The sequence below is a fragment of the Pseudomonas graminis genome (genome assembly GCF_013201545.1).
Taxonomy (GTDB): Bacteria; Pseudomonadota; Gammaproteobacteria; order Pseudomonadales; family Pseudomonadaceae; genus Aquipseudomonas.
Genome location: NZ_CP053746.1, coordinates 4,216,312 through 4,271,924, shown reverse-complemented (window position 1 = coordinate 4,271,924; position 55,613 = coordinate 4,216,312). Strand labels below are relative to the sequence as shown.

Below are 55,613 nucleotides of genomic sequence, written 5' to 3'. Positions count from 1 at the left end.
GACCAGCTCACCGAGCTTAAGTCGATCGACAACGTGACCATGGGCATCATCTGGGGCCAGGGCGAAGAAGCGGCGCAGGAAATCGCCCGCGCTTCGGACAAGGAAGCGGCTGCGGCGGCGTACAAGGCGGCGACATTGTCGGTGTTTGATTACCTGCACGCGCAGTTCGGCAACTTCAACGTGTACATGATGGAAACCGGTCACTACGACCAGGACGCAGCCCGCGCCCGCGGCTTCTCGGAAGAGAAGATCGCCGGCATCGTCGAGGGCGTCGGCTATGTTCGCGCCACCCAGGAAGCGATTGCCGCACAGCGTGACGACGTGAAGATTGCGGTGGATTACACCGACCTGCCCCTGCGCCACGAAGTCGACCCGCTGGTCTACCCCGATGATGTCTGGCACCTGCACGAAGAGTCTGCCGAGATCGTCGGTCAGCGTCTGGCCGACTACATCGCCGACGACCTGGGCTTCAAGGGTGACCCGAGCGACAACAACAGCGTGCAGGCGATCTTCGACGGTGCGCAGAACGAAGGCGGCATGATCTTCGGCACCGACCAGGCCGACACCCTGGTGGGCTCGTCCGGCAATGACACGCTGGATGGCGACCTCGGCGCCGACAGCATGAGCGGTGGCGACGGCAACGACATTTACATCGTCGATAACGCCTTCGACAGCGTCACCGAAAGCAGCGACTCGCCATCGCAGATCGACACCGTGCAGGCGTCGGTCAGCTGGACCCTCGGCGCGAATCTGGAAAACCTGGTGCTCACCGGCGTTTCAGCCATCGACGGCAACGGTAACGAGCTGCGCAACTTCATCACCGGCAACGCGGCGGCCAACGTGATCGACGGCGCAGGCGGTGCCGACAGCATGAGCGGCGGCAACGGCAGCGACACGTACTACGTCGACAACAGCGGCGACAGTGTGATCGAAACCAACGCTGATCGCGTCTCGGGTGGCATCGACAGCGTGCACAGCACCCTGGCGACGTTCACCCTGGGCGCCAACGTCGAAAACCTGTACATCGACAGTGCCGATGCAGCCAATGGCATCGGTAACGCGCTGGACAACGTACTGTTCGCCGGCATCGGCAACAACGTGCTGGACGGTCGCGACGGCAACGATACGGTGTCCTATTTCAGCGCGCAGGCCGGTATCACCGCCACCCTGTCGACCTCGGCCCAACAGAACACCGGCGGCTCGGGCCTGGACACACTGAAGAGCGTGGAAAACCTGATCGGCAGCGCATTCGCCGACAGCCTGACCGGCAACAGCGGCGCCAACGTGCTCAACGGCGGTGCGGGCAACGATACGCTGCTCGGTGGTTCGGGCAACGACCGTTTGATCGGCGGTGCAGGCACCGATTCGCTGACCGGCGGCACCGGCGCAGACACCTATGTCTTCGACTCCGTTGCGGACATGGGCGTCGGTGCGTTGCGCGACGTGATCAATGGCTTCAAGAGCGCCGAGGGCGATCTGCTCGACTTCAGCGCCCTGGACGCCAACCCGCAGACACCGGGCATCGACGCGTTTACCTTCATTGGCAGCAATGCCTTTGACAGCAACGACGCGACCGGGCAACTGCGCTTCGCAGACGGGATCCTCTACGGCAGCGTCAACGCCGATGCGACCCCGGACTTCGAAATCCAGCTGGTCGGCGTCAAAGAGCTGCACGTGACTGACTTCGTTGCCTGATTGATCGCCTGAAAACCAAACGGCCTCCGCAATGGAGGCCGTTTTTTTTGATGGATAGCGTACTCAGTGGCCCCTTCCCGGGTGAAGCCGGTCCCACCCACGGCATCGCGTGCATCCAACATGACTCGCTGAACCCTGCCCCACTCACAGGATCGCGGGCATCAACCGCCTTTTTTGCGCTGTTGCCAGGCAGCTGCCAGCCCGCTGAGGCAGATGATTGCGATGCCGGCCTGGGCGGCAAGCGATGGCGAGTGGTTGAAGACGATGTAGCCCCACAGCCCGGCGAAGACGATCTGACAGTAGCCGAACGGCGCCAGCATGGCCGGCGCGGCGAAGCGGAACGCCTGGGTCAGCATCAAGTGCGCGACCATGCCGCAAGTGCCCAGCGCCAGCATGAACGGAATGTGCTTCCACTCCGGCGACTGCCAGAAGAACGGCACGATCGCGCTCATCAACAGGCTGTTGAACAGCCCGGCGAAAAAGTTGCTGGTGGTCGGGCTGTCGTGCGCCGCGACCAGACGGGTCAGCAACTGGTAGCAGGCGAAACAGAACGCCGAGCCCAACGGCAGCAGCACCGCTGGCCGGAACAGCTCGCCCCCGGGATGGACGATGACCAGCACCCCGCTGAAGCCCACCAGCACGGCGATCCATTGCCCGCGGCTGACCGTCTCCTTGAGCAGTGGCACCGACAGCGCCGTGACCAGCAGCGGCGCGAGGAAGTTGACCGCCGTCGCTTCGGCAATCGGAATGAACATCAGGCCGCTGGTGAACAGCAGGCTCGTGCCCAGCAGGCACACCGCGCGCAACGCCTGCAAACCCGGGCGCTTGGTGCGCAACACACGCAACCCCGATGACGGCATGAAAATGCACGCCATCAGCCCGGTGTGCACCACGTAGCGCACCCAGACCACCATCATGATCGGGTAGATACCGGAGAGGTACTTGGACAGGGTGTCGTGACTGGAAAACAGAAAGGTCGCAAACAGAATCAGTGCGATGCCTTTCAACGGCTGGTTGACGCCGGAGAGCGGCGTGCTGGTGGTGCTCATCTGCGTTCCTTTGGCCTTGCGTGAATGCGGGTCTGTCCCTTGCCGTGTCGAGCGCCGGCTTTCGTTCGAGGAGCCCAGCCTCAGCAAGAATATAGAACCCGTCGCCGGAGCACCAAGCAAACATGACCAGGCAGGTGTTTTTCTGACTGCCTGGGTCAGGCCTTTCCGCTTGCCCGGATTTGCCGCAGACTGCCGCTCTCGTTGGCTCGGAAACGGACGCTCAGTGGACCGCATTCAGGAAATGACCCTTTTCGCCGCCGTCGCCGAAGGCCCCAGCTTCGCGGCAGTGTCGCGCAACCTGAACGTGTCCACGGCGACGGTGACCCGCGCCGTCGCGCAGCTGGAGGCGCGGCTCGGCACCTTGCTGATCGTGCGCACCACCCGCCAGTTGCGCCTGACCGAAGCCGGCGTGCGCTTCGCCGACGATTGCCGCCGCCTGCTGGCGGATCTGCACGAAGCCGAAAACGCCGCTGCCGGCATTCATGGGACGCCGCGCGGGTTACTCACCGTTACCGCGCCGCAGGTGTTCGGCGACCTGCACGTCACGCCGATCATGACCGACTACTTGACTCAGCACCCTCAGGTGCAGATCCGAGGGCTGTTGATGGACCGGATCGCCGGGCAACTGGAGGAAGGCATTGACGTGTCCGTGCGCATCGGCGAGCTACCCGACTCGTCGATGACCGCCATTCAGGCCGGCACCGTCCGCCGCATGGTCTGCGCCTCCCCGGCCTACCTCGCCGTCCATGGCACGCCGCAGCATCCCGGCGACCTCATCGAGCGCGAAACCGTTTCCGTGATGATCACCGGCCGCAGCCCCGACTGGACATTCCGGATCGAAGGCCAGCATCAGGAAGTGAAAGTCAGGTCGCGGTTGTCGATGACGTCCTTCACCGCCTCCATTCATGCGGCGGTCGATGGCTGGGGCCTGACCCAGGTGCCCTCCTATCAGATCCGCCGACACTTGCAGGCCGGCACGTTGTGCGCCGTGCTCGAAGATTTCGAGGTCAGGCCGATGCCGGTGTACGTGGTCTACGTCGAAGGGCGACGGGGGTCATCCAAAGTGCGCTCGTTCGTGGATTTCTGCGTCCAGCGGTTGCGCGCTGATCTGGAGTACAGCGCCGGGCCGGGCTGATGATTCCTGGACCGAGGGCCGACTGAGACCCCATCAGCTGCGATGATGGGCGCTATCGACAACCACCATTTCTGCCGCTGAACTCCGCTGCTTAACATGGCTCCATCAGCGAGCCTCTCCCCCGCGCTCGCACTTCACCTGGATGCGAGCACGCCATCATGAAATTTCCCCTGTTTGTTGCCCTTTCCCTGGTTAGCCTTTTTGCGTCTGCCAATGAACCCGTCACATCCAATGCGCCCGCCGCGACGGCCGAGCAAAGCGCTCAGTACGATTACAGCGAAGACCTCGACATCGCCAAAGTGGTGCGCGTCACCAGCGCCAGCAACCCTGCCAATCCCTGCGCTCCGGTCAAGGCGCAGATGGAATACGTCGACAGCAAAGGCGTCGCCCACAAGCTGGAATACACCCGCCTGGGCGATGCCTGCGAGCACAGCTGATGGATGGCGGCACGAACCCCACCTCTGCCGACTTGTTGAAATAGGGTTAGAGTGGTCGCGCTGGCTCCGTCATCCTTTGCCACAGCAACACAAGGAACGGGGCGCTTTCCATCAATCACCTGAAGGAAGACTCGCGTGAATCCATCGTCTCACCCAGCGAACATTGCCGAACTGATCGTCGCCGCCATGGGCGCCGGTCAGAAAATCACCGACATTCTCCATGAATACGTCCCCGCCGATGCGGCCAGTGCCTACGCGCTCCAGCGCGAGATTCTGCGTCTGCGCGACACCTCTGTGGGCGGGTGGAAGGTCGGCGCCAAATCGCCGACCGGGCCCATCAACGGTGCGCTGCTGCCGGACGACGGTATTTTCGCCAGCGGCAGTCAGGTCGAGTGCGTCGACTACCCTTCGCCAATTCTGGAGCTGGAAATCGCGTTTCGTCTTGGCCGCGAATTCGCCCCTCGCGAAGAGGCGTATTCGGATGAAGAAGTGCTGAGCAGCATCGCGACAATGGGCGCGACCATTGAAGTGGTGTCGAGCCGTTTCGCGGCCTGGCCGAAGATCGAGCCGTTGCTGGCTTTGGGCGACCTGCTCAACCATGGCGCGCTGATCATCGGCGAATTCATCCCATACGACGCCAGCTTCCCTTTCGTTGAACCGGCGCTGAGCTTCACGTATGGCGATGAAGACATCGTGCCGGGCGACGGCGCAAATCCGGCCGGCGACCCGCGGCGTTTGCTGCCGTGGCTGGTCAATCACCACACACAGAATGGCTTGAACGTGACGCCGGAGATGGTGATCACCACCGGTTCCTACACCGGGATGTACAAGACCAGCGGGCCGGGCCTGGCGGTCGGGCAGATTCGCGGACTGCCGGCGGTGTCGGTGGAGTTGATTTAGGTTTCTCGCTCACCATTGGTGGGACTGGCTTTAGCCGGGAAGACGTCGGTGCATCCAACCTACCTTCAGCGCCAGTTACGGCCCCTTCCCGGCTAAAGCCGGTCCCACTAAATGCATCGTGTGCTTTCTGCCCTGTTCCCGCCGGCGCGGGTCCTACCTAAAGCAGCGTGCGCTTTATGGGCTGTTCCCGGCTGAAGCCGGTCCTACCGACCGCGCACGACGTGTGGGACCGGCTTTAGCCGGGAAGCTTTTGGATCGAGCGCAGGGATCACGGCTCACCCCTGCCGCCAGTACCCCGGCCGGTTGTACACCTCTTTCAGAAACGCGATAAAGAACCGGACTTTCGCCGGCAGGTAATGCTGTTGCGGGTACACGCCCTGGATGTCGTAACTGGGCAAAGCGAACTCATCCAGCACGGTGAGCAGCGCACCGCTTTCAACCTCGTTCTGAATCTCCCACGTCGAACGCCAGCTCAGGCCCAGCCCGCGCTTGGCCCAGTCATACAGCAGCTCGCCATCGTTGCAGTACAGATTGCCCGCCACCTTGATCGCCACCGGCTTGCCCTCGCGCTGAAACGTCCAGCCGCGATGCTGGCCGCCCTGCAGGTTGAACGACAGGCAATTGTGCTGCGCCAGATCCTCAAGCACCTGGGGAAATCCATGCTCGGCGAAATACGCCGGCGAGCCACAGACCACGCGTTTGTTGGCGTACAGCTTGATGGCGACGTAGTTCGGGTCCAGCACCTCGCCGATGCGGATGCTCATGTCATAGCCCTCACGCACCAGATCCACCACGTTGTCGGTGAGGTTGAACGAAAGCTGCAAATCCGGGAACCGCGCCTGGAATTCCGGCGCATGGGGCGCGACGTGCTGACGGCCGAACCCGGCCGGTGCCGACACCACCAAGTGCCCACGCACGCTGGTTTCGTTCTCGCTGATGCTGGCGTCCAGTTCCTCGAATGACTGCAGCACCAGCTTGGCGTTTTCCAGATACGACTCCCCCGCATCGGTCAAGGTCAGGCCCCGCGTCGAGCGATGTATCAGCTTCACCCCCAGCCGATCCTCCAGCGCACTCAGTCGCCGGCCCATGATCACCGGCGTCACGCCCTCCACCAGCGCCGCGGCGGCAAAACTGCCACGGGTGGCCACCAGGACGTAGCTGCGCAATTCCGTATAGCGATCCATTCGATACTCCAGATACCGATAGAACGGATAAAAACAGCCATTCACAAAACATCGGATTCAAATCAGGCTGTTTACGTACAAAAACTATCGAGTTCAGGAGACTAACAAATGACCGTCATGAGAGCCATCGAAGCCGCCGTTCTGGTGATGCGTCGCGAAGGCGTCGACACCGCCTTCGGTATTCCAGGTGCCGCGATCAACCCGCTGTACGCCGCCTTCAAGAAACTCGGCGGCGTTGACCACGTGCTGGCGCGCCACGTCGAAGGCGCTTCGCACATGGCCGAGGGCTACACCCGCGCCATCGCCGGCAACATCGGCGTGTGCATCGGCACCTCGGGCCCGGCTGGCACCGACATGATCACCGGTCTGTATTCAGCCTCCGCCGACTCGATTCCGATTCTGTGCATCACCGGCCAGGCGCCGCGCGCACGGATGCACAAGGAAGACTTCCAGGCCGTGGACATCGCCAGCATCGCCGCACCGGTGGCCAAGTGGGCGACCACGGTCATGGAGCCAGGCCAGGTGCCGTATGTGTTCCAGAAAGCCTTTCAGTTGATGCGCAGCGGTCGGCCCGGTCCGGTATTGATCGACCTGCCGTTCGATGTGCAGATGGCCGAGATCGAGTTCGACATCGACGCCTACGAACCGCTGCCGGTGGTCAAGCCACAGGCCAGCCGCAAGCAAATCGAAAAAGCCCTGGCGATGCTCAACGCCTCGGAACGTCCGCTGATCGTCGCCGGTGGCGGCATCATCAATGCCGATGCCTCGGACGCGCTGGTTGAATTCGCCGAGCTGACCGGTATTCCGGTGATTCCGACGCTGATGGGCTGGGGCACGATCCCCGATGATCACCCGCAAATGGCCGGCATGGTCGGGCTGCAGACCTCTCACCGCTACGGCAACGCGACGATGCTGGAGTCCGATCTGGTCCTCGGCATCGGCAACCGCTGGGCCAACCGCCACACCGGCACCGTGTCGGTGTACAGCGAAGGGCGCACGTTCATCCACGTTGACATCGAACCGACGCAGATCGGCCGTGTGCTGACGCCGGATCTGGGCATCGTTTCCGACGCCGGCGCAGCCCTGGCGATGTTCATCGAAGTGGCGCGCGAGTGGCACACCGCCGGCAAGCTGAAGGACCGCAGCCAGTGGCTCGCCAGTTGCCAGGAACGCAAGCGCACGCTGCAGCGCAAGACCCATTACGAGAACATCCCGGTCAAGCCGCAGCGGGTGTACGAGGAGATGAATCAGTATTTCGGCAAGGACACCTGCTACATCAGCACCATCGGCCTGTCGCAGATTGCCGGCGCGCAATTCCTCCACGTCTACAAGCCGCGGCACTGGATCAATTGCGGTCAGGCCGGGCCGCTGGGCTGGACCATTCCGGCGGCACTGGGCGTGGTCAAGGCGGACCCGAGCCGCCAGGTTGTCGCACTGTCAGGGGATTACGATTTCCAGTTCATGATCGAAGAGCTCGCCGTCGGTGCGCAGTTCAAGCTGCCGTACATCCACGTGGTGGTGAACAACTCCTACCTCGGGCTTATCCGTCAGGCCCAGCGCAATTTCGACATCGACTACTGCGTGCAGCTGGCGTTCGACAACATCAATGCGCCTGAGCTGGAAGGCTATGGGGTCAATCACGTCGCGGTTGCCGAAGGCCTGGGCTGCAAGGCAATCCGCGTGCTTGACCCGGCGCACCTGCAGGCCGCCTTCGCCGAAGCCACCAGCCTGATGCAGCAGTACCGCGTGCCGGTGGTGGTGGAGATCATTCTCGAGCGCGTCACCAACATTGCGATGGGCACCGAAATCAACGCGATCAACGAGTTCGAGTCCCTGGCCGAGAGCCGCGCCGACGCTCCCACCGCCCTCAGCCTGCTGGACTGATCGCACCCGGTTATCCAAGAAGAGCCCAGAACAAGAAGGAGTACGTCATGCCACGTTTATGCGCCAACCTGTCGATGCTGTTCACTGAACTGGAATTTCTGCAACGGTTCGAAGCCGCTGCCGACGCCGGGTTCAGTGGCGTCGAGTATCTGTTTCCCTATGACTTCAGCTCAGCGCAGATCAAAGCCGAGCTGGACCGCAACCGGCTGACTCAAGTGCTGTTCAACCTGCCAGCGGGCGACTGGGGCAAGGGCGAGCGCGGCATCGCCTGTCACCCCGATCGGGTCGAGGAGTTCTATGCAGGCGTTGACCTGGCCATCGCCTACGCCAAGGTTCTGGGCAACACCCAGATCAACTGCCTGGCGGGGATCAAGCCCGAGGGGTTCGACGACGGGCTGATCGAGAAGACCTTCGTCGACAATCTCAAATACGCCGCCGACCGCCTGCAAGCCCAGGGCATCGATCTGGTGATGGAGATGATCAACACCCTGGACATTCCGGGGTTCTACCTGAACACCACCGCCCAGGCGCTGGCGATTCGCGAGAAGGTCGGCAGCCGCAATCTGTCGCTGCAATACGACATCTACCACATGCAAATCATGGAAGGCGACCTGGCCCGCACCCTTGAAAACCACCTGCCGGCGATCCGTCACGTGCAACTGGCCGACAACCCCGGCCGGCACGAGCCCGGCACCGGCGAAATCAACTACGGCTTTCTGTTCAAGCACCTGGACCGGCTGGGTTATCGCGGCTGGGTCGGCTGTGAATACAAGCCGCTGACCACCACCGAAGCCGGGCTTGGGTGGCTGAAAACCCATAATTTGATCTGAAGTCAGGGGCAAGCTTCAAGCTTCAAGCTTCAAGCTTCAAGCTTCAAGCTTCAAGAATTGCCAGCTGGACGAACGCGGTCAAGCTTGCGGCTTCTAGCTTGCGGCTTGCGGCTTGAGGCTTGCTGCTCGCTCCCCCACAACAACCAGAGGCATCTTCTATGGCTAACATCGGATTCATCGGCACCGGCATCATGGGCCTGCCCATGGCAGAAAACCTGCAGAAAGCAGGTCATCAACTGATTCTCTCCCGGCACTTCATTGCCCCGCCCGCCTCCCTGGTGGACGGCGGTGCGACGGTGCTGGCCAACCCGCGGGAAGTGGCACAGGAAGCGGAATTCGTCATCGTCATGCTGCCGGACACCCCGCAGGTCAACGACGTGCTATTCGGCGAAAACGGTCTGAGCGAAGGCACCGGTGCCGGCAAAGTGGTCATCGACATGAGTTCGATCTCCCCTTCGGCAACCAAAGCCTTCGCCGAGAAGATCAACGCCACCGGCGCGCAGTACCTCGACGCACCGGTGTCGGGCGGTGAAGTCGGCGCCAAGGCGGCTACGCTGAGCATCATGGTCGGCGGCGAACAGGCCACTTTCGAGCGCGCCCTGCCGCTGTTCCAGACCATGGGCAAGAACATCACCCTGGTCGGCGGCAACGGTGACGGCCAGACCGCCAAGGTCGCCAACCAGATCATCGTTGCGCTGAACATCCAGGCCGTGGCTGAAGCCCTGCTGTTTGCGTCGAAAAACGGCGCCGACCCGGCCAAGGTGCGAGAGGCATTGATGGGCGGGTTTGCTTCGTCGAAGATTCTCGAGGTGCATGGCGAGCGGATGATCAAGGGGACGTTCAACCCGGGCTTCCGGATCGCGCTGCATCAGAAGGATTTGAATCTGGCGCTCGAAGGCGCGCGGGAGTTGGGGCTGAACCTGCCCAATACCGCCAACGCCCAGCAAGTGTTCAGCACCTGCGCGGCATTGGGCGGGAGTGGCTGGGATCACTCGGGGCTGATCAAGGGGCTGGAACACATGGCGAATTTTTCGATTCGCGGGGATCACAGGCCTGACTGACTGGCATTGAGAGGTGTGTTGTACGTACCGGCCTCTCCCCGGCTGAAGCCGGTCCTTGTATGTTTCTCACACACCCGCTCAGACTCGCTAGTCTTCTGGATGCATAACCAAAAAGATGTGTTCTGGGGGAGACCGATCGGTCCCTAAGGCAGACGTTAATCCTGACCTTGTCCGTAGAGAGGTCCCCCCGCCTCATTGCCCACCACGTAGAGTATCGAGAAGCCGACAAGTCGGACTTCGCATTACAAGGTTGCAGCGGCATGAAGTTCGAGGTCAGGGGAACCAGAGCCATCATTACCCAGTTTTTCTGGAGATGAAAGCCATGGCTATTCACGTCGGTCTTGATGTTGGTTCACGCACGACGGCTATGGGATGGCGCGATAAGGGTCGATCAGCCGGCGCGTGGGTAATTGCTCAAACACCTAAAGGCCGCAAGGCTGCCGTCAAGAAACTCCTGGCCCTCAAACCGCTCAGCGTTGTCATGGAAGCCACCGGTATCTATTACCTGGATCTGGCGATAGAGCTGAGTGCAGCGGGTTTGCCGGTGTCGGTGATTAACCCGAAAAGCTCCCGTAATTTTGCCAGGCTGAAGCTTCAGCACAGCAAGACGGATGCAATCGATGCCCAGTTGCTTGCCGAATATGGCGAGCGTATGACGCCTAGCTTGTGGACTCCGCCAACTTCCGCCCAGCTTGAGCTGCGGGCTATCGGCCGGCACATCAATCGTTTGGTCGACCACCGTACCCAGGCGAAAAATGAGTTGCACGCGCTTAAGGCGACTGACACGTCCTCGGCACTGCTGATCGAAGACGAAGAAGAGGCCATCGCAGCCTTTGACAAGCGTATTGAACGCTTCAGAAAGGCTGGACTGGATCTGGTTGCCAGCTGTCCGGTGCTGCAAGGTCAGTTCGATAATATGCTGGCGGCCCCCGGCATGGGCGAGGTCTCCACGCTGGCCGCGCTTGCCGAAATGGCGACCCTGCCAACGACCTTGAAGTCAGGCCAGGTAAGCCGCCATGCAGGGCTGGATGTACGGCTGACTCAGTCTGGAACGAGCATCGACAAGCCTGGCAGGCTCAGCAAATGCGGCAACGCTTACTTACGCTGTTCAATGTACATGCCAGCGCTGACTGCGATCCGCTGCGATCCCTATGTGAAGGGTTTTTACGAGGCTCTGGTGGGCCGAGGCAAACGTAAGATGCAAGCGATCTGCGCGGTGATGCGTAAATACCTGACAGGTTTGTGGGCTTGCATGCGCAGCGGCGAAGACTTCAATACGGCCAAGCTTTTCAGCGAAAAACATCTGCAAAAAGCTTGATCGGGAACAGAGTATCTACGATGTGCACGCCGTTGCTTCTCGGTTGAGGCCGGTCACATTGAAAGCAGCGACATGTACTGTGTAGGACCGGCTTTAGCCGGGAAGAGGCCCGCCCTGCTTACACATATCCAGGCCAATGACAAAACCAAAAAAGCCAGGCTTCCTTTCGGACAGCCTGGCTTTCTTATGCAGCGGGGATTCACATCACCCGCCTCCCGATCAGAAAATATTGATCGGATAATCCGCGATCAAACGAAATTCCTTCACGTCGCCATCAGGCTGATCGCCGTTGGCAGTGTGCCAGGCCTGACGCATGCGCAGGGACAAGTCCTTGGCCGGGCCGGACTGCACCACATACTTCGCTTCAAGGTTGGTTTCGTGATGGTCGCCGTCATCGCCATAACCGGTGTAAGTGCTGTTCGACGGGATATGGGATCCATCGATGTCGTCACCGTGGATATAACGGACCATGAAACTCAAACCCGGCGCACCGTAACTTGCCATGTTCAGGTCATACCGTGCCTGCCATGATTTTTCGCCCGGACCGTTGAAGTCGGAATACTGAACCGAGTTGGCCAGCAGTATCGAATCACCGGTGTCGCCCGCGCCGTTATTACCGAAGGCCACATAATCGAACGGCGTGTCGCCATGCACTTTTTGGTACGCCAAAGTCACTGTGTGGGCGGTCAGGAAAGAATACGCAGCGGCCAGCGACCAGGTCGTGTTGCTGATATCGCCCGCTTTGGCGGCGCCGCTGTCATTGGTGCGATAGATATTGAAATCGAAGTTCAACGACTGCTGATCAGAGATCGGCAAGGTGTAGTTGGCATTGCCGTAGTACTGATGCCAGACATCCTTGAGGTCCGAGCCGTAAAGGCTGACCGACAGATTATCGGTGAGTGCGTATTTACCGCCGGCGTAGTCAATGCTGCTGGCTTCGACGTTGGCATACGCCGCCCAGATGCCGTGATCATTGTTGGTGGTGACCGGGCCGTTGCTGCCGGTGAAGTGGCCGCCGTCGAGTTCCAGATTGGCAATGTCGCTGCTCAGCAGGTTAAAGCCGGTCGCGGTTTGCGGAAACAGTCGCGAACCGCCCGCAGCAAACACCGGCGCCTGGGGCTGCAGATTGCCGTAACGCAATTCGGTTTTCGAGATGCGCATCTTCAGCGCCCCGCCGGCCGTGCCGTATTCATCCTGCGGACTGCCATGGCTGTCCACCGGCAGGTTGCCAGTGCCGGTGGTCCCGCCGCCGCCATCAAGCTTCAGGCCCCAATAACCGTAGGCATCAACGCCAAAACCCACGGTGCCCTGGGTGAAGCCGGAGCTGAAATTACCCAGCACACCCTGGGTCCAGTCCTTGCTGTCGTCCTTGCTGTTCTTGTTGTCCCGGTTGAAATAGTAGTTCTTCAGGTGAACGGTCAGACTGCTGTCGTCGACGAAGCCCTTGGCCTCCGATTGATCACTGACAACCCCTGCCGTTGCCAATTGACTGACACCCAGCGAAACCGCCAGCGTCATCAGATTCCATTTCACGAAAGTCATTGCTATCCCCTGTCTCGATTAAGGCCCAGCGCGCGCGCCCCTGAATGCAGGGCACTGTTGGAAGTTCACATCAAGGTTCAGCGCTGGAGCGGCGTTGCGGCAGATGGAAACGAAACACACATGCCAATGACTGGACGGCTGTTCCAGGCAAAGGAGCACATTGAGTGTTGTTGATGCCCGTTCAACCTGCGGTAGACCACGCATTTGCAGGCCGAAAATCTTGTAGCACTATCCGCACAGTGGGTTTCCCAACGAGTCTTGATAGTCACTATCAATGTTCGTAATAGTTGAAAACTTTCGGCCAGTGTTACCGTCGTCGGCGATGAAGAACACGAATCAATTGCCGGATGACTCCGCAGCATCAGGCAATCGAATCATGCTCCGCTTCATCATTCCTTTGGTAAGACTTTTGGCCACCTCACGTCAGTGCGGTGGCTTTTTTTCGTCCCTTTACCATGCGCGGGTCTACCGACTTCGAGTGAACGCGCAATTGGGTAAAAATTCCATCGAAAAGTACCGGCGGGTGCTATTGCCTTCATAGTAAAAATAACTCACCGGTCCCAACAAAACTCCGATATAAAGCGCACCAAGTAATAGCGTTCTAATATCACGAACGCTTTCATTTCAGGTGCACGCCATGTTTAAAAACCTATCAATTGCCAAGCGCCTGGGATTGGGCTTCGGGCTTGTTCTCGCGCTGATGATTCTCGTCACACTGGTCGGCGTTAACCGGGTTCACTTGATGGAATCCGCCCTGACCGACGTCAGTGAGGACGCCACCGTCAAACAGCGTTACGCGATCAATTTCCGCGGCAGCGTGCACGACAGGGCCATTGCCCTGCGCGATGCCGTGCTGGTGCGCAACGACGCAGGCCTCGCCACGCACTTGCGGGACATCGAGCGCCTTGACGGCCTTTATCAAGCCTCCGCCGCGCCCATGGACCGCATCTACCAGGCCAAGGGCGCGTCGCCCCGTGAACAAGAGCTGCTGGCCAACATCAAGACGGCCGAACGCACTGCGCTGAGCGCGACCGAAAAACTGTTGAAGTTGCGCCAGCAAGGCGAGATCGATCAGGCCCAGACCCTGCTGATGGAGCAAGTGTCCGGTGCCTACAAGGATTGGCTCGCCCGTATCAACGCACTGATTGACCTCGAAGAAGCGTCCATTGGCGGGCACATCACTTCGGTGCGGGTCACCGCGGCGCAATTCGCTTCGCTGATGTTGCTGTCCACCGGCATCGCCGTGGTGTTGGGAATCATCGCCTCGTTGCTGATCATCCGCAGCCTGAAGTCGACCCTCGGCGCCGAGCCTCACCAGGTTGCGGCCTCAATCCGTCGTCTGGCAGCCGGTGAGCTGACGGACAAGATCGAAACGGCCTACCCCGACAGCGTGATGGGCGCGTTGAAAGCGACCAACCTGCACTTGTCGGCCACCATCACCGAAGTGCGCTCGGCCGCTGCGGCGTTGACCCACTCCTCCGCCCAGTTGTTGTCCAGTTCCGACAGCAACAGCGAGCAGATGCGCCTGCAGGCCAGCGAAACCCAGCAAATGGCTACCGCCATTAATCAGATGGCCACCACCGTGAAAGAAGTGGCGGGCTACGCTGATCAGGCGGCGAATGCCACCCAGACGGCCGATAACGAAGTTGAAAATGGCAAGCGCGTGGTTGAAGGCACCGCCCAGGCGATGGACCAGCTGGCGCGCAAACTCGAGAGCGCTGCTGATTCGGTGGGCCAGGTGTCCAGCGACAGCCGCGCCATCGAAAACGTGGTGGCGGTGATCAACTCCATCGCGGAACGCACCAACCTGCTGGCGCTCAACGCTGCCATCGAAGCCGCCCGCGCCGGTGAAGCAGGTCGCGGTTTCGCGGTGGTCGCCGACGAGGTTCGCTCCCTGGCCAACCGCACCCAGGAGTCGACCCAGGAAATCCGTGACATGGTCGGTCAGTTGCAGACCGGTGCGGTGAAGACTGCCGACCTGATGCGGGAAAGCCGTGAAATGGCCCAGCGCACCGTCGAGCAGACCCACGAAGCGCAAACCGCGCTGGTGAAAATCCGCCACGAGGTCGGCGCGCTCAACGACATGAACGCGCAGATCGCCAGCGCCGCCGCGCAGCAACGGGCGGTGGCCGATGACGTCAGCGTCAACATCAACCGCATCCACGACTCGGCGCTGGAAACCGCCGTCGGCTCCAATCAGGTGGCGCGCTCCAGCCGCGAGCTGTCGACCCTGGCCGACGTGCTGACCGACCGCGTAAGCTTCTTCAAGGTCTGACCCTGCAGGGCCGCGTCGCGCAGGCGGCGTGGCCCTTTTACTCCATCACCCCCCCGCCTTGTTTTCCGCGCTCAAGACGTCTTGATTCTGACGCCGCACCCGGCTTAATCGCTGGAGTCCCTCTGCACTTTCTGGTCTAGTAGTGATCCGATCATCGCAAGTCGACCGTCGTCGATGCCGTCATCCATTCGCTGCAACTGCCGCCCAAGCAAAGGTCCCGCCGATGTCTGCCCAACGTTTCAAGCACGCCCTCTCCTGCCTTTCCCTATTGGCCTGTCTGACCTCAACGGCTGCCTTCGCCCACGCCCATCTTGAAAGCCAGCAGCCGGCTGCCGACAGTGAAGTGAGCGCACCCAAAGAGCTGCGCCTGGTCTTCTCCGAAGGCGTCGAAGCCACATTCACCAAAGTGGTCATCAGCCTGGACGCGCCTGATACGCCGACTGAAATCATCCAGACGCGCAGCGTCGAAACTGATCCCAACGACAAGAAAGTCCTGATCGTGACCCCGGCCGTGCCGATGGTCCCGGGCAAATACAAGGTGGAATGGCACGCCGTGTCGGTGGACACCCACAAGAGTGAAGGCACCTACCGTTTTCAGGTGACGCCATAACCCCATGCACGAAGGACTGATCCTGTGCCGCTTCCTCCACTTCGGCGCAGTGCTGTTGCTGTTCGGGGTCGGCGCGTTTCGCAGCCTGCTGTTTGCGCGGCAACGGCTGCCTTTTGAGGCCAGCCCGGCGGGACGTCGGCTGAGTCGGCTGCTCGTCTGGCTCGCCGCTATTGCGCTGGCGAGCGCGCTGGTCTGGCTGATGCTGACGGCTGCTTACCTGAGCAGCGACTGGAACGGCGCGATCAATCCGTCCACCGTCGGGCGGGTGCTGGGCAACACCTGGTTCGGGCACGTGTGGGTTATTCATCTGCTGCTGAACGCGCTGGTGGTCATCCTCCATCTCCGGGTCAAGCCAGGCATCCTGCTGGTCCTCAATACGCTGTTGCTGCTGACCCTGGCGCCGGTCGGCCACGGCGCGATGTTCGATGGGCTGAAAGGCCAGCTGTTGATCCTCAACCAGATGCTGCATTTGCTCGGCGTCGGCACCTGGCTCGGCGGATTACTGATGCTGGCCGTGCTGCTTAAGGATGTTCATTCCGTCGACCTTGGGGCCGTATTACGCCGCTTCAGCGGCATCGGCTACGGGCTGGTGGCGGTCATCATCGCGACGGGCCTGATCAACGTTCGTGCCCTCAGCGGCGGATTCTGGCCTGAACCGGCGTTTGCCGGGTTCGGCCTGGTCCTAGCCGTGAAAGTAACGATGGTGTTGGGCATGCTGGCGCTGGCGGCACTGAACCGGCAATTGGCCCAGGCGGATGATCTGCCGGTGAGGCGCCTGAGGCTGAGCGTGTTGCTGGAAGGCCTGCTCGGCGCAGGTGCGCTGGCGGCGGTCTCGTTGCTCGGCACCTTGCCGCCGATGCTGGGCTGACGTTGAAAGCAAGAGTTTGAGCGCAAGACTCGGAGTGTCGTCCGCCATCGACGCCGCTAACGTACAGGCCATTGAACCGTCAGAGAGCCGCCGAAAATGAGCCGTCAGCCGAGCCATCCGTCCGCCGAAAACGTCGAGCTCGATCCGCGCTGGAACGCCGTGTTGTCACGGGACGCCAGCGCTGACGGGGAGTTCGTCTACGGCGTTCGCACCACCGGCGTTTACTGCCGGCCGAGCAGCAGCGCACGCTTGCCCCGCCCGGAAAACGTGGTGTTCTTTGCGACCGCCACCGAGGCCGAAGCTGCCGGGTTCCGCCCGAGCAAGCGCGCCACCGCCGATCGCACCGGTCTGGCCGAGCAGCATGCAGCCGTGGTCGCCGGGGCCTGCCGACTGATCGCCGAAGCAGAGTTGCTGCCGACCCTCACCGAGCTGGCCGCCCACGCCGGAATGAGCCCCTGGCATTTCCACCGCGTCTTCAAAGCCGTCACCGGCCTGACACCCAAGGGCTACGCCAACGCCCACCGCGCTGGCAAGGTGCGCAGCAAACTGACGGACAGCGGGCGCATCACCGACGCCCTGTATGACGCCGGTTTCAATTCCAACAGCCGTTTTTACGAAGCCAGTGCCGGACTGCTGGGCATGAAGCCAACGGATTACCGCAAGGGCGGCGCGACGCTGGAGATCCGTTTTGCCGTCGGCGAGTGCTTTCTCGGTGCGATTCTGGTGGCCCAGAGTCCGCGCGGCGTGTGCGCCATTCTGCTCGGCGATGACCCCAACCAATTGGTGCAAGACCTGCAGGATCAGTTTCACAGCGCCACGCTGATTGGCGGGGATGCCGAGTTCGAGCGGCTGATGGCTGAGGTGGTGGGGTTTATCGAGGCGCCGAAGCTGGGCCTGAACCTGCCCCTGGATTTGCAGGGCACGGCGTTTCAGCAGCGGGTGTGGCAGGCCCTGGCGCAGATCCCGCCGGGCACGACCGCGAGCTACGCACAAATCGCCCAACGGATCGGTGCGCCGACGGCCAGTCGTGCGGTCGCCCTGGCCTGCGGGGCAAACCGCATTGCCGTGGCCATTCCCTGTCACCGGGTGGTGCGCAGCGACGGCGCGTTGTCGGGTTATCGTTGGGGTGTCGAACGCAAGCGCGCGCTTCTTGATCGCGAGGGTCGAGCAGCAGAGCAAGCATCCGGTTCGGCAGCGAATGTCGCAGAGACCCGCTAGAAGTTTCCCGGGTCAAGCCGGTCCCGCCAGAGAAGCAAAGCATGCAAACGCCGGTAACAGCTTCTCGCTTGAGAAAGCCTGACAGCGGCGTAAGGTCCCTGCACCGGACCTCACAAGGAGCATGGACGTGCCTTCGACTCTTCAAGCAGCGATAACCGACACCGCCCCCTCATTCTGGTTGATCGCCGACCAGCTCAATGCACGCAACGAAACCGAACGGCTGGACTACATCCGCTCGGGCTTCCCGCCCGGCTGGGTCAAGGTGCTGCGTAACGCCTTCCACCTGAGCAACAGCCAGCTTGAGGCGCTGCTGGCGACCTCGCTCTCCACCCTGGAACGCCGCCAGCGTCAGCAACGGCCGCTGGACATTGTCGGCTCCGAACGCCTCGATCGGGTTGCCGCGCTCGCCACCCACGCCGCCGAACTCTTCGAAGACCAGAACACCGCCCGCCGCTGGATGGTGGCGTCAAACCGCGCGCTCAACGGGCAGACGCCGATTGCCCTGTGCGAAACAGAAATCGGCGCGCGCCAGGCACGTCGGGTGCTCAGCGCCTTGCAGCACGGCGGGGTCGTCTGATGCAGGCCTGGAGGATCAGCAAAGACAGTGCCGCGAACGATCTGTCCGGCCTGGGTGCCGCGCAGTTCGGCGGGCGCTGGAATCATGCCGACCAGCCTGCCGTCTACCTTGCGCTGAGCGCATCAGGCTGCGCGCTGGACACGCTCATTCAGTGCGCGAGCCTGCCGCAGCCGGGTTTCCAGCTCGTTCACCTGCAGTTGCCGGATGACCCGGCGCTGTATTGGCAGCCGGCCCTCGCCCAATTGCCGCCTGGGTGGGACGTCACGCCGGCGGACCGACCCAGCATGGATTTCGGCAGCGTCTGGCTGGAACGGCGTGAGCAGCTCGGACTCATCGTGCCCTCCGCGATCATCACCCACACGCGCAACCTGCTGCTCAATCCCCGTCACCCCGCCATGGCGCAGGTCAGGGTGCTCGACGTGCGCCCTTTCACCTGCGGCTGATCAGCGCCGGGTGTCGACGACGATTCTGCCGCGCACTTGCCCGTCCATAAGCTGGTGCGCGGTTTCAATCACGTCACTCAAGCCGATCTCGCGGCTGATCAACGGCAGCAGCGAGAGGTCCAGATCCCGGGCCAGACGCTCCCAGGCGTCGATGCGGTCCTGACGCGGGCGCATGACACTGTCGATGCCGGCAAGGGTCACGCCGCGCAGAATGAAGGGCGCCACCGATGCTGGAAAGTCCATGCCTTGGGCCAGGCCGCAGGTTGCCACCGTGCCCCAATAGCGGGTGCTGGCGCAGATATTGGCCAGGGTGTGGCTGCCTGCCGAATCGATCGCCCCGGCCCAACGCTCTTTGGCCAGTGGGCGGCCGGGCTCGGCAAGGGTCGCGCGGTCGATGATTTCAGCGGCGCCGAGGGAGGTGAGGTATTCGCTCTCGCTTACCCGGCCGGTGGAGGCCACGACGCGATAGCCAAGCTTCGCCAGCAGCACAATGGCGAAGCCGCCGACCCCGCCGTTGGCGCCGGTCACCAGCACCTCGCCCTTGTCCGGCGTCACGCCGTTTTTCTCCAGCGCCATGATCGCCAGCATCGCGGTGTACCCGGCCGTGCCGATGGCCATGGCCTGCGCTGGCGTAAAGGCGCTCGGCAGCGGGATCAACCATTTGCCTTGCACCCGCGCCCGTTCCGCCAAGCCACCCCAATGGCCCTCGCCAACGCCCCAGCCGTTAAGCACTACTTGATCGCCTGGCTTGAAGTCCGGATCGCTGCTGTCCTCGACCGTGCCGGCCAGGTCCACCCCGGGCACCATCGGAAACTGCCGGACGATCGGCCCTTTGCCGGTGATCGCCAGGCCGTCCTTGTAATTCAACGTGCTATGGCTGACGCGCACCGTGACGTTGCCTTCAGGCAACTGAGCGTCGTCTATGTCCGTCAGCTCGGCCCGGTAGCCATTGTCGTCTTTGTTGATCAGGATGCCTTTGAACATGTCACTCACTCCTATTTAGACCGCTCGTCTATAAACAGATCTGAAGACATCAGCGCGGCAAGCCACGCAGAAATCCGATAATGAAGGTGTTGAGCGGTTGCTCGTTCTGCACCAGTCGAGCCCGCAGCACAGCGCCCTCCCAGCCGATCCAGAAATACGCCGCCAGCTCTGAACAATCGGTGCGCGCAGGCAGTTCGCCTGCTGTGATGGCCGCCTTGAAGCACACCGTCAGGCGCGCCTGCCAGTCGAGGAAAACCTTTTCCAGCGCCTCGCGGAAGCCCGCTGGCAGGACGCTCACTTCCTGGCCCATGTTGCCGACCAGGCAGCCGCGGCGGAAATCGTGGCGGGCGATATTGACCTTCGATTCCTGAACGAACCCGGCCAGCCGTTCCAGCGGCGACAATGTTTCATCCAGCAGCCAGCGATCCAGGCGCCGGGCGAAGTAGCCGGCGTAGCTGTCGAGCACCGCGAGGCCGAAGACCTCTTTGCTGGCGAAGTAATGATAGAAGGAGCCTTTGGGCACACCGACGCGCTTGAGGATGCCGTCGATGCCCGTGGCCATGAAGCCTTGCTCGGTCAGCACCTCGACCCCGCAGCGGATCAGCGCCTCGCGGGTGTCGAAGTCATCGGGGCGTGCCACTTTCGGTGGACGGCCGGGGCGTCTGGGTTTTGCAATGATGTCGTTCATGGGGTTGCATATTAGACCGAGCGTCTATTAAATCAACCGCAACTTTTCAAGTGCTGCTATTCAGCAGCCTTTTCGCTATGGAGACTCTGCCGATGATCGCCTGGCCCGACACCCGCCTGCTCAAACTGCTGGACATTGAACTGCCCATCCTGCAAGCGCCCATGGCGGGTGCGTCCGGCTCGGCCATGGCCGTTGCGGTGGGTAAAGCCGGCGGCCTGCCCTCGCTGCCCTGCGCCATGCTCACCCGGGCGCAGATTCGAGAAGAAGTGGCGCGTATACGCGCGGGCACCCATGCGCCGCTTAACCTGAATTTCTTCTGTCACTCAACGCCATCCGCCGATCCGCAGGCCGATGCAGACTGGAAAAACCTGCTCAAGCCCTACTACGACGAATGGGGCGCCGACTTCGATGCTCCCACCCCCACCTCCAACCGCGCGCCGTTTGATGAGGCGGCGTGCGCCTTGATCGAAGAGCTGCGCCCGGAAGTGGTCAGCTTTCATTTCGGCCTCCCGGATGCTGCGTTGCTGGCGCGAGTGAAGGCAACTGGCGCGAAGGTACTTTCCTCGGCGACCACCGTGGAAGAAGCCATGTGGCTCGAAGCACGGGGGTGCGATGCGATCATCGCCATGGGCTACGAGGCCGGCGGCCATCGCGGGATGTTCCTCAGCGATCAGTTGCACACCCAGGTCGGAACGATGGCGCTGGTGCCGCAGATCGTCGATGCCGTGACGGTGCCGGTTGTCGCCGCCGGTGGCATTGCCGACAGTCGCGGTATTGCCGCGGCGTTCATGCTCGGCGCGTCAGCGGTTCAAATCGGTACCGCCTACCTGTTCACTCCGGAAGCCAAGACGTCGGTGCTGCATCAGGCGGCACTGAGCCGCGCCCAGGACAGCGATACCGCCATCACCAATATTTTCACCGGCCGCCCGGCCCGGGGTATCGTCAACCGCATCATGCGGGAGATAGGGCCCATGTCCGATACCGCGCCAGCTTTCCCCACGGCGGGCGGCGCGCTGATGCCGTTGCGCAGCAAGGCTGAAGCCCGGGGTGACGACGGCTTCATGAACCTATGGGCGGGTCAGGCGGTGGGTATCAAGCATTCGCTGTCCGCAGAAGAACTCACCCGGAAGCTAGCCATTGGCGCCCTTGAGCGGCTGGCCGGGCGCTGAGCCGGCAATATAAAACCCCCGCGCGGCCAGATCCGGCTTCCGCGCGGAGAGAAGCCGCTATATATTTCGCTGCATAGCGTTTGACCGGCGTCCGGTTGGCGTTCTTCCTCATTCCGTTCGCTAGCCCGGAGTCGTTCCATGCGCGCCGTTTCAAACCGCTTCACCTCCACCTCCCTGGTCATCGCCTGTGCAACGCTGTCATCGGGCACAGCGTTCGCCGATGAGGTCCAAGTGGCCGTTGCCGCCAATTTCACCGCGCCGATTCAGGCCATTGCCGCGGATTTCGAAAAGGATACCGGCCACACACTCGTGGCCTCGTTTGGCGCCACCGGCCAGTTCTACACCCAGATCAAAAATGGCGCACCGTTCGAATTGTTCCTCGCCGCCGATGACACCACCCCGGCCAAACTGGAAAGCGAAAACGAGACCGTGAAAGGCTCGCGCTTCACCTACGCGGTGGGCACCCTGGCGCTGTGGTCGGCCAAAGATGGCTATGTCGACGACAAGGGCGAGGTGCTTAAGAACGGTAAGTTCGAGCACTTGTCCATTGCCAACCCGAAAGCTGCTCCGTATGGCCTCGCCGCCACCCAGACCCTGGACAAACTGGGCCTGACCGACGCGACCCACAGCAAGATCGTCGAAGGCCAGAGCATCGCCCAGGCCTACCAATTCGTGCAGACCGGCAACGCCGAACTGGGTTTCGTCGCCCTCTCCCAGGTGTTCAAGGATGGCAAGCTGACCGGTGGCTCGGCGTGGATCGTGCCAGCCAACCTGCATGAGCCCATCAAGCAGGACGCCGTGATCCTCAACAAGGGCAAAGACAACGCCGCGGCCAAGGCGCTGATGGACTACCTCAAAGGCCCGAAAGCCGCCGCGATCATCAAGTCCTTCGGGTATCAGCTGTAAATGCTGCTGGGCAGTGCCGACCTTGCGGCCATCTGGCTGACGCTGAAACTGGCGTCCCTGACCACTGTGATTCTGCTGATCGTCGGCACGCCCATCGCGCTGTGGCTGGCGCACACCCGCTCATGGCTCAAAGGCCCGATCGGCGCGATTGTGGCCTTGCCCCTGGTGCTGCCGCCCACGGTGATCGGCTTTTATCTGTTGCTGTTACTCGGGCCAAACGGCGCGATCGGGCAGCTGACCCAGAGCCTCGGGCTCGGCACGCTGACCTTCAGTTTCACAGGGCTGGTGATAGGTTCGGTCCTGTATTCCCTGCCGTTCGTGGTGCAGCCCTTGCAGAACGCCTTCGCCGCTATCGGCCCTCGGCCCCTTGAAGTGGCGGCAACGCTGCGCGCAGGCCCGTGGGACACGTTCTTCTCGGTGATTCTGCCGCTGGCGCGCCCCGGCTTCATCACCGGGGCGATCCTGGGTTTCGCCCACACCGTGGGTGAGTTCGGCGTGGTGCTGATGATCGGCGGCAACATCCCGGAGAGAACCCGCGTCGTGTCCACGCAGATCTACAACCATGTGGAATCCATGGAATACGCCCAGGCCCACTGGCTCGCCGGGGCGATGCTGGTGTTTTCCTTTGTGGTGCTGCTGGCGCTGTACTCCAGCGGCAAGGCCCGGTCAGCGTGGAGCGGCGCATGAGTTCGACGATCGATGTCCGACTGAAGGTGGATTACGCCGAGTTCGCCCTCGACGTTGACCTCAACCTGCCCGGTCGCGGGGTCACGGCGCTGTACGGCCATTCCGGTTCCGGCAAGACCACCTGCCTGCGTTGCATTGCAGGGCTGGAAAAGGCGGCCGACGGGTATATCCGTGTCAACGGCGAGGTCTGGCAGGACAGCGCCAACAACGTCTTTCTCCCCCCACACAAACGCTCTCTGGGATACGTGTTCCAGGAAGCCAGCCTGTTTCCGCACCTCGACGTCGAGGGCAATCTGCGCTTCGGCCTCAAGCGAATTCCTGAACGGGACAGGCGTATTACGTTGCAGCAGGCGACCTCGCTGTTGGGCATCGATCATCTGCTCCAACGCGCGCCCGACAAACTGTCCGGCGGCGAGCGTCAGCGGGTCGGCATCGCCCGGGCGCTGCTGACCAGCCCACGCCTGCTGCTGATGGACGAACCCCTGGCGGCGCTGGACGCGCAGCGCAAAAGCGAAATCCTGCCGTACCTCGAACGCCTCCACGACGAGCTGGATATTCCGCTGATTTACGTGAGTCACGCCCAGGATGAAGTGGCCAGGCTGGCCGACCATCTGGTATTGCTCAGCGACGGCAAAGCGCTGGCCAGCGGCCCCATCGGCGAAACACTGGCGCGGCTGGATCTGCCGCTGGCGATGGGCGACGACGCGGGCGTGGTGATCGAGGGAAGCGTGCAGGCTTACGACGCGGCCTATCAACTCATCACCGTCCGTTTGCCGCGCAGCGACCTGAGTATCCGCGTCGCCCACTCCGCGTTGCTGCCTGGCAAGCCGCTTCGGCTCAAGGTGCAGGCGCGGGATGTGAGCCTCAGCCTGCAGCCGGACGCGCAAAGCAGCATTCTCAATCGCCTGCCGGTGACGGTCATCGATGAGGTCGCCGCCGACAACACCGCCCATGTGCTGGTGCGCCTGGATGCCGACGGCTCGCCGCTGCTGGCGCGGATCACCCGGTATTCAAGGGATCAGCTGCAACTGGCGCCCGGGCAACGGCTCTGGGCGCAGATCAAGTCGGTGGCGCTGCTGGCATAGTCCCGGTCCACCACCCATCGCACCCATCGCACCCCTCATGCGCACATTTATTCGGCACGACTGCGCAGCGTCACGGTCAATGCAAAAAGACCCGCATTCAGGACTGCCTTTCATGCCGGACACAATTCACAGCGAAGACCTGCCCAAAGATCTGCATTACGTCGACGACAGCCAGCCCGGATTTACCCGCAAGATCCTGCGCGGCAAGTTCGCCTACTTCGACACCGACGGCCAGCGCATCCGCGACGAAGAGGAGATCAAGCGCATCAACGCGCTGGTCATCCCGCCGGCGTACACCGACGTGTGGATCTGTGCCGACCGCCAGGGCCATCTGCAAGCCACTGGCCGCGACGCGCGCGGGCGCAAGCAGTACCGCTACCACCCGCGCTGGCGCGAGATTCGCGACGAGAACAAATACTCGCGGATGATCGCCTTCGGCAAGGCCCTGCCCAAAGTGCGCAAACAGCTGGAAACCCAGCTGGCGAAACCCGGCATGGGCCGCGAGAAGGTCATGGCGGCGGTGCTGTCGTTGCTGGACCAAACGCTGATCCGGATCGGCAACAGCCAGTACGCCCGGGACAACCGCTCCTACGGTCTGACCACGCTGCGTAACAAGCACGTCGACGTAAAGGGCAGCAAGATCTTCTTCGAGTTTCGCGGCAAGAGCGGTGTCGAGCACCGGCTCAGCGTCACCGACCGGCGCCTGGCGAACATCATCAAGCGCTGCATGGAATTGCCCGGCCAGAATCTTTTTCAGTACTTGGACGACGACGGCCAACGGCATACCGTTTCCTCCCATGACATCAACCAGTACCTGCACACACTGACCGGCGCCGACTTCACCGCTAAGGATTACCGGACCTGGGCCGGCAGCGCGATGGCCCTGGCGACCCTGCGCAAGTTGCACTGGGAACCGGAAGCGGACGCGAAGAAACACGTCGTGTCCATGGTCAAGGAAGTCGCCCGATTGCTGGGCAACACTCCGGCCGTCTGCCGCAAGTGCTACATCCACCCGGCCGTGCTGGAAGCCTTTGCGATGGGCGAACTGGCCAAGCTGCCGCGCATCCGCCAGCGCAAGGGTCTGCGTCTGGAGGAAGTGGCGCTGGCCGGTTTCCTTCAGGGCCTGCAGGCCGCCGAGGTCATTCGTGAAGCATCCGAAGAACTGACAGGAGAAACAGCATGACCACCCACGACGCTCATATCCCCGGCGAAAAACTCAACGACCCGGACGCGCGCCCTGCCGACGTGGCCGACGACCGCGACCGCACCGACGACGTACGTGAAGACCAGCCGCTGACAGGCGGCGACCACGATGACGCCGGGCACACCCCCAAGGTGCCCCTCGCCGAGTAAACCCGTTCTTGCATTTCAGGATTCAAAGGCCTCACCCATGACCACACCGCCGCACCTGCCAGATGACGCCCGCCCTTCTTCCTTCACCGTAGATGCCGACCGCCCCGGATTCGTCCGGGTCCGCGGTGCCCGTGAGCACAACCTCAAGGACGTGGACGTCGACATCCCCCGCGATGCACTGGTGGTGTTCACCGGCGTCTCGGGATCGGGCAAATCCTCGCTGGCGTTCTCCACGCTGTACGCCGAAGCCCAACGCCGGTACTTCGAATCCGTCGCGCCCTACGCCCGACGCCTCATCGATCAGGTGGGCGTGCCCGACGTCGACTCGATCGAAGGTCTGCCGCCCGCCGTCGCGCTGCAGCAACAACGCGGCACGCCGAGCACGCGCTCCTCCGTCGGCAGCGTGACGACCCTGTCCAGCCTGATCCGCATGCTCTATTCCCGCGCGGGAACTTATCCGCCGGGCCAGCCAATGCTCTACGCCGAAGACTTCTCGCCCAACCTGCCCCAGGGCGCCTGCCCCGAGTGCCATGGCTTGGGCCGGGTCTATGAGATTCCCGAAGAACTGATGGTGCCGGACGATTCGCTGACCATTCGCCAGCGCGCTATCGCCGCATGGCCCTTGGCCTGGGGCGGTCAGAACCAGCGCGACATCCTCGTGACCCTGGGTTACGACGTGGATACCCCATGGCGCGATCTGCCGAAAAAGGACCGCGACTGGATTCTGTTCACCGACGAACAGCCCAACGTGCCGGTCTACGCCGGCCTGACGCCTGAAGAGACGCGTTTGGCGATCAAGCGCAAGCTCGAACCCAGCTATCAGGGCACCTTCACCGGCGCCCGTCGCTACGTGCAACACACGTTTGCAACCACTCAGAGCGCGTTGATGAAAAAGCGCGTCTCGCGGTTCATGCGCGGCAGCCCCTGCCCGCTGTGCGACGGCAAACGCCTGAAGCGCGAAGCCCTGTCGGTGACATTCGCTGGCCTCGATATCGGCGAGTTGTCGCAGATGCCGCTGTTGCGGCTGGCGGAAGTGCTGCGCCCGGTGGCTGCGGGGGTCTTCGCGGATGAAGATCGCGACACCGCCGTGCTGGATCGCGAACAGCGAGCGAAAGCGAAAAACAAGCGGGTCAGCAAAGGCGGCTCGGCCCACGATGCCGCGCCCGACGTGCGTGCAACGCCAGACCTGTCCGTCGAGAAGCGCCTCGCCGCTCAGCGCATCGCTCAGGATTTACTGGCGCGGGTCAGCACCCTCACCGAGCTGGGGCTCGGTTACCTGGCGCTGGATCGCAGCACGCCGTCGCTGTCGTCCGGTGAACTGCAGCGTCTTCGCCTGGCGACACAATTGGGCTCGCAGCTGTTTGGTGTGATCTACGTACTGGACGAGCCTTCTGCAGGCCTGCACCCGGCGGACAGCGAAGCGCTGTTCACGGCGTTGCAGCAACTCAAGGCGTCCGGAAACTCGCTGTTCGTTGTCGAGCACGATCTGGAAACCATGCGCCGCGCCGACTGGCTGATCGACGTCGGCCCTGCCGCCGGCGAGCATGGCGGACATGTGCTGTACAGCGGCCCTCCCGCAGGTCTGGCCGAAATCGAAGCCTCGCAAACGGGTCGTCATCTGTTCGCCGAGCATTCCGCACTGAGTTCGACAAGAAGGCAGCCGACCGACTGGCTGCGCCTGGAAGGCATCACCCGCAACAACCTCAATGAACTGAGCGCTGAATTCCCGCTGGGCTGCTTCACCTCGGTGACCGGCATCTCCGGCTCGGGCAAGTCCAGCCTGGTCAGCCAGGCATTGCTGGAGCTGGTGGGCGCAGAGTTGGGGCGCCCAGTCGCGGAAGTCGAAGCGGAAGAATCCAGCCTGGAAGACGACGCGCCGCAACCCACCGGCGGCCACATCGCGGGTGGCATGAGCGCGGTCAAGCGACTGGTGCAGGTTGACCAGAAACCCATCGGCCGCACCCCACGCTCCAACCTGGCGACCTACACCGGGCTCTTCGACAACGTGCGTAAACTGTTCGCCGCGACGCCCGACGCGCAGAAGGCCGGCTACGACGCCGGTCAGTTCTCTTTCAACGTCGCCAAAGGCCGCTGCCCGGTGTGCGAAGGCGAAGGATTCGTCAGTGTGGAATTGCTGTTCATGCCCAGCGTCTACGCACCCTGCCCGACTTGCCATGGCGCGCGCTATAACCCCGACACCTTGGCTATCAAGTGGAATGGCTTAAGCATCGCCGACGTGCTGCAGCTGACGGTTGAACAAGCGGTAGACGTGTTCGCCGAACAACCCGGCGTGCTGCGCTCGTTGACGGTGCTGCGTGATATTGGTCTGGGGTATCTGCGTCTTGGGCAACCTGCGACAGAACTGTCCGGCGGCGAGGCCCAGCGCATCAAACTGGCGACGGAGCTGCAGCGCAGTCAGCGCGGCGCCACTTTATACGTGCTCGACGAACCGACCACGGGCCTGCATCCCACCGATGTGGATCGCCTGCTGACGCAGTTGAATGCGTTGGTGGATGCGGGGCACAGCGTGGTGGTGGTTGAGCATGAAATGCGTGTGGTTGCGCAGAGTGACTGGGTGATCGACATCGGCCCGGGGGCTGGTGACAAGGGGGGCAATGTTGTGGCTGCTGGCACGCCTGAGGTGGTCGCGGATGTGGCGGAGAGCCGGACGGCGCCGTTTTTGCGGAAGGTGTTAAGGGGGTAATAACTAAAAAGGCACTTGAGGTTGCCCTCAAGTGCCTTTTATCTGATTGGTGCCCCGAGCCGGAGTCGAACCGATCGGCCAAGACCCAGGATTTTAAAGGCTATAGCTGATGTTTAGGTTTTCGCTGTACTGATGGATGTACTGTTTCGCTTTCGCTGGACTGTTTGCCCGCTCGCCGACGTTCCGCGATGATCACTGCCTCGTTCTTTCCCCCTTCACCAATCTTCAGCCAATTCCGGTAGGCGAAGTCCCCCCAAAAGATGAGAAGGCGCCGCATCGACGGGCTCGAGGATCCACGTCACTCCTACTCGTCGATGAAGCCGAGCCGCTGCAATCCTTAGGCATGGTCGGCCGACTCGCTGCCCGATGGTCGAACGCGTACTCTCGTCGCGCCTCATGCTCGAGCAGTTGTTCCTGATTTTCGGTTCATGCCCTTTGACGTCCATGCTCAATTCTTCGCATGGTCTCGGATGCTGTGCGTGACCACGCCCCAGATATCGAAGTCGTCTGCTTCCATGATGAAGCGGTCGGGATATTTTCGGTTTGTCGAGCGCAGCACCGTGTGACAGCTCACATAGGCAAGGTACTTGACCAGCGGCTGCTGATTAACCACGCCGATGATGACCTGCCCTGCCTTGGCGTCGATACCCTTGTCCACGATCAGCAGATCACCACAGAAGATGCCCGCCCCCTCCATGCTGTCGCCTTCAATCGTCACCAGGTAAGTGCCCGGCGCGCGGATTTTCAGGAAATCGTCCAGGGAGGTGTCCAAGTGATCAGGCGCCAGGTCGTTATTCAAAGCGGCACCACCACGACTGGAAGTAAAACGCCTCCTCGACCTGCTCGATGCCGGAAATAATGAGACCTTGGGTACCCATGCTCGTCACGCTGGCATCCAGAAGCCTTGGCAAAGCATCCCGCGCGTGCCCTACGCTGTTCAAGATGAAAGCTTCCCGGGTGATGCGGCCGAGGGCGGAGCACTGAGACTCAACGATCTGCACGTCGCCTTTGAACGGCGGGATCCTGCTGAGCTGGTCTTTCGGTACGGCGACGCCCATCTGGCGGCGCGGAGTGATGAGGACGTACATGGGGAGGCTTCGCTTGTTGATACTGTATATGCGTACAGTTAACTAAGCGGTTTGGCTGCGGTCAACACTGTATAAGCCCATTTACGACAGGTGGCCTCATGTGCGGGCGGTCCTCGATCTACGAGCCAATGGACCACTCCCTCAAGACGCTTGCGCCAGAGCAGCTGTCATCAACGAATACGACCTTTAGCCGATAGAGCGCTACAACTTCGCGCCGACGATTCGCGTCTAGATCATCAGCGAGCCGAAAGGGGTTTGAGCGCGGACTATCACGCGGCCGGTGGTGCTTAGTTCTGACCGCGCCCGGTATGGGGTGATCCAATGCCGCATCGACGCGTGCTGCCAGGTTCTTGCCGGAGTGCTAAATACCAATAGACAGCCAACGCGCCCGAGGCTGTCAAAGATGTGAGAGAAAAAGAGTCAAGGGCTGCACCAATTAAAAAACTAAAGTAAATCAGCGTGTTGTCGATGTATCTGGGTTAGCCCCCCGATGCTCGGGAGGCGATTCTCCAGCGAGGGCCTTCCGTGGGAAACCTAATTCCAATTATCACAATCGCGATCATCTGGTTGATCGTGCTCTGCTTGGTACCTAGAAATAGGCGAGCGCCCGTCAACGTTATTGGCGCAATATTGCTCGCTGGGACCGCATTGGCAATATCCCTGAGCCAGATGGGAATGCTTTAACGGCACACGTCTCTGATGTAGGCCTGAGCAGCTCTCAGAGCTGCCTGATCAGCAATGATTCCGGCGCGGATATCGAAAACAGATCGTCGAGCAGCATCAGAGAGTTCGACGGTACCTGCATCACCCACGCCGGTGGCGCTGGCGGCATCGGGCACGCTGCCGCCACCGGCACCACAACTTCCCGCGATGCGCAGCCGGCGAGCACCATCAGCAACAGCGCGGCGCAGAGTTTCGTTTTCAGCATTGGCTTTCACCTTCTGTTCGGTTGCGGTCTGGTCTAAGGCGGCAAGGTGCTGCTCGGCGTCGTGCTGTTTGGCGAGCGCGTTGCGAGCTTGTTCTGCTCCAGCGTTGGCGATAGAGGCAAGATCAGCCTGACGGCTGGCTTCGTTGGTGGCCATGACCTTTCCGTATGCATTGGCCTGCCACACCCAGGCGACGGTAGCGCCGGCCGCCAACAGGGCCAGCGCAATCACTGCGGCGCCGGTAAGTTTCAGCTGGTCTTCAGTCACGGCACGTCCTTGAAGAAAATGTGTAGGCCGAGCCGCGACGTCTGCTTCGCGCCCGCCACCCACCTCGGGGGCTTGGTCATCGACGTCGAGTAGTAGTGGGTTGCGCCATCTGTAGGGTCCGGCGTTATGCCCTCGATGACCTGCTGCGCAGCCAGCTGACATCTGGCAAACTCGGCGGCCGGAATTTTCTTGGCGCCGGTGAGATACGGGTTATTGGGATCGTTCTTGTTCCAGCAGCTGAACTGAGATGGCTTTCCGCAAACTCCCGCGTAACCCTCGCCCCACCACGACGTGTCCTTCCCGTCGTACACGCGGTTCCGGATTGTCCAGGCGACGGCCACCATCCCAGCCAGCCCTTCGCCGCGCGCCTCACCCCACAGCGTGCGCGCCAGCACATCACGATCTTTTTCAGTCACGGTCATCACTTTTCTCCAGGCAAAAAAATACCCGCACAGGGCGGGCATAGTTAATTAAATGGTGCTAAGTCCGGATTACCGACCTCTGCATGCGATGTCGCAGCTTTTCAAGCGGACTCTCAATCAGATAAAACATTAACGCACCAACAGCTATAGACACCAGTATGGAAACAACCATCCACGGAATGCTGTCGGCGCGCCCTACAACAATCACGTAGAAAACAAATATATGAATCAAGTATATAGAATAGCTCCATGCACCAAGCCTTTTGAGAAACGCACTTCGCAAAAGTGAACCAATAAAACCTTTACCATCAGCAAGGGCTATCACAAATACCGCCCACAACAACGAGTAAATGACAAACTTATTCATCAGCCAGTTATCTATAGGCATGCCGAAGATGACGTTTCTTGGAACCGGAAAACTCAAAGCAATAAGCAGAATTACCGCACCACCTAAAATTGTGGATAACCTACCAGTAATTTTATCTCTAAATTCAGAGTGACCAATGGCGCAGAACGAGCCTATGGTGAAGCTTGAGATATACCACCGCGTATCCAAACTATTCTCAGGGGTCAGCCAAAAAGGCCAGATGGCTTGTTCGACTGCGATAAGCGCTACTGTCACAACTATGCATATCGCCCACCCGAATCTCTGATAGAGAAATATTAGCAGTGATGCGATAAAAGGAAGAGCGAGGTAGAATTTGAACTCGGCGGGTATAGTCCATAAATGCCCAGCCATAGACTGAAAGCTTATCACCCGAAAAACGTCATACATTGAAATAATGCCGAGCATTCCGGCGGAGTAATATATGAGAACCGATATGAAGAACAACGGTAGAATCCTGAGCACCCTCCCAAGCGCATATTCAAATAATGACCTAACGCTGAAGCCCGACCTAGCAAATTTAGCAGTGAGCAAAAATGCACTCAGAACGAAGAATAGCCAGACACCTATCTTCCCTGTCCCTGACAAATATACACCAAGTGAACTGCGAAATATCTGTACGCTATGGATAACTATTACAATGAGACATGCGAGGCCTCTTATGCCATCGGCTCCTTCGAATCGTTTCTGCATTGCCACCCCTCTGGTCTGGAGCGCACAAACTACCATTATGCAGAACGAAACTCTCGCATTATCGTAATTTGGCTAAAGTGTCGAGATCAAGCGTTGATAGAGGCCAGGGCTACTGGCGCGGCGGCGATCTCAGGGATTGCTGGCGTGGTGGGCCAGGTCGGCGACGACGGCCAGGCAGCCTGTGTAGCGACCTTCCCGAGCGCGTACTTGTAAGCCTTCCACACCTTCAGGTTATTTATCAGCGCAGCCTGCTCAGCCACGTCCTCTTCAGTAGCTTCCCCGGCCTCTTTCCCGTAACCGATTGTGTCTACTCGGTCCTGAATTCGCAGAATTTGCGCAGCGGCCGCAGAGTTCCTTGCCGCTAGGTCCGACTCACTGCCGGCAAGAAATTGCGCAGCTGAGGCGGCGTTTTTCATCTCTTTGGTGATGAGCTTGGACCAATCGATGTTGCTCATTCGGCATGTACCTCATCTTCGGGCAGGGTGGGCAGTGGCTGAGGGAGTCGGACAGGGCCGTCCGGGACATTGACAAGGTCAACGGGGAACGCCTGCTCTTGGCTGTAGTTCCAAGGATTTGGAAATAAAAGGGTGAGAATTAGCTCGCCTCCTTCCTTTTCCACGTCACGAACAAACCACTGGGAGCTGATAGCGGATCTGGGCAAGGTGTCGCCATCCCCCATAGGGGTAAAATCAAAGTCTTCTCCGTTGATGTTCAGTACTGATCCGGTTTTGATGATGACGAGAGTGTCCTCCCTTAGTTGCGGAGAAAGCTTAATTCTCATTAGAACCACCTTCCAATAGCCATGAAGAATCCGGCGGAGATTGTTTGTGCTTGGGCGCCGTTTCGCCACACAAGACCCGCCGAAGACTCGGACCGTGCGTTGGCGTAAATGAAGCCATATGTATCTACGTTGGCGACCGGCGTCCCCACAGCGGTCAGGCAGTATTGGTCGCTAAAAAAAGGGACAGGAAAGGTAACGTTCTTCACCGTGGATTGGTTCGCAGCTGCATAAAAGTTAGGGACAGGACCGATGCAGATCATCGTGCCGTCAGGGAATTTCAGTGCTCGTCCGTTTCGATTACTGACAAGCTGAAACAGCGCTTCGTTACCGCCCAGCGTCATGGTTCCCAATATTGCAGCTACAGCTGCGGCTCCTAATCCAAGCCCGGTCCTCGCGGCTAAAGGCGTGTTCCCGCCCGTCCCGCCCTTGGCAACCGGCACGATATTCTCAACCGCTACGCTGCCAAGCCCGAGGTTGTCGCGGGCATTAGCTGCATCCGATCCGCCCGTCCCGCCCTTGGCAACCGGCACGATGTTCTCAACCGCTACGCTGCCAAGCCCGAGGTTAACGCGGGCGTTAGGCGCATCCGATCCGCCTGTGCCGCCTTTTGCGACTGGAAGGGTATCGTAATTCCCGGTGCTGCCCAGGGCAGCCAACTTGAAACCAAACTCGTTCACCAACGCCCGCAATGCGTCCGCCGAGTCTTTGACGTAGCCCTGCATCGGAGCCAGCGCGTACTTGCCTGCACCTGTCGTGGGGCCCAGGTAATTCGGCGAGATCGCCAGGGCTGTATCGCTGGCGATGTTGGTCACTTCATACCAGTGCCCATCCGGGCCGAGGAATGCATCCCCTACCCGACTGTTGGCAATGAATGCGGTTCCAGAGCCCGTAACGGCGTTCGAATTTTGAACGACCGAAACCGTCCCGTCCTTGTACCAGGGCATATGACAATCCTTCAGAAATGGGTGACTGGCGGGCTACGTCGCCATCTTTGCGAATACAGCTGGGAGGTGAAAATCGAGGGGATTAACGAACGCTTCTGTGATCGCCCACATGTTGCCGCCAGCGAAGTCCCACAGTGAAAACAGGGTTCTCCCGACAATGCTTCCGGCGAGCAGGCCCATACCGAATGAGTTGATCATCAGGTATTCATTTTCTGGAAACTCGAAATCCACTCTGTAGTAGTTGGAGTAAGAAGTCGTCGCCGACTGCTCTGTTTTTATGTACGTCCAATTGGTAAAAGAGCGTGTGAAAAGCGCTGTAGGCGTTCCGGTGTCGTACAGCAGCTCGCCCTGTCCGTCCCACAGCCTCATGCCATAAGTCGCTACGGGTTGTGCCGCAAATGCCGCCACGAAGTACCGACCGTTTGGAGGCGCAGTTTTTTTGCTGTACGTTCGAACGTAGAAACCAGTCCAGTTGCCAGGCGAGCCCGTCAGAAACATTTGCCCCGCCGCCCCCATGACGCCCGATGTGTCCGGGCGGATGAAGACCAGGGGCGGTTCTTGGGACGTCACTGCTCGTGGAAAAACGGTCACTGAGCCGCGTCCGGACTCTTGTGTCGGTGAGTAGCGTCCGTTTGAAATGATGCACAGCCTGGAGAACTCTGAATCGAGGACAACCGTGTTCTGGTTGTTGCTAAAGCTCAGTCCGAAACTCATCGAAACCTCATTACCAATAGGCGCATGGAACCTGAAGCGGTGTAGGTGCCAGAACCCCAGTTCCGCATCCAGTTCGCGACCTCCACAACACCCGCCCCCATGGCAACCTCGAACTGACGGTCATACTCACCGTAATTCCCGATGGGGATGACGACGGCGCTGGCATTGTCTGGGCCGCAGCCTGGAACCGAGAAGGTCTGCACCTGCCGCGTCCCGGTGAACGTAACCACCTGTGAAAGCACCACCCGCAAGGTGAAGGAGTTTTCGTCCAGTTGCAGGGTCCCGTCGGGTCCCCAGATCCGCATTCCATACGGCATTGGCTACCCCAGATATCCGAGACGCACGCGCAGCACGTTATTGACGTCGTAGACCGACACGTTTTGCGCATTGATCACCAGGCGCCCTTGTCCCGGCACGATGCCGTTGATTTCCAGCGTGCCGTCTTTGTTGAGAATCCAGCCCTGATGTCCCGCGATGTAGTTGGTCGAGCTGATGAAACTGCCAATCTTGGCGTTGGTGATGGTGCCGTCTTGAATGAACGTCGGGCCGAGAAACAGTTGTCCGCCCTGAGCAACGAACGGCGTTGAAATTGCGCCGCCCGCCAGACTGTTGACCAGGGCGAAACGATCAGCTGACATCAGGATCTGGCTTTGCAGACCCGCCTCGGTGTTCTCGATCCCAATGCCGATACCGGCCATCACGTACTGACCGTTGGCGTTGACCTGCAACTTCACGGAATATGAAGCCGAGACCTTCCCGTCGAGCGTTGCGACGGCCTCACTCGTTTGTTCGATCACAGAAGAGTTGTTACCCACCGACGCGGTGAGCTGCTGTATCGCTGTCGCCGTCGCTGACTGGTTGTCAGTGACCACCTGAAGCAAGTCGGTGACCTGAGCCGTGTTTTCGCCGACGGTCGCGGTCAATTGGGTGACGGATTTCGCCATGGCGGCATTGGCGCTGGCCGCCACTTTGGATTCGGTGACGATGCTCGCCGTGCTGATCCAGCCGCCCAAGGCGTCGGTGAGGTCCCCTTCAGCGTTGTCATCGCGAGATGCCGCGCGCAAGGCCTGCAAGCTGCTCGCCTGCGCCGTGACGACACCGTCAAGTTCCGTGATTTCGGCGGTGTTGCTCGCGACCTGCTGAGCCAGGCCGTTTGCGGTTTCGATACTCCCGCCCACGTCGATCCAGTGCGTCGGATCGGGCGGCGGAGTTTCCAAGGGGATAGCGTCGCTGGCCTGGTAGATGCGGCCTCCATCCACGACCATTTCGCCCTTCTCGTAAGTCCGATCGGGGTCGTACGCTTGGAGGCCGTCCAGCGCATCAAGCTGGCCCTGCAAATCGTCAATCTTGTCGATCTGGTCCTGCAGATCCTGACCCAGCTGGGACTCGCCGATCTGCCCTGCGATCATGTCGAGAATCGGCCCGGCCTCGGAACTGCTCTGCCCCATCACGCCAAGCCCGGCCGGGTACCAAGGACCGATGTTGCCCGTGCGGTCGACGAGCCTCGCCCAGAAGAAGAACGTCACACCACCCAACAGCCCCTGCATGCTGTACGCCGACTGCGGATAGGCCAGATCGGTGAGTTTGGTGGCTCCATCAAGGTCTGTCGTGGGGCCGTACCAGATCTCCGTGCGTTGGGTGTCTTCTGCACCGGGCGGAAACGCCCAGTTGAGCTGAATCCCGAAGATCAGCGGCCCGGCCGTCAGCGAGGTCACGGCCGGCGGCAGGCCTTCCTTGCCGTTGAGTTGAGTCAGGACCGAAGTCCGCCAGATCGAAGAGATGTCGTAGGCGCTGATCGCCCGAACGCGGGCAAGGTAGGCGCCCGCATAGATGCCGACGATATCGACGCTGGTCGAGCCCGAGCGCTGCACCTTGATCCAGTTGCCGCTGTCCTTGCGCCATTCGACGTCGTAGCCGACCGCGCCAGTGACCGCAGGCCACGTCACCGTCATGGTGGTAACGGCAAGGCCCTGGGCGATCGCGGTGTTCGACGCCAGCGTGACGCTCGCCGGCGGCGGAACGACGGTGATCGGGATGACGCTGATGGGCCGCTCTTCCAGCCTGGCACCGGTGTCGATGAACTCGAACTTACTGGGCTCGAACTGCAGCGCCGCGATCTCGAAGTCGCCCTCCGTGGTGCGCTTTCTGCTCAGCACGCGGTACAGCGGGATGGCGAGATCATCGGCGTCCAGCGCCCATTGCAGCTGTGGGGTCGGGGTCTCGCTGTAGGCCGTCGTCACGGTGATGGTGCGGCCGGCCACAGAGTTCACCGTGCGCCCCTCCGCCTTCCCGCTCGGCAGATTGATGATCAGCCGGTCGCCGGGTTTGGCTTGTGTATCACGGTCCAGTGTCACAATGCGGCCAGCGCCAGCCGAGATGCGCCCGCCGACTTCGCGCCCGGCCAGCAACGAGTCTGCAATCGGGATGATGTAGCCAGGGAGCGGAATCTCGCCTTCCATGCCCGTCTTGAACGTGACAGTCCGGTCCTGATTGTTGCTCATCACCACCCATTTGCCGCGGCGCTGAGCCTCGGACGCCCGGGTGCAGCCGATCGCGCTGATCTCGACAGGCTTGTCGCCGAAACGCCGTTGCAGCGCCGGGTCGGAATACGCGGTGACGTCGGTGTCGTAGTTATTGGCCGGGTTGTCGAAGCTGACGATCGCCCGGGTGTAGCGTGTCTGTGAGGAGGCGCTGCCGTACGAGAACTTGCCTTCGATCACGTTAGCGCGCGTGAACACGTAATCGAAGTCCTGCGCGCGCGGCATGTCGGCCTGCATCACGATCTGGCCCTCAGCCCAGTACGTCATGCCCCGGTAAATCGCCGAGATATCTCGGAGCAGCGTCCACGCCTCGGCTTTGCCCTGCAGATTCATGTCGCAGAGAAAGCGCGGTTCCTGCCCGCCGGCGCCGTCCGGCACCAGTTGATCGCAATACTGCGCGATGCGGAAAAGCTCCCACTTATCGACCATCCACGGTTTGATCCGACGGCCAAGCCCGAAACGGTCTTGAACGCAGATCCCGTAGGTGATCCACGCGGGGTTGTTGGTCCACGCCGACTTGAACGAGCCGTCCCAGACGCCGGAGTACGTCCGCGCTACGGGATCGTAGTTGCTCGGCGCCTGCCACTTGCGGGCGTTGCAGTCGACGGTCACCGCCGGAATGTTGGTGAACTGCTCGGCGTCGAACTCGAGATAGAGCAGCGCGGTGTTCGGGTATCGCAGCTTCGCGTCGATCACCTCCGTATAGCCGGCGATCAACATGGTGTCCGCGATCTTGTTCGTGTTCTGGTTCGGCGTCAGGCGACGGACGCGGATCTGCCAACCAGACGTTGCCGCCGGCAGGTCGATCCGTCGAGAGCGCTCGTACCGGGTGGTGGTCTTGCCGTCGACCGCCTCCTCCAGCACCTGGTGATAGGCGCCGCCGTCCGTGGAGACATCGACCGCGTATTCGATCCGGTACCCGCCGACATTGCCGCTGTCATCCTGCCGCTGGAGCGCCGGCCACGCGAAACGCAGGCGAACCGCCGAGAGCTGGGTGTTATTGAGCGAGCGCACCCACGCGGTATCGCTGCGCAGCTCGACGTTAATGGTGGTTTCGTTTTCGACTGATGGGATGCCAGGGATGTAGCTCTGATCGACCGCACCGCTGCGCCACTCCCATTTCACGTTGGGGAAGTTGACGTTGCCGCTGGCGTCGTTGATTGGCGTGTTATCCAGATAGATGTCGGCAGCAGTCGGCACACCGTCGAATTCGCCCTCGCCCACGGCGATCAGGAGCTTCGCCAGGTTGGTGGAGCGCAGGCTGTCGGCTGCTTCGATGGGCGCTTTCGGGCTGCTGCTGCCGCCCTTGGCGCCGGTGATGTCAATTCGTGCGGCTGCGCCCATGCTTTCTCCAGGCGTAAAAAACCCGCCGGAGCGGGTTTCAATTTATGGGTAGTCGGTCCCCCCGTGGGGGGCTTTGCATCGATAGATGCGATTCAGAGCCAGTTTCCACCCCTTTACCGCACCGTATTTTTCAATCGCCAATATTGCGTAGTTAGAGCAGGAAGGCTCATATCGGCAGGCGGATCTGAGGCGGTGTGGAGCAAAGCGCTGGTAGACGTGAATTACCGCTACAGACAACCGCGCCATCAACCAGGTCGCCGGAAAGAAATTACATAATATTGAGAAAGCTCAGCTTTTTGTCCGAAGAGTCCCGCAAAACATCCTGGCTGTACTGCCACTCCGATCGTGTCAATTCGATAAAACTCCCACCCATCCCCTGCATGCTGATTCACAACATTCTGTAAATAAGCAGCAGCCTCATTCCCTTTTTGATTCTTCGCCTGGACTTCTACGTTTGGCGGAACCTGCACCATTTTATATACGAACACTTCGGCATCCTTACGAGTGATTTGGAGGCGCAATCCTATCAGCGTGTAAATCTGCTGCCACTCAAACTTTGTCTTCGGCGTAAATGCTCGCGCTGATGATCGCGCCGCCCCAGCGACGGCGGCCGATGCAGATTGGAACGGGGTTGCCGCTGGCGGTGGTGTTTTTGGCGGAGCCGAAGGCGTAGGACGGCAGGTTTTCGGGGGCACCGCTTTGCTTGAGCCCAGACGATTGAGGGCTGAGCATCTGCATCACACCTCCCACCATCAGAGACACACCCAGCGATTGTCCCCAGCCTTGCATGCCTGGCACGTAGAACGACGCAACGAATATCACTGCCCCGATGATTGTTTGCAGAATCCCTGCACGCTTGCTCCCGGACACCACGGGGACAATGCGAAGCTCGCGGGTGCCGCCGAGTTCGAAGCTGTCAGCGGACACGTTCTTGCGGTTACGGAAAATGGTGAAGCGCATTCCTAGCCGGTCGAGCCTTTTGATTTCGTGCTCGAATCCCGCAAGCGTGGCCTTCAAAGCTCTGAAAGCCTCCCACACCTGACCGGAGTCGATCTGTCTGCGATGCACACGGCCAAATTTCTTGGCAAGCGATCCTGAGAGGAGAACCGTCGTCATGGGGTTACACATTTCGGCAAGCGCGGCCATTCTGGCCTCCCAATAAAAAAGCCACCCGAAGGTGGCCAGTCAACTTTGCTCAAAACGAGCTTGGTGAAAGTGAGAATCCTGAGTTCGTATCGCCGGATATTCTGAAGCGCTTGATCTCACCTGATTTGGCTGAGGCAGCTACTTCTCTGACGGTGATACCGCCAATCCCGCACAAGCCATTACCTTTCGGGTCGCCACCTGAGCCAATCAGATTTTCGCCTGCGGGGACCAGGAATTGTGCTCTTTCACCCGGTCCTATCCGTGCTGACAGCTTTCCGTTCACAAACACGCCCAAATAACACCCCGACCCGAGCATCCCTCCGTCGCGTGTGACGAGCAGCACACCCGAAGGCCCGTCGACTGGAGACTGGTACGCAAGAAGCCGTGAGCTTTCAACCGGGGTTGCCTGCTCGTAAGTGGTCTGGTTTGTGGTGCAGCCAGTTAAAAGCGCAACTGTAAGCGTCCCTATCAAAATTCGCATTATGATCCCTCATCGTGATTTGGCCGCACTGTACCAGTGCTATGACACTCATGAAAACTTTGATAACGAGCAGGAAAGCAGGACGCGCGCGAGGGAAAGAAAAATTCGACGTAGCTGACTTTGAGAATTCGTCATCAAAACATGGGTGAGATAGAATTTGCGGACACTGCGACTAGCTCCTCGCAAAAATTCGGCCCCAAGGCCGTGTCATCATCAAGCTCTCCGACGAATCACTACTCATGCCTATCGACACAAACAGTCTCACGGCGCTCCTCGCCTGGCTTTGGGAAAACGGCGCCGCAGGAATTTGGGGCGGTGTGTGCCTTTTGGTCATAACCAGAGGATCTAAGAAGCTGCGTGATTTAATTGCGAAGCTTCCGACTGCTATCCGAACCCGCTCCCGTAAACAAAATAGCCCGGTGGCATATCTTCGGAAACTCAAGCTGAATGATCTACGTCAAATTCGCAGGTTCCGTTTTAACGACATGTGGATCGCCAGGGAGATCAGCAGGGGCAACACTGCGCTAGTTTTATTTGGCGTCAGCGCTGGCTTTTGGTTGATGGCGTTGGGCCTCAAGGAAGTGATGGTGATCTCGGGTGAACGACTAGCGTCGGATTCGACCACAGTCTTCATCTCTGCTTTTCCAGCATATATCTTCGAGATGATTTGGCTTTATAGATCGACCCGTGCAAACAGGATTGTCGATTACCGGCAAAAAGTTAAAATCTGGCGCTTCCAGCGATAAATTATACCCACATCAAATAGCCCAGCGCGGGGCTGGGCTAGACTGATAGAGCGTTTGCTAGTGTCAGGGTTTAGAGCGGAGCTCGCTGAATGCCCGCGCTGCACAGTAGGGGATTACAGCACACGCAAGCCCCATGGCGGCGGCCGCTGCCTCTTGAGGTGCTCCGTTGGCAGCTGAGATGCCTGTGAAACCGATAATTGCGCCGACGAACGACATAATTACGGTAACGATCCACATTAGTTTTGCCAATTTCTTTCCTTAGAATTTTAAGACTTGGCCCGAGGATATCTCTGGCCTTAGTGTCGGTTTAAGCGCTCGCAATCTAATGATGAACATAAGTCAAGTCAAATAGCCAGCACTCCCCGAAGCCGCTATCACTATCGGCTAAATTCCATCCTGTCTGCCCGTCCAGCGCTGGACAAACGCTCAGTAGCTGAATCGGATCTGCCCGTAGTAGCTTTGTCCACTCACATTCTGGGGAGAGACAGATGGATCCGTTAAGCGCTGCCGGCACCCTAGCAACTTTGGTTGGCCTCATGGGCCAGTACAAATCCAGTCGCGATGCAGCGTCGGGCAAGGACTTTGATGCATTCCTGACTTGGCTCATACAGTCGGGTCAAGATGACTTGAAACTCGCAATAGAAGCCAATCACAGCACGTCTGTCAGTATCAAAGCTCTTTTGAATGTGCAACGTGCCGACTTCATCGAAAGACTCGCACGCATCGAAACCGCTTTAGCTGGCTATACGAGCGCGGTCGAAGGGTTCGAGGCGCTGGCCGCCAGCACTAATCCCGACTCTGCACTTTCCGAGCAAGCCCTAGATCTTCTCCGGTTTTATGAATCGAGCGGCTCGGGGAAACTCCTTGAAACCCACAGCCTACAAGGCACAACATTTCATTCTCTTGACGGACACGGTGGCTGGCTGGCCGACGAAGGGCAGTTCATTGAGGATGACCTGAACCAATTGCTCGCTCTCGGACTCATCAAGCTGACGCACAACGGGAGAGGCGAACGGATCTTCCATTACACCAGACGGGCTGCCGCTTTAATTGCCGGAACCACGCCCGCCGTGTAAGCCTTCAAAGCCGGAAATTGCATTTTTATGCCTTAGGACCAAGCGCGTTCTGTCATGCCATGGCCCGCCAAACACAACAATCTCTGACGGCCTGCCGTACACGTGGTGAAGCAGAAACGGGCCACCGCCGTGAACAGCAGCCGGTTCGCCAGGCAACCTCGCATCTGACCCAAGATAGATCCCCGCATGGTTCGGATGCTTCGTCCGCCCTACTTCCATCACGATCATGTCGCCCCGCTGCGGAGTGCCCACACGCTCAAACCCCGCTGCCTCGTAAGCCTGCTCATAAAGACTCGGACCATCCGCCTGTTCCCACCAACCGTCCTCCCGCTTGAAGGCCTCAAACTCCAGCCCCCACTCGCGCTTGTACCAGTCCGCGCAAACCTGCCAGCAATCCCAAGCCCCGTGCACGAACGGACGGCCCACCAGCGGCGTATTCCCGGTGGGCGCGATCGTGCGCCAATCCCCCTCTGGCCAACTGAGAATGTGCCAGGGCAATTCCGTGGCTTCGCACATCGCCAGGTCACGCGGCGACGGTCGGCTCGTCGCATCGGGGTGCGAGTGAACGATGCCGATCACCTCGCCCATGTCCTCGGCCGCCGCGTAATCCTCCGGCGCGATGCGAAACTTTTCATTCGGGTCAGTCGCGGTGTTCTCGCATGGGATATAACGATGCCCCCGGCCGACGGCGACGATCAAGCCACAGCATTCCCGCGGGTATTCAGCGGCCGCATGCGCCTGCACCGCCTTGAGAATGTGTTTGCGCATGTCAGCTCCGGGCGATGAGGGATACGGCCGGGAAGCCGCCAAAGGGAAGTTCGTTGTTCGCGCCCCAGCGCGGCTCGCAGCCGGTGGTGAGCAGACCGTTGCACTCGTCGTGCTCAGGGTCGTCCGTGGGGTTGCCGTTCATGTCGAAGTACGGGCCGGTGTAGCCGCAGTCAGGTCCGCGATATCCGCCGGTCAGGCACCAGTGGCACAGCGTGGTCATCTGCCGTCCGATCGACTCGCCACCCACATCACCCGGGCTGGCCAACTCCCACGAAACTGTCTCGCCGTCCTCGTTGACCTTCTGGTCGATGTACCAGACCTCGATCGATTCCTGGGTGGAATCGGCCTCGGTGTTGCCGGCCGGGAAGTTCGCCGGATCGATGTAGCGCGCCAGCGTGTGCCGCATTGTCAGCTTGAACTGCAGCAGATCATCGAATGCGAGGCACAGCGCAGTGATCCGTCCGTTGACGTTGCCGACGGAGAGCGTCGGGCGCACGGCGGTGCCGTCACCGTTGGCTTCGATGCCGTCGATCTGCATTGGCCAGGCGCCGTACTCTTCGCCCTGCCACCAGATCGACTTCGCGGGAAGCTGATCGGCATCGACGCCGGCCGCCTGTAACTCTTCGGGGCTGTGCGGAATGGAATGGCCGTGGAAGCGCAGTACGTCCGCGCCGTAGTCGGAGCCATCCAGCTCAAACAACAGCACCTCGCTGCCTGGCTCTAGGACCTGCAGGTCGCTGATCAAGGGCATATCGGTTTCTCAAGGGTGGAAGGCTTGTTCGAATGTGGCGGTGACTTTGAACTGGCCGCCCCCGATGGGCGTCGGCGCGGCCTTTTCGCAGGTGTAGAGGCCCAGCTCGCCGAGAGGGTTAGTCCACAAAAATGCCTTGGCGCCGCCGTGACGGTCTAGAAACGCCATGATCTTCACCGCTGTCGCTCTGGTGCCGGTGTAAGTGATGGGGAACGACTGTTCCTTGTTGTTCGGGCCATCGCCTGCAATCTGCTTGTAGCCATTGCCGAACCGGGATTTGCGGGTGCGCCAGCTTATGTCCGGCGTATCGCCAAACTGGGTCGGCCAGGTGAACGTCTCAATGGCCATGTCAGGTCCTCGACTGCCGGAAGCTCACGCCGCCGGGACGCCACGAATCCGCGACGGCCTTCTCGGCGGCCTGTTTGATTTGTGTCTGAAGGTTCTGCGCCAGCGCGGTCTGATCAAGCTCCATGCCTTCGGAGCTGCGGTCCTCGGTGACGACGCTTACGGGCGCATTGATTTGGATCGTTGACCCGCCACCGCCGACTGAGCGAATCCCAAGCGCCCCACTGCTGGTTCTGGTCAGCGGGACGATGGCTTCCGGGCCCGCTTCGCCCATCACGCCTTTACCGCCGCCAGCCATGCCGAACGCGGTTGGTGAGCTGACAATGCCGTTGCTGAACGCCCCGCCCTTGGCGAACATCTGCACGCCATCCATCCAGGCGCCGCCTTTGGCCTGGGGGAAATAACTCGACGAATAGCCGGCCTGGCTCCCTCCCAGCGATTGAGCACCGACGCCGGCCCCGCCGCCTCCGAAGTAGCTCATTCCGGCCCCGACCAATGAGGCGAGCAGCGAGGACGCCGCCTGCCGGGCCGCAATGCGTGCCATATCCGAGATGATGGATTTGGTGAAGTCCGAAAACGACAACTTGCCGGTCAGCGCGAAGTTGACCACCGCGTCTTCCATGGCGCTGAAAGCATTGGTGAACAGGCTCTTCGTTTGCCCGGCAACGTTCTGGGCACTGTCGAGATAGTTTTCCCAGGCTGAGGTCGCGCCATTGGTCCAATCGCCCTGCGCGGCTTCGACGTCGGCGTAGTTCTGGCGAATCTGGTCGGTGGCCTTTTTGTTGGCATCGGCCAAGGCCTGAGACTTCTGGGCGTACTCATGATCCGACATGTCGCGGGAGGGGTCGGACCGTTGATTTTCCAAAGCCAGCGCCTGCTGGGCGAACCGGTCTTGCTGGCTGTTCAGCTCACCGTCCAGCGCGTTCTGGCGATCGCCGCGGCCCACACCTACGACGGCGCGTTGACCCGCGAGCGCGATCGCTTTTTGCTGCTGCCCCAGCGCCTGAACGTAGGCATCGACCGACCGCGTTTGCTTCGCAAGCCTGCCTTCCTCCTTGGTCGCCAGTACCGTGAGGTGGGAGTCAGCATCCTTCTGAGCCTTGACCATGTTGGTACGCGCATCGGCGATCTTCTGGTCCAGCTGGATGCGCTGCTGAGCAGTGGTCGAAGACTTACCGCGTGTTGAATCGAGGGCCGCGATCTCCGCCTCATACGCCGCCGTCACGTCGCCCTTTCGCTGCTCGGCGATCGCGATGCGCTGGCTGCTGAAAGACTCGGCAGATACCAGGCCGGCTTTCTGTGCCGCTTCCAGTTCCTTTTCCAGGTTCTGGTAATAGCCGGTGATCGACTTCAGGCGGTTCTGAGCATCGTTGAACCCGGTCAGGTCCGGCTGAGTGGACGCGGCTTTGGGGTCTTTGAATTTGTTCTTGATGTTGGCGACGTTCTTGTCGATCGCCGTCTGAGCCAGCCGCGGGTCGTTCGGATCCGTCTCGCGGATAGCGTCCAGGGACTTCTTGTAATCCTCAAGAGCCTCGGTGCGTTTTTGCTCGTTCGTCAGCGACGATTTCTCCAGGGCATCGACCTTGCCCATCGCCGTGATCGAGTCCTGCTCCAGCTTCGCTTGTTTGCCTAGGTATTCGGTCCGGGAGGCCTCGGCATCGCGCTGCAGGACCAAGTAATTGAGCTGGGATTGGCGAAACTCGACAAGGGCATCCTTGGACGTTTTGGACTGAAACAGACCATCCATGCTCTGCGCTTCGAGAAGACTCGCCTTTGCGTTCTGGATATCCGAGTCGAGGTCCCGTCGGCCGAGATTTTTTAGCGTGTCGGCGGCCTTTGCCACTTTCAGGTAGGCGCGCTCCCAGATGCTCAGGTTCTCGAGGATCTTCGGGGTACGCTCGTTGATCGCTTCCGCGTACTGCTCGGTCGCAAGTTTGACGGCGCCGGCGTGATCGCCCTGCTCTTGAAGCGCGGCAATCTGCGAGTACACGGAGGCCGTGAGGTAGTGATATTGCTCGTTCAGCGCGGCGGAGGCTTTGACCGGGTCGTCTGCCAGCTTCACAAACTCGGCGATGGTCGCGTTGACTGCGGCGCCGGTCGCCTCCTGCAAGCCGACAGCGGCCTGAGTGATCGCGCCGAAACTCTCCCCGGCGATCTTGCCGTTGCCCGCCAGCGTGGCAAGTACCTCAGCCGCGGCACCGGTGGTGCCCACGATTGCGCTGACCTGCCGAGCAAGCGCACCCAGCTGCCCGGCACTGACACCCGCCGCATGGCCCGTCGTGATCAGTGACTGGTTGAACTGGTTGGCTTCTTCCGCGCCCTTGTAGTACGCAATGCCCAGCGTAGCCACCACCGCGCCCACTGCAGCGATGGGCGCGAGCATGCCCGCCAGGCGCAGGGCTGAAGCACCGGCGCTTGTGCCAATTTCGAGTAGGTTGTGAGCCGCAACACGGAAGTCGCCTTCAGCCAACGCATTGCCCAACTGGAGCACACTTTCCCGCGCGCGTTTGGTCTTGAGGCTAAACGTCGACGTTTCATCGCCCAGCCCCTTAATCCTCTGCCGCGCGGCGTCAATGTCGGCCGAATAGGTCTTGAACTCGTCCTCGCCAATGGTCCCGGCCTTGCGATGTTTGTTCAGTTGCTCTTGCTGGTCGTCGAGTTTTTGCAGTGCAGCCATGGCCGGGCTGATCTTGCCCAACAGCGCCTGCAATCCGTCAGCCTGAACCCCAGTAGCGGCAGCGGCCTCTTTCGCGGCCCGGGCAGCCTGTTGATTGGTTCCTACGAGCGCGTCCGATTCGGCCTGAAGGCGTTTTTGCAGCGCGGCAAGGCTCGCCGTCGAATCCCGGCTCGCGTCCATCGCAGTGGCGGTGCCGGTCACGCTGGTGGTCAGCCGCTGGTAATACTCGCTGTTCTTCAGCGAGGCAGTAGCGGTCTCAAGCAGTCGAGCCTTCGCATCAGCCGTCGCCTGCGCCGCCCGGGCCTCGGCTTCGGCCAGCTTGTCTGCCGCATCGGCAGTCTTTTTGAAGCCGGCCGTGACATCGTCGGCGGCTTTCTCCGCCTTGTTGCCGGCCTCCGTCAATTTATCCAGATCGGTCGCGGCCTGGACGGCATCCCCGGAGTCAACCGCGATGCCCAGTTCTGCGATTGTTCCCGACATGCGTGCTCCGCTATTTCGATTCGCTCATGACGAGCAACGCTTCGGCCTCCATCACCTGAAGGTCCGGAAAAAGCGTCGCCGTCTGTTTTTTGCTGAAGCCGAGGAAGGTGGTCACGTCGCCGATGACGCCGTAGTCCAGGCCAACGGCGCCGCCGAAGCCGGTGCGCCACTGCGTGGACAGCGCGTTGAACGTCACGAATGCCGGCCAGGCATCGGGAAAGACCCCGAACTCTTCATCCGGAACATCGGCGCGGGTCAGCCCGAAAGCCGCGAGGTCGGCGTCGGACGGCCCGGCCTCGTACATCCGGCGCGCAACCGTTCTCAGTTTCCCAGGCGTGCCACCGCGAACGCGTTCTGGTAAGCCGTGACGATGGCATCACCGGCGCCGGCAGAGGTCTCCACCAAGGCACGAACTGCGTCCGGGGTGAACGCGTCGTCGAAGCCCCAGCCCACGACCAACTCGCTGACCTGCTCGATCTGGCGCTCGATGTGGGCGTCGGTGAGGTCGATCAACGTGACCTCGTCGCCGTTCTGCTTGAAGCGCTCTTGATCACGCTCTGCAGCCTGATGCCAGCCGGCGAACAGCTTCGCCAGCGCCTTGCGGTCGCGGTACCTGAACTCGAATGACACCTTGATCGTGGTGCCACCAACGCGGGGGATTTCGACGTCTGCCGTGAACGTCGCGGCCTGGGCGATCTTGAACCTGGTCGCCATGGATCAAGCCCCCTTGTAACGCGTCGGGCGGGAGGCCAACGACAGGGTGATGACGCGTGCCATGACGTTGTTGCGGGTGAGCGTCGGGGTCGGCGTGATCGACACGTAGGCGTTGTAGTAAATGGTCGCACCGTTCGGCAGGGTCAAACGAAGCACGCGCGGCTCGCGATCGTCATCCGCAGCCTCGACAGGTGCGACGTACGGCAGGCTATCGTCATCGGCGACGGTAAGGGTCAGGGTGATGGGGTTCTTGGTGGTTGGCAGCTGACGATCGTCCGACTCCTCCAGAAAACCGAACGTCGCGAACTGCTGTTCGCCACCCGAACTGTTGTTGTCGGTGACCTGGCTGATCTGCGCCCAACCGGTGGCCGCTCGAACTGCACCGATGCCCGACCCGGCTGTGTAAACAGTGGTTTTCGTGGTGTCGATGCCTTCCAGCGTGAAGGCGTCATCGGTGGAGGCTGCGACACGTACGACCTTGTCGTTGAGACGGGTCCAGCCGGAGGTCACAACCAGCACGTCTCCGTCCTTGAATCCGTGGCCGGGCGCAGTGACCTCCGGCGGTTTGGCGTTGGTAATCGCGGTGAAGTCTGTCGGCGGGCTGTTTGTGGCGGCAATCTCGAAGATCGCGCCGTTGGGAAGAATCGCGCTCATTGGGTTTTATCCTCGTGCAGAAATGAAAAACCCCGCACGCGGCGAGGTTGAGATGTGCCCCATGGGCGATTAGTCGGCGTCGGCCCGGTACTGGAACGACGCGGACACGGCGAGCGTGTTGTCAGCCTGGACGGCAGGGCCCGGCTCAACGGGGGTCAGCACCATGACTCTGAAGTCGGCTTGGCTCAGGCGCAGGTACACGGGAAACAGATCGGCGAGTTCGTCCGCCAGCCCTTCCGCATCACCGGCGCCGTTGCCGGCGGGCGTGATGATGTTGACTTGAAACACGCCGGTATAGACGCGGTGGTCGCCGGCCAGCGTGTTGGCGCTCGTGCCGGCAGGCAGCGTGAAAGCCGCGAGGTAGGTTTCATCGGGTGAGGGACTGAAGCTTACGCCCTGATAGGCGATGCGCAGATTGCGCGCGCCGGCCCACGCGGCAAGGCGTTGCTCGAACAGCGAGCGAATGATTTTGTGGCTCATAGCTGATTGTTCCTGATGGCCTCCAGCACGATCTGCTGAAAGCGCGCGACGGTGATGCGCACCATGCCGCCCGGCGCCTGGGTTGAGTGGCCGTATTCCAGCGGGATGGCATAGGGCAGTGAGTTGGTGATGTAGGCCGTCTCTCCCGCTTTGAACTCGAGCGCGCCATTCACGATGCGCGCCGAAGCGTTGCGCCCGCTCGGGTCGACGTCATCAGCCGTGGTGTTGTCCGGGCTGCCGATGCTGAACATCCAGTTGCCACGAAAGCGCCCGCCGACATAGCCACGGCCAGCGACCAAACCGTTCACGTTGAAGTTTTGCACCCTCTCCGCCTTGGTGAGTGGCTTGGCGTACTTGACGCCTTTTCGGAGCTTGCCGGACCTGGTGAAGTTGCTATCGTCCAGATTGATGACTGTGTTACGCACGGCCACTTTGAAGTCGTAGTCATCAGCGGCGCGCGTGTTCTGTTCGCGGTGCGCGACGTTTGCGGCCCAGATCTCCGGGTTGCCGACCGGGGACATGCGGATGACGCTATTGCCGACCTCAATGATGATCTCGCGCAGGCTGGCGTTGATGGCTTGATTGGCCTGCTCGGCAAATTGGGCGAGGCTCAAGGCGAAGCTACCGGACCGCCCGCCACCTGCACGGCTCACGCGCGCACCTGCAGCTCATACAACAGGGGCGTGCCCGCCGGGTTGATCTCTTTCAACGGGGGGATGATCGACCAGGTCTTGCCCTGAACGATCGCTTTGCTGAGGAGCGTTGGCGGCGCATTGAGCCCGCTCGCGGCGATCTTCAGCTTCTTGTCGCCAGCGGTGATGAGGTTGTTGGCCTGGAATTCCTGACCGGTGAAATCGAGCAGGATGCCGTGGGCCGAGCGCTCGATGACCGTGTCTGGTCCGGTGCTACCGGTGGCCGGGTCGTACTCGCCTTTGATGGTGTCGCGAAGGGTGACCGGCTGACCGAATTCGGTGATTAGGTCGAGGGCCATCACGGCCATCTCATTGTAGAAGGTGGCCATGGTTGCTCCTGCGGTTTTACTTCATCGTTTTCTGCGCTCTTCGAGCATCAGATCCGCAGCTTGTGCAGCTCGATTGATGCGAGCCTGCGCAGTTCCAGCCAAGCCAGACAGCGGCCCAGAGCCAGTTTGCGCAGGCTTCGATAACTCGGCCGACGCTGCTGCTGCAAAATAAATATCCCAAACCTGCTTTTCTTCTGCGGTCATACGAACCTCCTGTAGTGGGAGATCGAGGCTACCACTAGGCCCGAACAGCGAAAAGCCCACGCCTGAGAAGGTAATCAGCAAACTGCGTAACGCTGGGCCGATCCGGCGCAGCCGCCGTGAGCCTTGGGCTGGTGGTGTTGATCACGGCGTAGTCACGCTCAACAGCGCCGTCGACCTTCTCCTTCGTTACCGCGCCTTTGCGCTGCTCGATTGGGTCGATATCGTCGGCATGGATCTCAGCGGCCAGTGCCATCTGCCCGCACTTGATCCGGACTGGCAGGTAGTTGTCCGCTTGGATCGCCCGATCCAGCTCGACACCGCGCCGGGGCCAGGCCAGAGCCTGATCGCTTGACGTCTTCTTGCCCTTCCAGTTCATGCCCTCCATCACCAAAGCGGCCCGACGCAAAAGCGCCTCTTGGGCAGCCTCCTCCACCGGTACGGTCACGCCAAACTTTCCAGCGTAGACACCCAGTTCAGCCGCCGAGGCATAGCTCTCCGCCTCCGGCACACCGGCGCCGTCTTCAATGATGAGCATCTGTCACTCCGCCTCAGTCAACCGTTTTGCTTCTGCTTCAGCCAAGTCCTGCGAATCGAACGGGTCGCCGAGCACCTTGCCGTCGGCATTCAGCACCCACTTGCCGTCCGCTACCTCCGCAGCCGTAATGATGCGTTTAACGGCTGGTTTGTTCGCCGCGGCCTTTTTCGGCTTCGCCGTTTTCACGATGGCGACTTCGACATTCGCGGCTTTGTACGCTTCAGCCACCGCAGGCCAGTCGCCGATGAGCGTCACCTTCGCGACACCGGCTTCCGGGCGTTCAAAGTATTCAGGATTGCGGTAGCGCTTGGCGGGGTCGAAGTTTGATTTTTGAGAGGTGTAAACGAGTTCCATGACGCGCTCCAATGCGGCTCGTCAAAGCCGCGGGTTGGTGTCTTATTCGCCTCCGCCTGCTTGCGGGGCGGACAGATCGATGAGAACGCCGGCCGTGACCTTGTCGCTTGTCGCGTACTTGGTCCAGTTGGCGCCGCTGCCGACGGAGGCCAGATTCGGGTTCACCCCACCAGTGGAGTCTTTCCAGCTGTAACCCAGCAGATCGAGGTTGAAGGTGCCTTCAGCGCGGAAGCCCATCGCCAGGTTTTCCTGATTGTCGATGTTGTACGAGCGGAAGCCAGGCGCCTGGGATTCGGTGATCTTGATCGCCCCAGCTTGCAAGCCAAAGATGGTTTCGGCCGGGATGGTGTCGGACACCAGAACTGGCTTGCCCATGGTGCCCGGCTGGCCGCCATAGATGACCACGCCCGCCTCTTCGTACACCTTCTCGGTGATAGCCTGGTCGACCATGTCGAAGTAAGTCGCCGAATCCATCGTCCACAGTGCTATGCGGCCGAAGCGGTCACCGAATTTGCGCATGCCCTTGGTGAGCGCTTTCTTGCCGTCCGTTGCGAAGCTGGCCGAGGCAACCATGTTGGGGTTTGCGCCGATGGCGGCTTTCAGCGCGGCCATGGCGTACTGAATGTAGCCTTCCAGCACCGCGTCGGCGTAGTCCTGGCCGACCAGCTCCGAGAACTCTTCCGGCGAACGAGCCCGGCGCTTGAACGCCTCTTCGGTTGTTTCATACGGGCCGTATTTGAACGGGACTTTCACGCCGACGACTTCCCCGGAACCAATCTTCTGGCCGGCGACCACCGCAGTCGAGTTCACATCACGGTGCGCAATCGCGCCGCCGAGTTTGTAAAACGCGCGCTTGCGCAGATCGCCCTCGATCAGCTCGTTGTCGAGCACCAGCGCTCCGTTGGAGGATGCGTTGAACACATCGATGACATCCTGAATGCGCTCCAGGTACGCGGTTTGGGCAAGGTCGTTGTAAACGATCATGTCCGTGTTGACGGTGGTCGCCATGGGTTACTCCCTATTTGGGCAATTTGAGATAGGCGTCCTGCCCGTGCGCGGTGATGTATTCACGCTTGGCGACGGAGGACATTTCGGAACGTTTGAGCGCGGCCCCGCCGCCGATTTTTGCACCGGCGGCCCCGCCGCCCGATGCCTTGCTACCTGCGATCACCGGCGCAAACGCAGGGTTATTTGCGAACTCGGCTTTCAGCTCATCCAGGGTGGAGGCCGAAAGCTTGCCCTGCTTGTCGAGAACGACAACGACCGGTTTACCGTCGCGCTGCTCGACGCTCAGGCGGCGTTCGATGTGAGGCAACAGCGCCTCCGCACTGCCCGGGATGGCTAACGTTGCGGCGATGTCGGTCGCCGTGCGGCCCACGGTCAGATCCCTGATCTGGCCCTGCAAGCCGGTGCGCTCCAGCTCCAGCTGGCCACCAAGCTCGGCCTGGAGGCGGTCGTACTTTTCCGACCAGGACTTTTCGAGCTCTTCGACGTTTCCGGACTTTCGAGCGGCTTCCTCGCGCTCTTGGCGGGCGGTCTCCTCAGCTTCTTTGCGGGCTCGCTCGGCGGTTTTCTTCTCGCCCAGCAGCTCATCGACCTTGGCTTTCAGGCCGGTCACGTCCTCCGGTTGTGGCAAGCCATCGACCGCCAACACGAATTTGCCGTCTTTTTCGGTGTAGAGCGGGCGCACGGATTCGTCGACGCCATCGAGGGTGTCGAGTTGGAATTTCAGCATTGGATGTCTCCCAGAGACGAGGGTGCAGAGATAAAAAACTCCGCTCAAAGCAGAGCTGGGGAGGAATCGCGGGCATAAAAAAGCCCCGGGGATGCCGGGGCTAGACGCACTTTATGATCAGCTTAGGAGATTCAGTTTTGCAAGAGCCTCTACGGCAGTAGCTAGAGCGAGAGCACCGTGATTGATGAAGATAATCTCTGCGCCAAATATTCCGTGCCCGGAGATCACCGCTGCGTAACCGTAGTAGCTCGCGAACGTTTTAATGTCTTCGCTCAAATTTTCCATGTGGATCGGATTAGGGAGGGCAATGATCCGTACCAGCGGGCCAACTGAAAAAATCTTGGGGTCTTCCAACCCGAAAGTATCCGCAAGACAGCCAGCAAAAGAAACTTTTTCGCTATCAGCCATGCCTTGGATAAGAGAAGCACGCTGGTCCTGATCCCAGCCTATCCTTCCATCCATAGCCGAGATGGATGTAAAAGTTCTGAGGTTGTCTGCAGAGATTTTGTCTTCACCCGATTTCATGCGAGCCGCTCCTTGTGTGTGTTGGCTCAATTCAAGATGAGGACCGCAACCGATATTTTCAAGCTGCTCATAGCCTCTCCTATCTGGTCATCGAATGTTTGCGCGCTCGAACGCTATCGGCTCCAGCGCCTTCATCTGCTGAAGTGTCAGCGGTGAGAAATTTCGGCCCAGCTGCAGCTCGGAGAACCGCTCGACACTGAGCCCCCCATCGCGCAACAGCCTTGCTCGCACCGGCCCAATCGCCTTGTCCTGAAACGCGGCCGGCTGCAGCACCAGCCATTCGTAATAGCTAAGGTCAGCCCTGACCTGCTGCGCACCGCTGCCACCGATCGAGGCCCGCGTGCCGTCCTTGGAAAGCAACACGCTGAATCGGGTGATCGCCGCCACCGTGGACCGGCAGTTGATGTGGATCGGCGGCCGAGGCCCCTCTGCCAGCTTGAAGCGTCGGCCATCCAGCGTCCTGCACTGGGCGGTGGTTTTCGAGTCAAGCATGCTGACCCACTCCACCGCCAGCACCACGTCGCTGTTAGCCTTCAGCGTCTCCATCCGCGCCTGGGAGGCGACGTGCTGGACCGCCGTGCGGACAACCGAACCGGCATTGCGATGAGTCGTGGCGAGGATGCCGTCGTTGTAGTTGAGCGCCTTGGTGCCGCGGATGTTCTTGATGATCTGAAGGTTGGTCTGGCCTTCGAAGAAGCCCTGCCTGATTGCACCGGTCAGGCGTTGCCGTTCCGTAGAGGTGAAGCCTTCGATAAATGAGCTGAGCAGCTTGCCGCCGTCCGCGCCGCGCACGCTCAGTGGGTTGGTGAGGATGGCCGCGCGAATTGCCGCAGTTCCGGGCAACGCAGCATCGAAGGTGATGCTCGGCGGCGCAGCCCTCGTCAGGCTGGTCGCTTCAAACTGCGCCTCGTAGCTGGCGATATCCACCAGGTCGAGATGCAACTGCTCGCTGAACCGTCCGAAAATGCCGAGCAACAGGCTGTCGACTTCCTTCAACAAACGTTCAAGGCGTGCCACCGTGTACTCGGTCAGATCGGCTCTGCTCAGGCGGTCGCGGAGACTGCGATCGATCTCTTTCAGGAACGGCGCAAACTTCCCCACCTCGCCTGACTTCAGTTGCTCCAGGAAGACCGCATGCCGCAAGGTCGCGTCAAGGATCGCTTGATTGGCGGCCATCAGCTTTCACCCCAGTCTCGTCATCCAGATTCAAACCGGTGGCATCGGTCTGCAGCTCATCGCGGATCTGGTCGTCATCCTTCTCGGGATTGATAACACCGCGATCGCGCAGGTATTGCCAGAAGTCGGTCACCGGCAGGCGGCCGCCCTGCACGGCGTTAAACAGCCCGGCCATGATGTTGGCGTCGAGGCTGATCTGGGTGAAATCCTGATTCAGCTTGTACTCGGCCTCGCCAGTTGCACCGGTGAACTCAACCATCCACGCCAGGCACTGCGTGTAACCCTCGCTGACGTTGTTGACCACCAGCGAAAGCACGCTGTGTTCGGCGGCACTGTCGCTGTCGGCTTGGGTGGCGGTTTTCACCGCGCTACCACGCTCGATCAGCCGCGCGCCGAGGGCGACGAGCTGCTCTTCCTTGGCGTCCATGGCCTCTTTGATCATGGTGTTGGCCTGGGCCTGCAGAATGCCCGCCGAGCCATTCGCCGGCAGTGGCAGGATCGCCCGGGAGCCGAAGTAGATGCCCTTCTCTTCCAGCAGCTTGACCCACTGCTCGTCCAGTCCGGCCATGAACACCTGAGGCTGGCCCATCAAGAACGCCGCGTCCTCGTAATCGGCGCTGTTGCGGTAATGACCGATGTTGACCTCGGCCATGTCATACAGCGGCGAATCGTCAATGCTGGTGTCGTTGTTCTCGCTCCCGAGGAACTGAAACGGGATCACCGTCCACGGCAAGCCTGACCCGTTCAGCGGCGCGAAGGGCGGCGTGACCAGCTCCGTCGCCGATTTCCCCTGCTGCCAGATCTCCTGCGTGTAGATCCCCGCTGCGTCGAGCCGGAGCACGCGGTATTGGGTCACCTGCTCACTGCCAAAACCGTCCTCGGTGTCGACGTCTACGGTTTCGCGCAGCACCACGAGACTCAGCAGATGCTGCCCACCCACCCGACGGGTCTTCCAGTTTCGGATGGCCTCGGCCGGGTAGCTGCTGACGCTTGATCGGGCGCGACCGGCGATTTCATCGGCCCGGCTGACGGTGCCAGC

General features: G+C 60.8%; 60 protein-coding genes and 1 pseudogene (2 of these 61 only partly in view). 24 read left to right on the top strand and 37 right to left on the bottom strand.

The window, feature by feature from the left end; genetic code table 11:
• Positions 1-1,695, top strand: partial view of a putative Ig domain-containing protein gene (locus FX982_RS19270; protein ID WP_172612092.1) — the 3' end only. Its footprint begins 3,921 nt before the window's first position; only the last 1,695 of its 5,616 coding nucleotides appear in the window; the start codon falls outside the window, past its left edge; the stop codon is at positions 1,693-1,695.
• A gap of 161 nt (positions 1,696-1,856) precedes the next feature.
• Here FX982_RS19270 and FX982_RS19265 read toward each other — a convergent pair whose 3' ends face one another.
• Positions 1,857-2,744 carry a DMT family transporter gene (locus FX982_RS19265; RefSeq protein WP_122537176.1) on the bottom strand — a complete coding sequence of 296 codons (888 nt, stop codon included), beginning with the start codon at positions 2,742-2,744 and terminating at the stop codon, positions 1,857-1,859.
• A gap of 223 nt (positions 2,745-2,967) precedes the next feature.
• Between FX982_RS19265 and FX982_RS19260 the strand changes: the two genes are divergently transcribed.
• The 3 genes from FX982_RS19260 to FX982_RS19250 all read left to right on the top strand — a co-directional run bounded on the left by FX982_RS19260 (position 2,968) and on the right by FX982_RS19250 (position 5,216).
• Positions 2,968-3,879: a LysR family transcriptional regulator gene (locus FX982_RS19260; protein ID WP_172612091.1), complete on the top strand. Its 912-nt coding sequence runs from the start codon at positions 2,968-2,970 to the stop codon at positions 3,877-3,879.
• 158 nt (positions 3,880-4,037) lie between these two features.
• The gene (locus FX982_RS19255; protein ID WP_172612090.1) at positions 4,038-4,316 is read left to right on the top strand and encodes a DUF2790 domain-containing protein; all 279 of its coding nucleotides are present in this window, start codon (positions 4,038-4,040) and stop codon (positions 4,314-4,316) included.
• 135 nt (positions 4,317-4,451) lie between these two features.
• Entirely contained in the window at positions 4,452-5,216 is a 765-nt protein-coding gene (locus tag FX982_RS19250; RefSeq protein WP_172612089.1) for a 2-keto-4-pentenoate hydratase, read from the top strand.
• Between the two features lie 275 nt (positions 5,217-5,491).
• On the opposite strand, the gene FX982_RS19245 is transcribed toward FX982_RS19250, so the two are convergent.
• On the bottom strand, positions 5,492-6,400 hold the full coding sequence (locus FX982_RS19245) for a LysR family transcriptional regulator (RefSeq protein ID WP_172612088.1): 909 nt from the start codon (positions 6,398-6,400) through the stop codon (positions 5,492-5,494).
• Between the two features lie 108 nt (positions 6,401-6,508).
• On the opposite strand from FX982_RS19245, the gene gcl reads away from it, so the two are divergent.
• The 4 genes from gcl (at position 6,509) to FX982_RS19225 (ending at position 11,493) form a co-directional block, all read left to right on the top strand.
• Positions 6,509-8,284 carry a glyoxylate carboligase gene (gene gcl, locus FX982_RS19240; RefSeq protein WP_172612087.1) on the top strand — a complete coding sequence of 592 codons (1,776 nt, stop codon included), beginning with the start codon at positions 6,509-6,511 and terminating at the stop codon, positions 8,282-8,284.
• Positions 8,285-8,331: 47 nt separating this feature from the next.
• Entirely contained in the window at positions 8,332-9,114 is a 783-nt protein-coding gene (gene hyi, locus FX982_RS19235; RefSeq protein WP_172612086.1) for a hydroxypyruvate isomerase, read from the top strand.
• A gap of 158 nt (positions 9,115-9,272) precedes the next feature.
• Complete coding sequence (locus FX982_RS19230; RefSeq protein WP_122537181.1) at positions 9,273-10,175, top strand: 2-hydroxy-3-oxopropionate reductase; 903 nt, start codon at positions 9,273-9,275, stop codon at positions 10,173-10,175.
• Positions 10,176-10,497: 322 nt separating this feature from the next.
• Positions 10,498-11,493 (top strand): IS110 family transposase, encoded by a 996-nt coding sequence (locus FX982_RS19225; RefSeq protein ID WP_172610027.1) that lies wholly within the window; start codon positions 10,498-10,500, stop codon positions 11,491-11,493.
• Positions 11,494-11,712: 219 nt separating this feature from the next.
• Here FX982_RS19225 and FX982_RS19220 read toward each other — a convergent pair whose 3' ends face one another.
• Positions 11,713-13,035, bottom strand: a complete 1,323-nt coding sequence (locus FX982_RS19220) for an OprD family porin (protein WP_172612085.1) — start codon at positions 13,033-13,035, stop codon at positions 11,713-11,715.
• 637 nt (positions 13,036-13,672) lie between these two features.
• On the opposite strand from FX982_RS19220, the pseudogene FX982_RS24905 reads away from it, so the two are divergent.
• From FX982_RS24905 to FX982_RS19190, 7 genes and pseudogenes are all read left to right on the top strand, one after another.
• Positions 13,673-14,134, top strand: a pseudogene (locus tag FX982_RS24905) (MCP four helix bundle domain-containing protein); the annotation flags it as partial.
• Positions 14,126-15,310: a methyl-accepting chemotaxis protein gene (locus FX982_RS19215; RefSeq protein ID WP_438826338.1), complete on the top strand. Its 1,185-nt coding sequence runs from the start codon at positions 14,126-14,128 to the stop codon at positions 15,308-15,310. The pseudogene FX982_RS24905 and the gene FX982_RS19215, both read left to right, overlap by 9 nt.
• Before the next feature lie 223 nt (positions 15,311-15,533).
• A complete protein-coding gene (copC, locus tag FX982_RS19210; protein WP_172612083.1) occupies positions 15,534-15,920 on the top strand; it encodes a copper homeostasis periplasmic binding protein CopC in 387 nt (128 codons plus the stop codon).
• Positions 15,921-15,924: 4 nt separating this feature from the next.
• A complete protein-coding gene (gene copD / locus FX982_RS19205; protein WP_172612082.1) occupies positions 15,925-16,788 on the top strand; it encodes a copper homeostasis membrane protein CopD in 864 nt (287 codons plus the stop codon).
• Between the two features lie 96 nt (positions 16,789-16,884).
• The gene (ada, locus tag FX982_RS19200) at positions 16,885-18,006 is read left to right on the top strand and encodes a bifunctional DNA-binding transcriptional regulator/O6-methylguanine-DNA methyltransferase Ada (protein ID WP_172612081.1); all 1,122 of its coding nucleotides are present in this window, start codon (positions 16,885-16,887) and stop codon (positions 18,004-18,006) included.
• A 127-nt stretch (positions 18,007-18,133) separates the two neighbouring features.
• A complete protein-coding gene (parS, locus tag FX982_RS19195) occupies positions 18,134-18,583 on the top strand; it encodes a type II RES/Xre toxin-antitoxin system antitoxin (protein ID WP_254074823.1) in 450 nt (149 codons plus the stop codon).
• The gene (locus tag FX982_RS19190) at positions 18,583-19,026 is read left to right on the top strand and encodes an RES family NAD+ phosphorylase (protein ID WP_172612079.1); all 444 of its coding nucleotides are present in this window, start codon (positions 18,583-18,585) and stop codon (positions 19,024-19,026) included. The genes parS and FX982_RS19190 overlap by 1 nt, the downstream gene beginning before the upstream one ends.
• Here the strand turns inward: FX982_RS19190 and acuI are convergent, their stop codons facing one another.
• On the bottom strand, positions 19,027-20,010 hold the full coding sequence (gene acuI / locus FX982_RS19185; RefSeq protein WP_172612078.1) for an acrylyl-CoA reductase (NADPH): 984 nt from the start codon (positions 20,008-20,010) through the stop codon (positions 19,027-19,029).
• A 49-nt stretch (positions 20,011-20,059) separates the two neighbouring features.
• Positions 20,060-20,698 (bottom strand): acrylate utilization transcriptional regulator AcuR, encoded by a 639-nt coding sequence (gene acuR / locus FX982_RS19180; protein WP_172612077.1) that lies wholly within the window; start codon positions 20,696-20,698, stop codon positions 20,060-20,062.
• Between the two features lie 92 nt (positions 20,699-20,790).
• On the opposite strand from acuR, the gene FX982_RS19175 reads away from it, so the two are divergent.
• From FX982_RS19175 to FX982_RS19145, 7 genes are all read left to right on the top strand, one after another.
• A complete protein-coding gene (locus FX982_RS19175; RefSeq protein ID WP_172612076.1) occupies positions 20,791-21,867 on the top strand; it encodes an NAD(P)H-dependent flavin oxidoreductase in 1,077 nt (358 codons plus the stop codon).
• Positions 21,868-22,005: 138 nt separating this feature from the next.
• A complete protein-coding gene (gene modA / locus FX982_RS19170) occupies positions 22,006-22,773 on the top strand; it encodes a molybdate ABC transporter substrate-binding protein (RefSeq protein WP_172612075.1) in 768 nt (255 codons plus the stop codon).
• Positions 22,774-23,460, top strand: a complete 687-nt coding sequence (modB, locus tag FX982_RS19165; protein ID WP_172612074.1) for a molybdate ABC transporter permease subunit — start codon at positions 22,774-22,776, stop codon at positions 23,458-23,460.
• Positions 23,457-24,545, top strand: coding sequence for a molybdenum ABC transporter ATP-binding protein (modC, locus tag FX982_RS19160; RefSeq protein WP_172612073.1), 1,089 nt, complete (start codon positions 23,457-23,459; stop codon positions 24,543-24,545). The genes modB and modC overlap by 4 nt, the downstream gene beginning before the upstream one ends.
• 112 nt (positions 24,546-24,657) lie before the next feature.
• On the top strand, positions 24,658-25,728 hold the full coding sequence (locus FX982_RS19155; RefSeq protein ID WP_172612072.1) for a DNA topoisomerase IB: 1,071 nt from the start codon (positions 24,658-24,660) through the stop codon (positions 25,726-25,728).
• A complete protein-coding gene (locus tag FX982_RS19150; protein WP_172612071.1) occupies positions 25,725-25,898 on the top strand; it encodes a hypothetical protein in 174 nt (57 codons plus the stop codon). The genes FX982_RS19155 and FX982_RS19150 overlap by 4 nt, the downstream gene beginning before the upstream one ends.
• A gap of 37 nt (positions 25,899-25,935) precedes the next feature.
• Positions 25,936-28,602 carry an excinuclease ABC subunit UvrA gene (locus FX982_RS19145; RefSeq protein ID WP_172612070.1) on the top strand — a complete coding sequence of 889 codons (2,667 nt, stop codon included), beginning with the start codon at positions 25,936-25,938 and terminating at the stop codon, positions 28,600-28,602.
• Positions 28,603-29,050: 448 nt separating this feature from the next.
• Here FX982_RS19145 and FX982_RS19140 read toward each other — a convergent pair whose 3' ends face one another.
• The 14 genes from FX982_RS19140 to FX982_RS19075 all read right to left on the bottom strand — a co-directional run bounded on the left by FX982_RS19140 (position 29,051) and on the right by FX982_RS19075 (position 39,852).
• Positions 29,051-29,401: a LexA family protein gene (locus FX982_RS19140; protein ID WP_254074822.1), complete on the bottom strand. Its 351-nt coding sequence runs from the start codon at positions 29,399-29,401 to the stop codon at positions 29,051-29,053.
• Complete coding sequence (locus FX982_RS19135; RefSeq protein WP_172612069.1) at positions 29,394-29,690, bottom strand: hypothetical protein; 297 nt, start codon at positions 29,688-29,690, stop codon at positions 29,394-29,396. The genes FX982_RS19140 and FX982_RS19135 overlap by 8 nt, the downstream gene beginning before the upstream one ends.
• Before the next feature lie 680 nt (positions 29,691-30,370).
• Positions 30,371-30,883, bottom strand: coding sequence for a lysis system i-spanin subunit Rz (locus FX982_RS19130; RefSeq protein ID WP_172612068.1), 513 nt, complete (start codon positions 30,881-30,883; stop codon positions 30,371-30,373).
• Positions 30,880-31,305 (bottom strand): cell wall hydrolase, encoded by a 426-nt coding sequence (locus FX982_RS19125; RefSeq protein ID WP_172612067.1) that lies wholly within the window; start codon positions 31,303-31,305, stop codon positions 30,880-30,882. Before FX982_RS19125 ends, FX982_RS19130 begins: the two co-directional genes overlap by 4 nt.
• Positions 31,306-31,363: 58 nt before the next feature.
• Positions 31,364-32,383, bottom strand: coding sequence for an acyltransferase family protein (locus FX982_RS19120; protein ID WP_172612066.1), 1,020 nt, complete (start codon positions 32,381-32,383; stop codon positions 31,364-31,366).
• 86 nt (positions 32,384-32,469) lie between these two features.
• The gene (locus FX982_RS19115; RefSeq protein ID WP_172612065.1) at positions 32,470-32,838 is read right to left on the bottom strand and encodes a phage tail protein; all 369 of its coding nucleotides are present in this window, start codon (positions 32,836-32,838) and stop codon (positions 32,470-32,472) included.
• On the bottom strand, positions 32,835-33,164 hold the full coding sequence (locus tag FX982_RS19110; protein ID WP_172612064.1) for a hypothetical protein: 330 nt from the start codon (positions 33,162-33,164) through the stop codon (positions 32,835-32,837). The genes FX982_RS19115 and FX982_RS19110 overlap by 4 nt, the downstream gene beginning before the upstream one ends.
• Entirely contained in the window at positions 33,164-34,108 is a 945-nt protein-coding gene (locus tag FX982_RS24570; protein ID WP_254074821.1) for a gp53-like domain-containing protein, read from the bottom strand. Before FX982_RS24570 ends, FX982_RS19110 begins: the two co-directional genes overlap by 1 nt.
• A 33-nt stretch (positions 34,109-34,141) precedes the next feature.
• On the bottom strand, positions 34,142-34,822 hold the full coding sequence (locus FX982_RS19100) for a hypothetical protein (protein ID WP_172612063.1): 681 nt from the start codon (positions 34,820-34,822) through the stop codon (positions 34,142-34,144).
• Entirely contained in the window at positions 34,819-35,139 is a 321-nt protein-coding gene (locus FX982_RS19095) for a hypothetical protein (RefSeq protein ID WP_438826287.1), read from the bottom strand. Before FX982_RS19095 ends, FX982_RS19100 begins: the two co-directional genes overlap by 4 nt.
• A 3-nt stretch (positions 35,140-35,142) precedes the next feature.
• Positions 35,143-38,706 carry a host specificity protein J gene (locus FX982_RS19090; RefSeq protein WP_172612062.1) on the bottom strand — a complete coding sequence of 1,188 codons (3,564 nt, stop codon included), beginning with the start codon at positions 38,704-38,706 and terminating at the stop codon, positions 35,143-35,145.
• 42 nt (positions 38,707-38,748) lie between these two features.
• Complete coding sequence (yidD, locus tag FX982_RS19085) at positions 38,749-38,952, bottom strand: membrane protein insertion efficiency factor YidD (protein ID WP_172612061.1); 204 nt, start codon at positions 38,950-38,952, stop codon at positions 38,749-38,751.
• Positions 38,952-39,194, bottom strand: a complete 243-nt coding sequence (locus tag FX982_RS19080; protein WP_172612060.1) for a DUF4177 domain-containing protein — start codon at positions 39,192-39,194, stop codon at positions 38,952-38,954. The genes yidD and FX982_RS19080 overlap by 1 nt, the downstream gene beginning before the upstream one ends.
• A gap of 61 nt (positions 39,195-39,255) precedes the next feature.
• The gene (locus FX982_RS19075; RefSeq protein WP_172612059.1) at positions 39,256-39,852 is read right to left on the bottom strand and encodes a tail assembly protein; all 597 of its coding nucleotides are present in this window, start codon (positions 39,850-39,852) and stop codon (positions 39,256-39,258) included.
• Between the two features lie 720 nt (positions 39,853-40,572).
• On the opposite strand from FX982_RS19075, the gene FX982_RS19070 reads away from it, so the two are divergent.
• Positions 40,573-41,079 (top strand): hypothetical protein, encoded by a 507-nt coding sequence (locus FX982_RS19070; RefSeq protein ID WP_172612058.1) that lies wholly within the window; start codon positions 40,573-40,575, stop codon positions 41,077-41,079.
• A gap of 488 nt (positions 41,080-41,567) precedes the next feature.
• Positions 41,568-42,155, top strand: coding sequence for a hypothetical protein (locus FX982_RS19065; protein WP_172612057.1), 588 nt, complete (start codon positions 41,568-41,570; stop codon positions 42,153-42,155).
• On the opposite strand, the gene FX982_RS19060 is transcribed toward FX982_RS19065, so the two are convergent.
• The 18 genes from FX982_RS19060 to FX982_RS18975 form a co-directional block, all read right to left on the bottom strand.
• Positions 42,126-42,923 carry a C40 family peptidase gene (locus FX982_RS19060; protein ID WP_172612056.1) on the bottom strand — a complete coding sequence of 266 codons (798 nt, stop codon included), beginning with the start codon at positions 42,921-42,923 and terminating at the stop codon, positions 42,126-42,128. The two genes, FX982_RS19065 and FX982_RS19060, sit on opposite strands and share 30 nt — an antisense overlap.
• A 1-nt stretch (position 42,924) precedes the next feature.
• Entirely contained in the window at positions 42,925-43,674 is a 750-nt protein-coding gene (locus FX982_RS19055; protein WP_172612055.1) for a phage minor tail protein L, read from the bottom strand.
• A 9-nt stretch (positions 43,675-43,683) separates the two neighbouring features.
• Complete coding sequence (locus FX982_RS19050) at positions 43,684-44,022, bottom strand: phage tail protein (protein ID WP_172612054.1); 339 nt, start codon at positions 44,020-44,022, stop codon at positions 43,684-43,686.
• 1 nt (position 44,023) lies between these two features.
• The gene (locus tag FX982_RS19045; RefSeq protein ID WP_172612053.1) at positions 44,024-47,176 is read right to left on the bottom strand and encodes a phage tail tape measure protein; all 3,153 of its coding nucleotides are present in this window, start codon (positions 47,174-47,176) and stop codon (positions 44,024-44,026) included.
• 10 nt (positions 47,177-47,186) lie between these two features.
• A complete protein-coding gene (locus tag FX982_RS19040) occupies positions 47,187-47,480 on the bottom strand; it encodes a DUF1799 domain-containing protein (protein WP_172612052.1) in 294 nt (97 codons plus the stop codon).
• Between the two features lie 17 nt (positions 47,481-47,497).
• Complete coding sequence (locus FX982_RS19035) at positions 47,498-47,890, bottom strand: phage tail assembly chaperone (RefSeq protein WP_172612051.1); 393 nt, start codon at positions 47,888-47,890, stop codon at positions 47,498-47,500.
• A gap of 3 nt (positions 47,891-47,893) precedes the next feature.
• Entirely contained in the window at positions 47,894-48,544 is a 651-nt protein-coding gene (locus tag FX982_RS19030; protein ID WP_172612050.1) for a phage tail protein, read from the bottom strand.
• Positions 48,545-48,613: 69 nt separating this feature from the next.
• Positions 48,614-49,024, bottom strand: coding sequence for a phage tail terminator-like protein (locus FX982_RS19025; RefSeq protein ID WP_172612049.1), 411 nt, complete (start codon positions 49,022-49,024; stop codon positions 48,614-48,616).
• Positions 49,021-49,677 carry a hypothetical protein gene (locus tag FX982_RS19020; protein ID WP_172612048.1) on the bottom strand — a complete coding sequence of 219 codons (657 nt, stop codon included), beginning with the start codon at positions 49,675-49,677 and terminating at the stop codon, positions 49,021-49,023. The genes FX982_RS19025 and FX982_RS19020 overlap by 4 nt, the downstream gene beginning before the upstream one ends.
• Positions 49,674-50,045: a hypothetical protein gene (locus FX982_RS19015; RefSeq protein ID WP_172612047.1), complete on the bottom strand. Its 372-nt coding sequence runs from the start codon at positions 50,043-50,045 to the stop codon at positions 49,674-49,676. The genes FX982_RS19020 and FX982_RS19015 overlap by 4 nt, the downstream gene beginning before the upstream one ends.
• Positions 50,046-50,066: 21 nt before the next feature.
• A complete protein-coding gene (locus FX982_RS19010) occupies positions 50,067-50,249 on the bottom strand; it encodes a hypothetical protein (protein ID WP_172612046.1) in 183 nt (60 codons plus the stop codon).
• 34 nt (positions 50,250-50,283) lie between these two features.
• The gene (locus FX982_RS19005; protein WP_172612045.1) at positions 50,284-50,784 is read right to left on the bottom strand and encodes a DnaT-like ssDNA-binding protein; all 501 of its coding nucleotides are present in this window, start codon (positions 50,782-50,784) and stop codon (positions 50,284-50,286) included.
• Positions 50,785-50,787: 3 nt separating this feature from the next.
• A complete protein-coding gene (locus FX982_RS19000; protein ID WP_172612044.1) occupies positions 50,788-51,138 on the bottom strand; it encodes a hypothetical protein in 351 nt (116 codons plus the stop codon).
• A 42-nt stretch (positions 51,139-51,180) separates the two neighbouring features.
• Positions 51,181-52,146, bottom strand: a complete 966-nt coding sequence (locus tag FX982_RS18995; protein WP_172612043.1) for a major capsid protein — start codon at positions 52,144-52,146, stop codon at positions 51,181-51,183.
• A 10-nt stretch (positions 52,147-52,156) separates the two neighbouring features.
• Entirely contained in the window at positions 52,157-52,873 is a 717-nt protein-coding gene (locus FX982_RS18990) for a hypothetical protein (RefSeq protein ID WP_172612042.1), read from the bottom strand.
• A gap of 117 nt (positions 52,874-52,990) precedes the next feature.
• Complete coding sequence (locus tag FX982_RS18985) at positions 52,991-53,398, bottom strand: hypothetical protein (protein WP_172612041.1); 408 nt, start codon at positions 53,396-53,398, stop codon at positions 52,991-52,993.
• An 87-nt stretch (positions 53,399-53,485) separates the two neighbouring features.
• On the bottom strand, positions 53,486-54,574 hold the full coding sequence (locus FX982_RS18980) for a phage minor head protein (protein WP_172612040.1): 1,089 nt from the start codon (positions 54,572-54,574) through the stop codon (positions 53,486-53,488).
• Positions 54,549-55,613, bottom strand: partial view of a DUF4055 domain-containing protein gene (locus FX982_RS18975; protein WP_172612039.1) — the 3' portion only. 402 nt of this gene lie beyond the right edge of the window; 1,065 of the gene's 1,467 nt are visible here — the last part of the coding sequence; its start codon lies beyond the right edge, outside the window; its stop codon occupies positions 54,549-54,551. The genes FX982_RS18980 and FX982_RS18975 overlap by 26 nt, the downstream gene beginning before the upstream one ends.

What these genes read in the sequence shown, in the direction of transcription:
- FX982_RS19265 (WP_122537176.1), bottom strand. Translation starts at nt 2,744, where the DNA reads ATGAGCACCACCAGCACGCCGCTCTCCGGCGTCAACCAGCCGTTGAAA.
- FX982_RS19255 (WP_172612090.1), top strand. Translation starts at nt 4,038, where the DNA reads ATGAAATTTCCCCTGTTTGTTGCCCTTTCCCTGGTTAGCCTTTTTGCG.
- FX982_RS19245 (WP_172612088.1), bottom strand. Translation starts at nt 6,400, where the DNA reads ATGGATCGCTATACGGAATTGCGCAGCTACGTCCTGGTGGCCACCCGT.
- gcl (WP_172612087.1), top strand. Translation starts at nt 6,509, where the DNA reads ATGACCGTCATGAGAGCCATCGAAGCCGCCGTTCTGGTGATGCGTCGC.
- hyi (WP_172612086.1), top strand. Translation starts at nt 8,332, where the DNA reads ATGCCACGTTTATGCGCCAACCTGTCGATGCTGTTCACTGAACTGGAA.
- FX982_RS19230 (WP_122537181.1), top strand. Translation starts at nt 9,273, where the DNA reads ATGGCTAACATCGGATTCATCGGCACCGGCATCATGGGCCTGCCCATG.
- FX982_RS19225 (WP_172610027.1), top strand. Translation starts at nt 10,498, where the DNA reads ATGGCTATTCACGTCGGTCTTGATGTTGGTTCACGCACGACGGCTATG.
- FX982_RS19220 (WP_172612085.1), bottom strand. Translation starts at nt 13,035, where the DNA reads ATGACTTTCGTGAAATGGAATCTGATGACGCTGGCGGTTTCGCTGGGT.
- FX982_RS19215 (WP_438826338.1), top strand. Translation starts at nt 14,126, where the DNA reads ATGGAGCAAGTGTCCGGTGCCTACAAGGATTGGCTCGCCCGTATCAAC.
- copC (WP_172612083.1), top strand. Translation starts at nt 15,534, where the DNA reads ATGTCTGCCCAACGTTTCAAGCACGCCCTCTCCTGCCTTTCCCTATTG.
- copD (WP_172612082.1), top strand. Translation starts at nt 15,925, where the DNA reads ATGCACGAAGGACTGATCCTGTGCCGCTTCCTCCACTTCGGCGCAGTG.
- ada (WP_172612081.1), top strand. Translation starts at nt 16,885, where the DNA reads ATGAGCCGTCAGCCGAGCCATCCGTCCGCCGAAAACGTCGAGCTCGAT.
- FX982_RS19190 (WP_172612079.1), top strand. Translation starts at nt 18,583, where the DNA reads ATGCAGGCCTGGAGGATCAGCAAAGACAGTGCCGCGAACGATCTGTCC.
- acuI (WP_172612078.1), bottom strand. Translation starts at nt 20,010, where the DNA reads ATGTTCAAAGGCATCCTGATCAACAAAGACGACAATGGCTACCGGGCC.
- acuR (WP_172612077.1), bottom strand. Translation starts at nt 20,698, where the DNA reads ATGAACGACATCATTGCAAAACCCAGACGCCCCGGCCGTCCACCGAAA.
- FX982_RS19175 (WP_172612076.1), top strand. Translation starts at nt 20,791, where the DNA reads ATGATCGCCTGGCCCGACACCCGCCTGCTCAAACTGCTGGACATTGAA.
- modA (WP_172612075.1), top strand. Translation starts at nt 22,006, where the DNA reads ATGCGCGCCGTTTCAAACCGCTTCACCTCCACCTCCCTGGTCATCGCC.
- modB (WP_172612074.1), top strand. Translation starts at nt 22,774, where the DNA reads ATGCTGCTGGGCAGTGCCGACCTTGCGGCCATCTGGCTGACGCTGAAA.
- modC (WP_172612073.1), top strand. Translation starts at nt 23,457, where the DNA reads ATGAGTTCGACGATCGATGTCCGACTGAAGGTGGATTACGCCGAGTTC.
- FX982_RS19155 (WP_172612072.1), top strand. Translation starts at nt 24,658, where the DNA reads ATGCCGGACACAATTCACAGCGAAGACCTGCCCAAAGATCTGCATTAC.
- FX982_RS19150 (WP_172612071.1), top strand. Translation starts at nt 25,725, where the DNA reads ATGACCACCCACGACGCTCATATCCCCGGCGAAAAACTCAACGACCCG.
- FX982_RS19145 (WP_172612070.1), top strand. Translation starts at nt 25,936, where the DNA reads ATGACCACACCGCCGCACCTGCCAGATGACGCCCGCCCTTCTTCCTTC.
- FX982_RS19135 (WP_172612069.1), bottom strand. Translation starts at nt 29,690, where the DNA reads ATGTACGTCCTCATCACTCCGCGCCGCCAGATGGGCGTCGCCGTACCG.
- FX982_RS19125 (WP_172612067.1), bottom strand. Translation starts at nt 31,305, where the DNA reads ATGACCGTGACTGAAAAAGATCGTGATGTGCTGGCGCGCACGCTGTGG.
- FX982_RS19120 (WP_172612066.1), bottom strand. Translation starts at nt 32,383, where the DNA reads ATGCAGAAACGATTCGAAGGAGCCGATGGCATAAGAGGCCTCGCATGT.
- FX982_RS19115 (WP_172612065.1), bottom strand. Translation starts at nt 32,838, where the DNA reads ATGAGCAACATCGATTGGTCCAAGCTCATCACCAAAGAGATGAAAAAC.
- FX982_RS19110 (WP_172612064.1), bottom strand. Translation starts at nt 33,164, where the DNA reads ATGAGAATTAAGCTTTCTCCGCAACTAAGGGAGGACACTCTCGTCATC.
- FX982_RS24570 (WP_254074821.1), bottom strand. Translation starts at nt 34,108, where the DNA reads ATGCCCTGGTACAAGGACGGGACGGTTTCGGTCGTTCAAAATTCGAAC.
- FX982_RS19100 (WP_172612063.1), bottom strand. Translation starts at nt 34,822, where the DNA reads ATGAGTTTCGGACTGAGCTTTAGCAACAACCAGAACACGGTTGTCCTC.
- FX982_RS19095 (WP_438826287.1), bottom strand. Translation starts at nt 35,139, where the DNA reads ATGCCGTATGGAATGCGGATCTGGGGACCCGACGGGACCCTGCAACTG.
- FX982_RS19090 (WP_172612062.1), bottom strand. Translation starts at nt 38,706, where the DNA reads ATGGGCGCAGCCGCACGAATTGACATCACCGGCGCCAAGGGCGGCAGC.
- yidD (WP_172612061.1), bottom strand. Translation starts at nt 38,952, where the DNA reads ATGGCGCGGTTGTCTGTAGCGGTAATTCACGTCTACCAGCGCTTTGCT.
- FX982_RS19075 (WP_172612059.1), bottom strand. Translation starts at nt 39,852, where the DNA reads ATGGCCGCGCTTGCCGAAATGTGTAACCCCATGACGACGGTTCTCCTC.
- FX982_RS19070 (WP_172612058.1), top strand. Translation starts at nt 40,573, where the DNA reads ATGCCTATCGACACAAACAGTCTCACGGCGCTCCTCGCCTGGCTTTGG.
- FX982_RS19065 (WP_172612057.1), top strand. Translation starts at nt 41,568, where the DNA reads ATGGATCCGTTAAGCGCTGCCGGCACCCTAGCAACTTTGGTTGGCCTC.
- FX982_RS19060 (WP_172612056.1), bottom strand. Translation starts at nt 42,923, where the DNA reads ATGCGCAAACACATTCTCAAGGCGGTGCAGGCGCATGCGGCCGCTGAA.
- FX982_RS19055 (WP_172612055.1), bottom strand. Translation starts at nt 43,674, where the DNA reads ATGCCCTTGATCAGCGACCTGCAGGTCCTAGAGCCAGGCAGCGAGGTG.
- FX982_RS19050 (WP_172612054.1), bottom strand. Translation starts at nt 44,022, where the DNA reads ATGGCCATTGAGACGTTCACCTGGCCGACCCAGTTTGGCGATACGCCG.
- FX982_RS19045 (WP_172612053.1), bottom strand. Translation starts at nt 47,176, where the DNA reads ATGTCGGGAACAATCGCAGAACTGGGCATCGCGGTTGACTCCGGGGAT.
- FX982_RS19040 (WP_172612052.1), bottom strand. Translation starts at nt 47,480, where the DNA reads ATGTACGAGGCCGGGCCGTCCGACGCCGACCTCGCGGCTTTCGGGCTG.
- FX982_RS19035 (WP_172612051.1), bottom strand. Translation starts at nt 47,890, where the DNA reads ATGGCGACCAGGTTCAAGATCGCCCAGGCCGCGACGTTCACGGCAGAC.
- FX982_RS19030 (WP_172612050.1), bottom strand. Translation starts at nt 48,544, where the DNA reads ATGAGCGCGATTCTTCCCAACGGCGCGATCTTCGAGATTGCCGCCACA.
- FX982_RS19025 (WP_172612049.1), bottom strand. Translation starts at nt 49,024, where the DNA reads ATGAGCCACAAAATCATTCGCTCGCTGTTCGAGCAACGCCTTGCCGCG.
- FX982_RS19015 (WP_172612047.1), bottom strand. Translation starts at nt 50,045, where the DNA reads ATGGCCACCTTCTACAATGAGATGGCCGTGATGGCCCTCGACCTAATC.
- FX982_RS19010 (WP_172612046.1), bottom strand. Translation starts at nt 50,249, where the DNA reads ATGACCGCAGAAGAAAAGCAGGTTTGGGATATTTATTTTGCAGCAGCA.
- FX982_RS19005 (WP_172612045.1), bottom strand. Translation starts at nt 50,784, where the DNA reads ATGCTCATCATTGAAGACGGCGCCGGTGTGCCGGAGGCGGAGAGCTAT.
- FX982_RS19000 (WP_172612044.1), bottom strand. Translation starts at nt 51,138, where the DNA reads ATGGAACTCGTTTACACCTCTCAAAAATCAAACTTCGACCCCGCCAAG.
- FX982_RS18995 (WP_172612043.1), bottom strand. Translation starts at nt 52,146, where the DNA reads ATGGCGACCACCGTCAACACGGACATGATCGTTTACAACGACCTTGCC.
- FX982_RS18990 (WP_172612042.1), bottom strand. Translation starts at nt 52,873, where the DNA reads ATGCTGAAATTCCAACTCGACACCCTCGATGGCGTCGACGAATCCGTG.
- FX982_RS18985 (WP_172612041.1), bottom strand. Translation starts at nt 53,398, where the DNA reads ATGAAATCGGGTGAAGACAAAATCTCTGCAGACAACCTCAGAACTTTT.
- FX982_RS18980 (WP_172612040.1), bottom strand. Translation starts at nt 54,574, where the DNA reads ATGGCCGCCAATCAAGCGATCCTTGACGCGACCTTGCGGCATGCGGTC.